The sequence below is a fragment of the Paracoccus saliphilus genome (assembly GCF_028553805.1).
Taxonomy (GTDB): Bacteria; Pseudomonadota; Alphaproteobacteria; order Rhodobacterales; family Rhodobacteraceae; genus Paracoccus; species Paracoccus saliphilus.
Genome location: NZ_CP067140.1, coordinates 115,344 through 172,467, shown reverse-complemented (window position 1 = coordinate 172,467; position 57,124 = coordinate 115,344). Strand labels below are relative to the sequence as shown.

The 57,124-nt window shown below is 60.6% G+C and carries 53 protein-coding genes (2 of these 53 only partly in view); 28 read left to right on the top strand and 25 right to left on the bottom strand.

Features of this window, described 5'->3' with window-relative positions:
- Positions 1 to 391, top strand: partial view of a thiamine ABC transporter ATP-binding protein gene (locus JHX88_RS00790; protein ID WP_076522348.1) — the 3' portion only. It extends 302 nt beyond the left edge of the window; 391 of the gene's 693 nt are visible here — the last part of the coding sequence; its start codon lies off the left edge, out of view; it ends in the stop codon at positions 389 to 391.
- Between the two features lie 22 nt (positions 392 to 413).
- Here JHX88_RS00790 and JHX88_RS00785 read toward each other — a convergent pair whose 3' ends face one another.
- The 9 genes from JHX88_RS00785 to glpD form a co-directional block, all read right to left on the bottom strand.
- The gene (locus JHX88_RS00785) at positions 414 to 995 is read right to left on the bottom strand and encodes a transglycosylase SLT domain-containing protein (RefSeq protein WP_076522347.1); all 582 of its coding nucleotides are present in this window, start codon (positions 993 to 995) and stop codon (positions 414 to 416) included.
- 70 nt (positions 996 to 1,065) lie between these two features.
- On the bottom strand, positions 1,066 to 2,541 hold the full coding sequence (glpK, locus tag JHX88_RS00780; protein ID WP_076522346.1) for a glycerol kinase GlpK: 1,476 nt from the start codon (positions 2,539 to 2,541) through the stop codon (positions 1,066 to 1,068).
- A gap of 130 nt (positions 2,542 to 2,671) precedes the next feature.
- Positions 2,672 to 4,384 (bottom strand): ABC transporter substrate-binding protein, encoded by a 1,713-nt coding sequence (locus JHX88_RS00775; protein ID WP_076522345.1) that lies wholly within the window; start codon positions 4,382 to 4,384, stop codon positions 2,672 to 2,674.
- A gap of 46 nt (positions 4,385 to 4,430) precedes the next feature.
- Entirely contained in the window at positions 4,431 to 4,832 is a 402-nt protein-coding gene (locus JHX88_RS00770; protein ID WP_084202714.1) for a DUF2160 domain-containing protein, read from the bottom strand.
- A gap of 108 nt (positions 4,833 to 4,940) precedes the next feature.
- Positions 4,941 to 5,762, bottom strand: a complete 822-nt coding sequence (locus tag JHX88_RS00765) for a carbohydrate ABC transporter permease (protein ID WP_076522344.1) — start codon at positions 5,760 to 5,762, stop codon at positions 4,941 to 4,943.
- A complete protein-coding gene (locus JHX88_RS00760; protein WP_076522343.1) occupies positions 5,762 to 6,628 on the bottom strand; it encodes a carbohydrate ABC transporter permease in 867 nt (288 codons plus the stop codon). The genes JHX88_RS00765 and JHX88_RS00760 overlap by 1 nt, the downstream gene beginning before the upstream one ends.
- A complete protein-coding gene (locus JHX88_RS00755; RefSeq protein ID WP_076522342.1) occupies positions 6,628 to 7,719 on the bottom strand; it encodes an ABC transporter ATP-binding protein in 1,092 nt (363 codons plus the stop codon). Before JHX88_RS00755 ends, JHX88_RS00760 begins: the two co-directional genes overlap by 1 nt.
- Before the next feature lie 20 nt (positions 7,720 to 7,739).
- Positions 7,740 to 8,807, bottom strand: coding sequence for an ABC transporter ATP-binding protein (locus tag JHX88_RS00750; RefSeq protein ID WP_076522341.1), 1,068 nt, complete (start codon positions 8,805 to 8,807; stop codon positions 7,740 to 7,742).
- Complete coding sequence (gene glpD / locus JHX88_RS00745) at positions 8,804 to 10,354, bottom strand: glycerol-3-phosphate dehydrogenase (protein WP_076522340.1); 1,551 nt, start codon at positions 10,352 to 10,354, stop codon at positions 8,804 to 8,806. Before glpD ends, JHX88_RS00750 begins: the two co-directional genes overlap by 4 nt.
- 138 nt (positions 10,355 to 10,492) lie before the next feature.
- Between glpD and JHX88_RS00740 the strand changes: the two genes are divergently transcribed.
- Positions 10,493 to 11,254, top strand: coding sequence for a DeoR/GlpR family DNA-binding transcription regulator (locus JHX88_RS00740; RefSeq protein ID WP_076522339.1), 762 nt, complete (start codon positions 10,493 to 10,495; stop codon positions 11,252 to 11,254).
- A 30-nt stretch (positions 11,255 to 11,284) separates the two neighbouring features.
- Here JHX88_RS00740 and JHX88_RS00735 read toward each other — a convergent pair whose 3' ends face one another.
- Genes JHX88_RS00735 through JHX88_RS00725 form a run of 3 tightly spaced genes read right to left on the bottom strand, consistent with a single transcriptional unit; the run spans position 11,285 to position 14,722 of the window.
- A complete protein-coding gene (locus JHX88_RS00735; RefSeq protein WP_076522338.1) occupies positions 11,285 to 12,241 on the bottom strand; it encodes a 2-hydroxyacid dehydrogenase in 957 nt (318 codons plus the stop codon).
- Positions 12,241 to 13,143 carry a 5-dehydro-4-deoxyglucarate dehydratase gene (locus JHX88_RS00730; RefSeq protein WP_336389948.1) on the bottom strand — a complete coding sequence of 301 codons (903 nt, stop codon included), beginning with the start codon at positions 13,141 to 13,143 and terminating at the stop codon, positions 12,241 to 12,243. Before JHX88_RS00730 ends, JHX88_RS00735 begins: the two co-directional genes overlap by 1 nt.
- Positions 13,144 to 13,192: 49 nt before the next feature.
- Positions 13,193 to 14,722, bottom strand: coding sequence for an aldehyde dehydrogenase (NADP(+)) (locus JHX88_RS00725; RefSeq protein ID WP_076522336.1), 1,530 nt, complete (start codon positions 14,720 to 14,722; stop codon positions 13,193 to 13,195).
- Between the two features lie 223 nt (positions 14,723 to 14,945).
- Between JHX88_RS00725 and JHX88_RS00720 the strand changes: the two genes are divergently transcribed.
- Complete coding sequence (locus tag JHX88_RS00720) at positions 14,946 to 15,674, top strand: GntR family transcriptional regulator (protein ID WP_076522335.1); 729 nt, start codon at positions 14,946 to 14,948, stop codon at positions 15,672 to 15,674.
- A 24-nt stretch (positions 15,675 to 15,698) separates the two neighbouring features.
- On the opposite strand, the gene JHX88_RS00715 is transcribed toward JHX88_RS00720, so the two are convergent.
- Positions 15,699 to 15,962 (bottom strand): NIPSNAP family protein, encoded by a 264-nt coding sequence (locus JHX88_RS00715; RefSeq protein WP_272848150.1) that lies wholly within the window; start codon positions 15,960 to 15,962, stop codon positions 15,699 to 15,701.
- 305 nt (positions 15,963 to 16,267) lie between these two features.
- Here JHX88_RS00715 and JHX88_RS00710 point away from each other — a divergent pair, with 305 nt between their 5' ends.
- The 3 genes from JHX88_RS00710 to JHX88_RS00700 all read left to right on the top strand — a co-directional run bounded on the left by JHX88_RS00710 (position 16,268) and on the right by JHX88_RS00700 (position 19,323).
- Entirely contained in the window at positions 16,268 to 17,245 is a 978-nt protein-coding gene (locus tag JHX88_RS00710; protein ID WP_076522334.1) for a Bug family tripartite tricarboxylate transporter substrate binding protein, read from the top strand.
- 84 nt (positions 17,246 to 17,329) lie between these two features.
- Complete coding sequence (locus tag JHX88_RS00705; RefSeq protein ID WP_076522333.1) at positions 17,330 to 17,803, top strand: tripartite tricarboxylate transporter TctB family protein; 474 nt, start codon at positions 17,330 to 17,332, stop codon at positions 17,801 to 17,803.
- On the top strand, positions 17,803 to 19,323 hold the full coding sequence (locus JHX88_RS00700) for a tripartite tricarboxylate transporter permease (protein ID WP_076522332.1): 1,521 nt from the start codon (positions 17,803 to 17,805) through the stop codon (positions 19,321 to 19,323). Before JHX88_RS00705 ends, JHX88_RS00700 begins: the two co-directional genes overlap by 1 nt.
- Before the next feature lie 46 nt (positions 19,324 to 19,369).
- On the opposite strand, the gene JHX88_RS00695 is transcribed toward JHX88_RS00700, so the two are convergent.
- From JHX88_RS00695 to JHX88_RS00675, 5 genes are all read right to left on the bottom strand, one after another.
- Complete coding sequence (locus JHX88_RS00695) at positions 19,370 to 20,380, bottom strand: LacI family DNA-binding transcriptional regulator (RefSeq protein ID WP_272848149.1); 1,011 nt, start codon at positions 20,378 to 20,380, stop codon at positions 19,370 to 19,372.
- A 201-nt stretch (positions 20,381 to 20,581) separates the two neighbouring features.
- Positions 20,582 to 22,018 (bottom strand): FAD-binding oxidoreductase, encoded by a 1,437-nt coding sequence (locus JHX88_RS00690; protein ID WP_084202707.1) that lies wholly within the window; start codon positions 22,016 to 22,018, stop codon positions 20,582 to 20,584.
- A 6-nt stretch (positions 22,019 to 22,024) separates the two neighbouring features.
- The gene (locus tag JHX88_RS00685; RefSeq protein WP_076522330.1) at positions 22,025 to 23,722 is read right to left on the bottom strand and encodes a thiamine pyrophosphate-binding protein; all 1,698 of its coding nucleotides are present in this window, start codon (positions 23,720 to 23,722) and stop codon (positions 22,025 to 22,027) included.
- Between the two features lie 36 nt (positions 23,723 to 23,758).
- Positions 23,759 to 25,615 carry a TRAP transporter permease gene (locus tag JHX88_RS00680; RefSeq protein ID WP_076522329.1) on the bottom strand — a complete coding sequence of 619 codons (1,857 nt, stop codon included), beginning with the start codon at positions 25,613 to 25,615 and terminating at the stop codon, positions 23,759 to 23,761.
- A gap of 130 nt (positions 25,616 to 25,745) precedes the next feature.
- The gene (locus JHX88_RS00675; RefSeq protein ID WP_272848148.1) at positions 25,746 to 26,708 is read right to left on the bottom strand and encodes a TAXI family TRAP transporter solute-binding subunit; all 963 of its coding nucleotides are present in this window, start codon (positions 26,706 to 26,708) and stop codon (positions 25,746 to 25,748) included.
- Between the two features lie 311 nt (positions 26,709 to 27,019).
- Here JHX88_RS00675 and JHX88_RS00670 point away from each other — a divergent pair, with 311 nt between their 5' ends.
- The 8 genes from JHX88_RS00670 (at position 27,020) to JHX88_RS00635 (ending at position 35,002) form a co-directional block, all read left to right on the top strand.
- Complete coding sequence (locus JHX88_RS00670) at positions 27,020 to 27,772, top strand: FadR/GntR family transcriptional regulator (protein WP_076522328.1); 753 nt, start codon at positions 27,020 to 27,022, stop codon at positions 27,770 to 27,772.
- Positions 27,769 to 28,572 carry an ATP-dependent sacrificial sulfur transferase LarE gene (larE, locus tag JHX88_RS00665; RefSeq protein WP_076522327.1) on the top strand — a complete coding sequence of 268 codons (804 nt, stop codon included), beginning with the start codon at positions 27,769 to 27,771 and terminating at the stop codon, positions 28,570 to 28,572. The genes JHX88_RS00670 and larE overlap by 4 nt, the downstream gene beginning before the upstream one ends.
- Positions 28,565 to 29,254 carry a nickel pincer cofactor biosynthesis protein LarB gene (larB, locus tag JHX88_RS00660; protein WP_076522326.1) on the top strand — a complete coding sequence of 230 codons (690 nt, stop codon included), beginning with the start codon at positions 28,565 to 28,567 and terminating at the stop codon, positions 29,252 to 29,254. The genes larE and larB overlap by 8 nt, the downstream gene beginning before the upstream one ends.
- A gap of 6 nt (positions 29,255 to 29,260) precedes the next feature.
- Entirely contained in the window at positions 29,261 to 30,052 is a 792-nt protein-coding gene (locus JHX88_RS00655; RefSeq protein ID WP_272848147.1) for a FadR/GntR family transcriptional regulator, read from the top strand.
- 81 nt (positions 30,053 to 30,133) lie between these two features.
- Positions 30,134 to 31,684, top strand: coding sequence for a UxaA family hydrolase (locus tag JHX88_RS00650; RefSeq protein WP_076522325.1), 1,551 nt, complete (start codon positions 30,134 to 30,136; stop codon positions 31,682 to 31,684).
- Positions 31,685 to 31,696: 12 nt separating this feature from the next.
- Positions 31,697 to 33,031 carry a nickel pincer cofactor-dependent isomerase, group 22 gene (locus tag JHX88_RS00645; RefSeq protein ID WP_076522324.1) on the top strand — a complete coding sequence of 445 codons (1,335 nt, stop codon included), beginning with the start codon at positions 31,697 to 31,699 and terminating at the stop codon, positions 33,029 to 33,031.
- Between the two features lie 2 nt (positions 33,032 to 33,033).
- Entirely contained in the window at positions 33,034 to 34,275 is a 1,242-nt protein-coding gene (larC, locus tag JHX88_RS00640) for a nickel pincer cofactor biosynthesis protein LarC (RefSeq protein ID WP_076522860.1), read from the top strand.
- A 40-nt stretch (positions 34,276 to 34,315) separates the two neighbouring features.
- Positions 34,316 to 35,002: a HupE/UreJ family protein gene (locus JHX88_RS00635; RefSeq protein ID WP_272848146.1), complete on the top strand. Its 687-nt coding sequence runs from the start codon at positions 34,316 to 34,318 to the stop codon at positions 35,000 to 35,002.
- Positions 35,003 to 35,018: 16 nt separating this feature from the next.
- Here JHX88_RS00635 and JHX88_RS00630 read toward each other — a convergent pair whose 3' ends face one another.
- From JHX88_RS00630 to JHX88_RS00615, 4 genes are all read right to left on the bottom strand, one after another.
- Entirely contained in the window at positions 35,019 to 36,611 is a 1,593-nt protein-coding gene (locus JHX88_RS00630; protein ID WP_336389918.1) for a gamma-glutamyltransferase family protein, read from the bottom strand.
- Between the two features lie 176 nt (positions 36,612 to 36,787).
- Positions 36,788 to 37,558, bottom strand: a complete 771-nt coding sequence (locus JHX88_RS00625; RefSeq protein ID WP_076522323.1) for an ATP-binding cassette domain-containing protein — start codon at positions 37,556 to 37,558, stop codon at positions 36,788 to 36,790.
- Positions 37,558 to 38,625 (bottom strand): ABC transporter permease, encoded by a 1,068-nt coding sequence (locus JHX88_RS00620; protein ID WP_076522322.1) that lies wholly within the window; start codon positions 38,623 to 38,625, stop codon positions 37,558 to 37,560. Before JHX88_RS00620 ends, JHX88_RS00625 begins: the two co-directional genes overlap by 1 nt.
- Before the next feature lie 113 nt (positions 38,626 to 38,738).
- Positions 38,739 to 39,767 carry a sugar ABC transporter substrate-binding protein gene (locus JHX88_RS00615; protein WP_076522321.1) on the bottom strand — a complete coding sequence of 343 codons (1,029 nt, stop codon included), beginning with the start codon at positions 39,765 to 39,767 and terminating at the stop codon, positions 38,739 to 38,741.
- A 120-nt stretch (positions 39,768 to 39,887) separates the two neighbouring features.
- Between JHX88_RS00615 and JHX88_RS00610 the strand changes: the two genes are divergently transcribed.
- Positions 39,888 to 41,006 carry an ROK family transcriptional regulator gene (locus tag JHX88_RS00610; RefSeq protein ID WP_176011375.1) on the top strand — a complete coding sequence of 373 codons (1,119 nt, stop codon included), beginning with the start codon at positions 39,888 to 39,890 and terminating at the stop codon, positions 41,004 to 41,006.
- A 78-nt stretch (positions 41,007 to 41,084) separates the two neighbouring features.
- On the opposite strand, the gene JHX88_RS00605 is transcribed toward JHX88_RS00610, so the two are convergent.
- Positions 41,085 to 41,366, bottom strand: a complete 282-nt coding sequence (locus tag JHX88_RS00605) for a hypothetical protein (RefSeq protein WP_141225713.1) — start codon at positions 41,364 to 41,366, stop codon at positions 41,085 to 41,087.
- 325 nt (positions 41,367 to 41,691) lie between these two features.
- Positions 41,692 to 42,639 (bottom strand): LysR substrate-binding domain-containing protein, encoded by a 948-nt coding sequence (locus tag JHX88_RS00600; protein ID WP_076522854.1) that lies wholly within the window; start codon positions 42,637 to 42,639, stop codon positions 41,692 to 41,694.
- 148 nt (positions 42,640 to 42,787) lie between these two features.
- Here JHX88_RS00600 and JHX88_RS00595 point away from each other — a divergent pair, with 148 nt between their 5' ends.
- The 12 genes from JHX88_RS00595 to JHX88_RS00540 all read left to right on the top strand — a co-directional run bounded on the left by JHX88_RS00595 (position 42,788) and on the right by JHX88_RS00540 (position 55,247).
- Complete coding sequence (locus tag JHX88_RS00595; RefSeq protein ID WP_076522318.1) at positions 42,788 to 43,651, top strand: D-amino-acid transaminase; 864 nt, start codon at positions 42,788 to 42,790, stop codon at positions 43,649 to 43,651.
- Positions 43,652 to 43,698: 47 nt separating this feature from the next.
- Entirely contained in the window at positions 43,699 to 44,724 is a 1,026-nt protein-coding gene (locus tag JHX88_RS00590) for a DmpA family aminopeptidase (RefSeq protein WP_076522852.1), read from the top strand.
- A gap of 73 nt (positions 44,725 to 44,797) precedes the next feature.
- On the top strand, positions 44,798 to 46,669 hold the full coding sequence (locus tag JHX88_RS00585; protein ID WP_272848145.1) for a dipeptide ABC transporter ATP-binding protein: 1,872 nt from the start codon (positions 44,798 to 44,800) through the stop codon (positions 46,667 to 46,669).
- Positions 46,670 to 46,686: 17 nt separating this feature from the next.
- The gene (locus JHX88_RS00580; protein WP_272848144.1) at positions 46,687 to 48,219 is read left to right on the top strand and encodes a glutathione ABC transporter substrate-binding protein; all 1,533 of its coding nucleotides are present in this window, start codon (positions 46,687 to 46,689) and stop codon (positions 48,217 to 48,219) included.
- Positions 48,220 to 48,284: 65 nt separating this feature from the next.
- The gene (gene gsiC / locus JHX88_RS00575) at positions 48,285 to 49,205 is read left to right on the top strand and encodes a glutathione ABC transporter permease GsiC (RefSeq protein ID WP_076522317.1); all 921 of its coding nucleotides are present in this window, start codon (positions 48,285 to 48,287) and stop codon (positions 49,203 to 49,205) included.
- Complete coding sequence (locus JHX88_RS00570) at positions 49,202 to 50,086, top strand: ABC transporter permease subunit (RefSeq protein WP_076522316.1); 885 nt, start codon at positions 49,202 to 49,204, stop codon at positions 50,084 to 50,086. Before gsiC ends, JHX88_RS00570 begins: the two co-directional genes overlap by 4 nt.
- Positions 50,087 to 50,098: 12 nt before the next feature.
- Complete coding sequence (locus JHX88_RS00565; protein ID WP_076522315.1) at positions 50,099 to 50,917, top strand: M55 family metallopeptidase; 819 nt, start codon at positions 50,099 to 50,101, stop codon at positions 50,915 to 50,917.
- A 14-nt stretch (positions 50,918 to 50,931) separates the two neighbouring features.
- Positions 50,932 to 51,870, top strand: a complete 939-nt coding sequence (locus JHX88_RS00560) for an isoaspartyl peptidase/L-asparaginase family protein (RefSeq protein ID WP_076522314.1) — start codon at positions 50,932 to 50,934, stop codon at positions 51,868 to 51,870.
- Between the two features lie 137 nt (positions 51,871 to 52,007).
- Positions 52,008 to 52,871, top strand: a complete 864-nt coding sequence (locus JHX88_RS00555; protein WP_084202705.1) for a formate dehydrogenase accessory sulfurtransferase FdhD — start codon at positions 52,008 to 52,010, stop codon at positions 52,869 to 52,871.
- Complete coding sequence (mobA, locus tag JHX88_RS00550) at positions 52,868 to 53,515, top strand: molybdenum cofactor guanylyltransferase MobA (RefSeq protein WP_076522312.1); 648 nt, start codon at positions 52,868 to 52,870, stop codon at positions 53,513 to 53,515. Before JHX88_RS00555 ends, mobA begins: the two co-directional genes overlap by 4 nt.
- Positions 53,512 to 54,003, top strand: a complete 492-nt coding sequence (gene mobB, locus JHX88_RS00545) for a molybdopterin-guanine dinucleotide biosynthesis protein B (protein WP_076522311.1) — start codon at positions 53,512 to 53,514, stop codon at positions 54,001 to 54,003. Before mobA ends, mobB begins: the two co-directional genes overlap by 4 nt.
- Entirely contained in the window at positions 54,000 to 55,247 is a 1,248-nt protein-coding gene (locus JHX88_RS00540; RefSeq protein WP_076522310.1) for a molybdopterin-binding protein, read from the top strand. Before mobB ends, JHX88_RS00540 begins: the two co-directional genes overlap by 4 nt.
- A 3-nt stretch (positions 55,248 to 55,250) precedes the next feature.
- Here JHX88_RS00540 and JHX88_RS00535 read toward each other — a convergent pair whose 3' ends face one another.
- Positions 55,251 to 55,478 (bottom strand): sulfurtransferase TusA family protein, encoded by a 228-nt coding sequence (locus JHX88_RS00535; protein ID WP_076522846.1) that lies wholly within the window; start codon positions 55,476 to 55,478, stop codon positions 55,251 to 55,253.
- A 147-nt stretch (positions 55,479 to 55,625) separates the two neighbouring features.
- On the opposite strand from JHX88_RS00535, the gene JHX88_RS00530 reads away from it, so the two are divergent.
- Positions 55,626 to 57,124, top strand: the 5' portion of a protein-coding gene (locus JHX88_RS00530; protein ID WP_076522309.1) for an NAD(P)H-dependent oxidoreductase subunit E. Its footprint extends 223 nt past the window's final position; only the first 1,499 of its 1,722 coding nucleotides appear in the window; the start codon lies at positions 55,626 to 55,628; the stop codon falls past the right edge of the window.

Genomic DNA, 57,124 nt, shown 5'->3' with positions numbered 1-57,124 from the left:
ATTGAACGCCGATCAGAAGGCGCGCATCAGCCGGGCACTGTCAGAGGTCGGATTGGCGGGTACGGAGAAACGCCGCCCTGCCGACCTGTCGGGGGGCCAGCAAGGCCGTGTGGCACTGGCCCGCGTTCTGCTGCGGGCTCGCCCCCTGTTACTGCTCGATGAACCGTTCGCGGCCCTTGGGCCTGCGCTCAAGGCCGATATGCTGGAACTGGTCGCACGTATTGCCAATGAAACAGCGGCAACCGTACTCATGGTCACGCATGATCCCCAGGATGCGCGCAGCTTTGCCCCGCAGACGATCCTGATCGAGGATGGCACCGCATGCGCGCCGACACCGACAAAACCGTTGCTTGACAATCCACCGCCTGGACTGCGCGCATATCTGGGTTAACCCGGTTTCATCGCTGTCGTAATCACGCCCGTCCACAAGAGGACAACTGCGCACGATAGGTCTGTGCCCGACTGCCCACCTTGTTCGCCACCCCCATCAACCAGGATTTCGACCGGTATGAACCGCGAGCATAACCGCCACGTCCCTCATGATATGCCAGATATTGCGAGGTCGCATCCCATTTCGAGATACCCAACCTCTTGTAGGAGCCATCCATGTACCAGCCCATGAAATCGGTGGCGTCATCGATATCGTTGCGCCGCGCCCGCCTGTTTCCGGTTTTCTGCTGATACTCCTCCCAGGTCCCGTCCAAGGCCTGCGAATAACCGTAAGCACTGCTTTGGCGACCAACGGGGATCACGCCCAGCAGATATTTGTGAGGTGTCCGTGCATCACCGATGAACTTGGATTCCTGATGTATCGTCGCCATCTGCACATGGACGGGCACCCCCCATCGCCGTTCGGTCTTTTTCATCGCGCGGAGGTAGGCCGGACGTTCTGCCACGATTGCGCATGCATTATCGAGGTTGCGTGGCGCCTTGTAGTTGCCGCCCCCGCATGAGGCGACAAGCGCGACGATCGCGAGTTTCAGAAACCTGTTCATCACTGCCCTCTTGTCGTTTTCCCGCAATAATACGTGAAAACACGCCGAGGTGAAATCACAAAGCCGGAAGTCAGACGGACATGACAGCCGCGACAGCACGCTGCCAAGCGGAATATCGCTGCTGGCGAAGGGATTCGTCCATTTTCGGCTCGAACCGTCGATCCAGGCGCCAAGCCTTGGCATATTCGTCCGGGCCGGGGCACAGACCGGCGCGGAAACCCGCCAGCCAGGCTGCTCCTTGCGCGGTGGTTTCAGTATTCTCGGGTCGATCCACCGGCGCGCCAAGAATATCTGCCAGGAACTGCATTGCCGGCTCGCTGGCGGTCATTCCGCCATCAACCCGCAGGACAGCATCGCCAGCCTCTGTCCAGTCGGCGCGCATCGCCTGCCACAGATCGCGAGTCTGAAAACCCACGCTTTCCAGCGCGGCCCGTGCGAATTCTGCCGGGCCGGTATTCCGCGTCAGTCCAAAGATCGCTCCGCGCGCCTGCGGGTTCCAATGCGGCGCGCCCAGCCCGGTGAAGGCGGGCACCATGATGATCTGCTGACTGTCATCGGCGCGTTCCGACAGAGCCTGCGTCTCGCTCGCTTCGCGGATCAGCATCAACCCGTCGCGCAGCCATTGCACCACCGCCCCGGCAATGAAGATGCTACCCTCCAGCGCATAGACCGGCTTACCGTCCAGTTGATAGGCGATGGTGGTCAACAGCCGGTTCTCGGAAGTCACCGCCTGATCGCCGGTGTTCAACAGCGCAAAGCAGCCTGTGCCATAGGTCGATTTCATCATGCCCGGAGCAAAACAGGCCTGCCCGACGGTTGCCGCCTGCTGATCGCCCGCCACGCCAAGGATCGGAATTTCGCGCCCGAACAGATCGGCGCGGGTGGTCCCGAATTCCGCCGCAGAATCGCGAACCTCCGGCAACATCGCGCGCGGCACGCCGAACAGCCGGCACATCTCGTCCGACCATTCGCCCTTGCGAATGTCATAAAGCAGGGTGCGCGAGGCATTCGTCGCGTCCGTGACATGCGATTGCCCACCGGTCAGCTTCCAGATCAGGAAACTGTCCACGGTGCCGAACGCCAGTTCTCCTGCTTCGGCTCGCGCCCGGGCTCCCTCTACCTCATCCAGTATCCAGGCGATCTTGGTCGCGCTGAAATAGGGGTCCAACAGCAACCCGGTCACTGTCCTGACCACCTCTTCGCAGCCTTCATCCTTCAACCGTTGACAGAGATCCGCAGTCCGCCGGTCCTGCCAGACGATGGCGCGATGGATAGGCTGCCCGGTCTTGCGGTCCCAGATCAGGACCGTTTCACGCTGATTGGTAATCCCGATCGCGTCGATGCGTGGATTGCCCGCCTTTTCGATCGCCCCGCGGGCCGTTGCCGCGCTCGTTGTCCAGATATCGTCGGGATCATGCTCGACCCAGCCTGAACGGGGGAAGTGCTGCTCGAACTCCTGCTGCGCACTCGCCTGCACCTGCAGATCATCGCTGAACACCAAGGCCCGCGACGAGGTTGTTCCCTGATCCATTGCCAGAATGGTCATCTCTCATTCCCTTGCCTTCTTCTTTGTGCAAATACCTCCGCCGGAGGCATCCGGGGCCGAGGTCGGCCCAAAGGTATTTGGACAAAGAAGAAGAGGGCAGCCAAGCGACCGCCCCCTTGCGCCTGATAACTTACTCCTGCCAGCTTTGTACCAGCTCGTCATAGCCGATGGTCTCGGGTTGCGGCTTTTCGTTTTCCAGTTTCAATTGCGGAGCGATAGTCCCGTTTTCCTTGGCGTAGTTGTTCCACCACTCCAGGTCGTGCTCCTCGGCCATTTTCGGACCGATATCACCCTGGACACCCGCACGCTCCAGCCGCTCCAGCACTTTTTCCTGTTCGGCACAAAGGCTGTCCATCGCCTCTTGCGCGGTCTTGGCGCCCGAAGCGGCATCGCCGATGGCCTGCCACCAAAGCTGCGCAAGCTTGGGATAGTCCGGCACATTGGTGCCAGTGGGCGACCAGTTCAGGCGGGCGGGCGAGCGATAGAACTCGACCAGGCCGCCCAGCTCCGGGGCACGCTCGGTAAAGCTCTCATGCTGGATCGAGGACTCGCGGATGAAGGTCAGCCCGACATGGCTTTTCTTGACGTCCACGGTTTTGGAGGTCACGAATTGCGCGTAAAGCCAAGCCGCCTTGGCGCGATCATCCGGAGTGGATTTCAAAAGCGTCCAGGATCCCGCGTCCTGATAACCAAGCTTCATCCCGTCCTGCCAATAGGCGCCATGCGGCGAGGGTGCCATGCGCCATTTCGGAGTACCGTCCTCGTTCACGACCGACAATCCCTCCTTGACCATGTCTGCGGTGAAGGCGGTGTACCAGAACATCTGCTGAGCGATCTCGCCCTGTGCGGGAACCGGGCCGGACTCGCTGAAAGTCATGCCCTGAGCCGCGGGGGGAGCGTATTTCTCCATCCAGTCCAGGTATTTCTGGATCGAGTAGACCGCAGCCGGGCCGTTCGTATCCCCGCCACGCGCCACGCAGGAGCCCACGGGACGGCTGTTCTCGTCCACCCGGATGCCCCATTCATCGACTGGAACGCCGTTCGGGATACCCTTGTCACCATTCCCGGCCATCGACAGCCATGCATCGGTAAAGCGCCAGCCGAGCGAGGGGTCTTTCTTGCCATAATCCATATGACCATAGACCTGTTTGCCATCGATTTCGCGGCCAGTGAAGAATTCGGCAATATCCTCATAGGCCGACCAGTTTACCGGCACACCCAGATCGTAGCCGTATTGTTCCTTGAACTCGGCCTGGATCTCGGGGTCGTTGAACCAGTCATAGCGGAACCAGTACAGGTTGGCGAATTGCTGATCGGGAAGCTGATAAAGATTCCCATCCGGCGCGGTGGTAAAGGACTTGCCGATGAAATCATCGATATCCAGACCCGGATTGGTGACGTCCTTGCCGTCATTTGCCATCCAGTCGGTCAGGTTGCGCGCCTGCTGATAGCGCCAATGTGTTCCGATCAGGTCGCTATCATTGACATAGGCGTCATAGATATTCTCGCCCGATTGCATCTGGGTCTGCAGCTTTTCGACAACGTCCCCCTCGCCGATCAGGTCATGGGTGATCTTGATGCCGGTAATCTCGCTGAAAGCCGGGGCCAGCACCTTGGCCTCGTATTCATGCGTGGTGATGGTCTCGGACACCACGTTGATCTCCATGCCCTTGAAAGATTCGGCGGCATCGATGAACCACTGCATCTCGGCCTCCTGCTCTTCGCGAGTCAGGACCGAGTTGTCGATTTCGGCATCGAGAAAGGCTTGCGCTTCCTCCATACCCGCCTGCGCGGCCGTCGCCATCAGCGCAAGCGCCATGGCGGTGGTCAAATGTAGTCTCATGGTTTCCCTCCCATATTATTGCCGGATCATGATTGCCCGGCAGTTGTTACACCCAACGGAACACCGTTGCGGCGTATATCAAGGCGACGGCTACCCCGCCCCAAAGCGGCATCCCCATCACGCCCAGCCAGATCAGGCAGATGAAAGCCGACCCCAGCATGCTGATAAACAGCCGGTCGCCGCGCGTAGTCATCAGTCCGAGCACACCTTTCCGTGGCGTCTCGGGAAAGCGGATCGCAAGCCATGTAAAGCCGATCAGAAGTCCCGCGATGACAGCAAAGAACAGTGCGGTCGGCAGGGTCCATGCCATCCAGCCGCCGGGATCGAGGCTACCGGTCCAATCCTTTGCATTGTCGCGCATCGGCACCTGCGTGATCAGCCAGACGATGACGGCGAGCCAGACCAGACCGGCGATACCGAAACCGAGATTGAGCGAACGGCGCATCATACCACCCCTTCGATTGCGTCCCGCGAAAGCCGGGGGCTGCTTGCCCCCGGACCCCCAGGGATATTTCCGTGAAGAAGAAGATGCGCGGTCATATCGCCAACCATGGTCTTACACCCTCCCCAAGGCAAAGCCCTTGGCGATGTAGTTCCGCACGAACCAGATCACCAATGCGCCCGGAATGATCGTTAGAATCCCCGCCGCAGCCAGCACGCCCCAATCCATTCCAGATGCCGATACCGTTCGCGTCATCGTCGCAGCAATGGGCTTGGCATCGACCGAGGTGAGGGTGCGCGACAGGAGCAGTTCCACCCATGAGAACATGAAGCAGAAGAATGCCGCAACTCCGATGCCGCTCGCGATCAGCGGCATGAATATCCGCACGAAGAAGCGCGGGAAGGAATAGCCATCGATATAGGCGGTCTCGTCGATCTCGCGCGGGACGCCCGACATGAAGCCTTCGAGGATCCACACGGCCAGCGGCACGTTGAACAGGCAATGTGCCAAGGCCACGGCGATATGCGTGTCGAACAGCCCGATCGAGGAATAAAGCTGAAAGAACGGCAGGGCGAATACCGCCGCCGGCGCCATGCGATTGGTCAGCAACCAGAAGAACAGGTGCTTGTCACCGATAAAGCGGTAACGGCTGAATGCATAGGCGGCAGGCAATGCCACCGTGATCGAGATCACCGTGTTCATCACCACATAGGTCAGGCTATTCACATAGCCCATATACCAGCTCGGATCGGTCAGGATGGTCCGGTAATTGGCCAGCGTCGGATTCTTCGGCCAAAGGCTGAAAGTGCCGAGGATCTCGGAATTCGTCTTCAGGCTCATGTTCAGCAGCCAATAGATCGGCAGCATCAGAAAGAGCAGGTAAAGCACCATCACCAAAGCAGCGCCCCGGCCTTTGGATTCAGCTACGGCTGCCATCAACCCCCCTCCTTTTCCCGGGTCATGACCGTGTAGAACACGAATGAAATTAACAGGATCACGAGGAAGTAGATCAGACTGAACGCTGCCGCCGGACCAAGGTCGAACTGCCCCACCGCCATCTTGACAAGATCGATGGACAGGAAGGTGGTGGCATTGCCCGGACCGCCCCCGGTAACAACGAAAGGCTCGGTATAGATCATGAAACTGTCCATGAAACGCAGCAGCACGGCGATCAGCAGTACGCCCTGCATCTTGGGCAACTCGATATATCGGAACACCTTCCAGCGGCTGGCCTGATCGATCTTGGCAGCCTGATAATAGGCGTCGGGGATGGATTGCAGTCCGGCATAGCATAACAGTGCAACCAGGCTGGTCCAGTGCCAGACATCCATGACGATGACCGTGATCCACGCATCGATGGCGTCGTTCACATAGTTATAGTCGATGCCCAGCTTGGTCAGTACATAGCCCAGCAGGCCGATATCGACCCGCCCGAAGACTTGCCAGATCGTACCGACCACGTTCCACGGAATCAGCAATGGCAACGCCATGACGACCAGGCAGAAGGAAGCCCAGATACCTTTCTTCGGCATATTCAGTGCTACGAAGATGCCAAGCGGAATCTCGATGGCCAGAATGATCGCCGAGAACAGGATCTGCCGCCCCAGGGCAGCGCGGATGCGGTCAGAATGGATAACCTCCTCGAACCAATCCAATCCCGCCCAGAAAAACTGGTTTTGCCCGAATGTGTCCTGCACCGAGTAGTTGACAACCGTCATCAGCGGCAGGATTGCCGAGAATGCGACCAGCAACAGCACCGGCAATACCAGAAACCATGCGCGATTATTGACAGGTTTCTCCATCACGCAGCCCTTTCCTGGTTCGAGGGGGCGATCCGCCAATCGTCGAGATAAACATGTGCATGGACGGGATCGGGGATCACCCGGTTCGCATCCGCAGGAATGGGTTGACCCTCGGGAGCGATCACGTTCACATCCGCCGGCCCCACGCGCCCGCGGATGATGCGGTGATGGCCGACATCCTCTATTCGTCGAATTGCATAGGGCAGTCCCTCCTGCCCAGTGCCAAGCCGCAGGAATTCCGGGCGGATGCCAAGCTGAGTTTTGCCTTGCGGCGCCCCGTAACCATGCTGCAGCGGCACTTGCACCCCTTCGATATGGGCGGCAGCGCCCTCGATCCGGGCATCCATCAGGTTCATGCCGGGCGAGCCGATGAAATATCCGACGAATGTGTGTTCCGGCGCGTCGAACAATGCCTGGGGCGTACCCGCCTGCACCACGCGCCCGTCATACATGACGACGACCTGATCGGCGAAGGTCAGCGCCTCGGTCTGGTCATGTGTCACATAGATCATCGTGTGCCCGAAACGGCGATGAAGATCCTTGAGCTGGGTGCGCAGTTCCCATTTCATATGCGGATCGATCACCGTCAGAGGCTCGTCGAACAGGATCGCGTTGACATCCTGCCGGACCATGCCCCTGCCAAGGCTGATCTTCTGCTTGGCATCCGCCGTGAGCCCGCGGGCGCGGCGGTCAAGCATATCATGCATCCCGATCATCTCTGCAATCTCGGCCACGCGTGCGGTTATCTGATCCTCGGGCAGGCCCCGATTCCTCAGCGGAAAGGCCAGATTTTCTCGAACGCTCATCGTGTCGTAAACGACCGGGAACTGGAATACCTGCGCGATATTCCGCTCCATCGTCGGCAGGCCGGTCATATCCCGGTCCCCGAAGAGTATCCGCCCCCGCGATGGCACCAGCAGCCCGGAAATGATATTAAGAAGCGTCGATTTCCCGCAACCCGATGACCCCAGCAACGCATATGCGCCGCCATCCTCCCATGTCAGCGTCATCGGCTTGAGCGCCCAGTCCTCGTCTTTCGACGGGTTGGGGAGATAGCTATGAGACAGGTTCTCCAGAGTTATTCGTGCCATGTCTTTCCTCCCTCCGGCGCCTATGCGGCGGCGGCATAAGGCGCGGTGCGGGCCAGATCACCCCCCGGCGTAAACAGATAGATATGCGCCGGGTCCAGCCAGACCGTCAGTTCCTGCCCCAATTCCCGGCGCTGCACGCCATCGACCAGCCCGACCCAGCTATTCCGACCGTGGCGCAGATGCAGAAAGGTCTGCGCACCGGTGATCTCGACCGATTCCAGAACGGCGGTCAACGGCATTGCGCCCGGTGTCTCATCCAAGGAAAGATGCGCCGCCCGGAACCCGGCCATGTATTCGCCATCGGCCAGATCCACCTGCCATTCCGACTGACCGATCAAGGCGCGCCCGTTCGACAGCCGAACCGTCGAGAAATTCATTGGTGGATCGCTGAACACCCGCGCCGTCACCGCGTCCCGGGGGGCTCGGTAAACCCGGGGCGTCGGGCCGAATTGCGTCACCCGCCCCTCCCATAATGCCGCGGTGTTGCCGCCCAGAAGCAGCGCCTCTTCCGGTTCGGTGGTTGCATAGACGAAAATTGCCCCGGATTCCTCGAAGATGCGCGGGATCTCGACCCGCAACTCCTCGCGCAGCTTGTAATCCAGATTGGCCAGCGGCTCGTCCAGCAGCACCAGCCCCGCCCCCTTGACCAACGCCCTCGCCAAGGCACAACGCTGCTGCTGCCCGCCCGATAGTTCCAGCGGGCGACGCTTCAGCATCGGGGTCAAACGCATCATATCGGCAGTCGCACGCACGCGCCGGTCAATCTCGTCCCGGGCCACGCCCATCAGCCGCAGGGGCGAAGCGATATTGTCGTAAACGCTCATCGACGGGTAGTTGATGAACTGCTGGTAAACCATCGCGACCTTGCGATCTTGCACCCGCTGCCCGGTGACATCTTCACCGTTCCATAAAACCTGCCCATCAGTGGGGCGTTCCAACCCGGCCATCAGCCGCATCAGCGTCGTCTTGCCCGCCAGGGTCGGCCCCAGAAGCACATTCATGCTGCCGGGCTGTAATACCAGGTCGGTTGGATGGATATGCATCCCACCGCCCATGGATTTAGTGACACCGCGAAGTTCCAGCGTCATGCGGCGGCCCTCACTTCCTGCATCCACTCCTCCACCGCGGCGATTTGCTTTACATCCATCCGCAATCCCAACTTGCTGCGACGCCAGACGACATCCTCGGCATGCCGGGCGAATTCGTGTTCCATCAGCCAACGCAATTCGGCTTCGGTCAGCGTAGCACCAAAATCGCGTCCAAGCGCAGCCGCATCCTTCGCATCGCCCAGTATCATCCGCGCATCGCTGCCATAGGCGCGCACCAGACGCGCCGCCCAACGTTCAGTCAAGAAAGGATAATCCGCCTGCAAATCGGCAATCAACCGGGACACGGCATCAACCGGGAAGTCCCCGCCCGGCAAGGGTGCACCTGCAGTCCATGCCGCCCCGGTCTGCGCGAAATGCGATGCCAGCTTTTCCATCGCATGCTCGGCCAACCGCCGGTAAGTGGTGATCTTGCCGCCAAAGACGTTCAGACAAGGCGCTCCCGCTTCGTCCATCGACAACACGTAATCCCGTGTCGCCGCCGTCGCCGATTTTGCACCATCGTCATAAAGCGGGCGCACACCGGAATAGGTCCATACAACCTGATCCGGGGTCACCGGCGCCTTGAAATATTCCGATGCGAAATCGCACAAATACTGCTGCTCTTCCGGAGTGCATTCCGCATCCAGAGGAGCCCCCTGATGGTCACGGTCCGTGGTTCCGATCAGGGTGAAATCGTCCTGGTATGGAATGGCAAAGATGATCCGGCCGTCAACTCCCTGGAAGAAATAGGCCTTGTCGTGGTCATACAGCCGCGGCACCACTATATGGCTGCCCCGGACCAACCGCACGGATTCGGTCGAGGGCAGATGAGCCACATCCCGGATCACCTGCCCGACCCACGGCCCTCCGGCATTCACCAATGCGTGCGCGTGGAACACCTGCCCGTCTTCCAGCATGACACGCCAAAGATCACCTTCGCGTACCGCCTCGACAACTTTCGCGCCAACCAGGATTTCGGCTCCGCGCTGTGCCGCGTCACGCGCGTTCAGCGCCACCAGCCGGGCATCGTCCACCCAGCAATCACTGTATTCATATGCCTTGGACAACCGAGCCTGCAGCGGCGCACCCTCTGGCGACTCCGTCAAGTCCAGGCTGCGTGTGCCGGGCAGAATCCTGCGTCCGCCCAGATTATCATAAAGGAATAGGCCCGCCCGGATCAGGAAGTTCGGACGATGCCCCCTGTCCCACGGCATCAACCAGCCCAGCAACTTCGAGACCGGTGTCTGCGACTCGAATGTCATCTGCGGATCCAGAGGCAGGACAAAACGCATCGGCCAACTGATATGCGGCATGGCACGCAACAGGACCTCGCGCTCTTTCAATGCCTCACGGACCAGCCGGATTTCCAAGTATTCCAGATAGCGCAACCCGCCGTGAAACAGCTTCGTCGATTTCGAACTGGTCGCCTGCGCGAGATCGCCCATCTCGGCCAACCGGACCGACAGCCCGCGACCGGAGGCATCCCTGGCGATGCCGCAGCCGTTGATTCCGCCACCGATAATGAACAGGTCGGTTATATCCGGCATCGCGATCTCCTAAACTCGCGATATCCGATCACGCGCTCGTGCGTTTTGTCAACGATATTTTTCGCAAATTTGCGTTTTCATTCGGATTGACAAAAAGCGCGCATGAAGGTTCCGTGGGGTCAGCAAGGGAGGGCCAAAATGGCGCTGAACATCCGCCAGATGGAAATTCTGGATCTGGCCCGCGTGACAGGCCGCGTCGGCGTCGAGGAACTTGCCGAACGCTTCGAGGTCACATTGCAGACCATCCGCCGCGATCTGGGCGAACTGGCAGATCAGGGAGTGCTGGATCGCGTTCATGGCGGCGCGGTGATGCGCAGCGGCGTCAGCAATATCGGCTACGAGGAACGCCGCCGCATGAACGAGGACGCCAAGGCCACGATCGCCCGCGCCTGTGCGGCCGAGATTCCCGACAACTGCTCTATCATCATCAATCTGGGTACCACGACCGAAGCCGTCGCGCGCGAGCTTTTGCATCACCGCAACCTGACGGTGATCACCAACAACATGAATGTCGCCAATATCCTAGTCGCCAATGAAAGCTGCGACATCATGGTCGCCGGTGGCGCGCTCCGCCGTTCGGATGGCGGCCTAGTAGGCGATCTGACGACCGAGTTCATGACGCAGTTCAAGCCGGATTACGCGATCATCGGCTCTTCCGCGCTGGATGCCGATGGCGATCTGCTGGATTTCGACATGGCCGAGGTCCGCGTCAGCCGCGCCATCACGGAACTGGCCCGCAAGAGCTTTCTGGTCACCGATGTGAGCAAGCTGGAACGCTCCGCCCCCGTCCGCATCATCTCCATGGCCGAACTGGACACGGTTTTCGTGGATCGCCCCCTGCCCGGCCCGTTGACGCAGAAATGCCGCGAATGGGAAACTAGGGTCATCGTGGCAGAGTGATCGGCCTGCGGCTTGCGCCGTGATCCCGTGTCAGTCCAGCACAATGCAGGCCGGGTCGATTCGCCGTCCCTCTGCATGCGCACGGATATTTCCTGCCCAATGCGATACCATGCGATCGAAATTGTCCAATGTCCTGGCCGCTACATGCGGCAGGGTCACGGTGCTGTCCATTCCAAGCAGGGGGTTGTCCGGGTTCGCCGGCTCGGTGTCGAATACATCCAGCCCCGCTGCGCCCAACCTGCCTTCGCGTAGCGCCGCGATCAGCGCCGCCTCGTCCACCACCCCGCCCCGCGAGGTGTTGATCAGGATTGCCTCCGGCTTCATCTTTGCGATGGCGGTCGCATCGATCAGGTGCCGGGACGTTTCGGTCAGTGGCAGATGCAGGCTGACGATATCCGCTTCGGCCAACAATTGGGGCAAATCGGCAAAGCGCAGATCGATCTCGGAGGATGGGCCCGAGGCGCGCGTATAGATCACCTCGCACCCGAACCCCCGCAATCGCTTGACGACCTCTTGAGCGATGGCGCCCATGCCGACAAGCCCCACCGTGCAGCTCCCCAGATCCCGCGACTGTTTCCACAGATCGGGCATGTCCCATTGGCCGCTACGAAAATCGGCATGAACCTGCGGCAGGCGACGTAGCGTCGCAAGCATCAGCGCAATTGTTCCCTCGGCCACGGTCGGGGCATTGATACCTGGACTGCGAGCGACCGCGATGCCCCGGTCGCGGGCTTTCTCCAACGGGATGCCATCGATGCCGGTACCCCACTGATGGATCAACTCCAGCGCATTCGCCCGTTCGAGAACCTCCGGCGGAAACCGCAACCCGCGCGTAACCACATATTTCGCATCCCCGATAATCTCGGCGAAATTCTTGGGAGCACCACTCTTGGGAAATCGCAGATCGAAGCCCTCGCAGATCGCCATGATCCGAGCCTGAGCCTCGCCTGTGATCGGTTCGAGAACAGCAACCGGTCCAATAGCCATTACTTCCGCCCTCCGATCAGTTCCTGCAGCATTTCGCGCTCTTCCCCGGTCAGGCTGGTCAGGGGCGCGCGGACATGGCCGGACTGGAACCCGCGCAACGTCACGCCGGCCTTGATCGCCGAGACCGCATAGCCGGGCTGCCGGTCACGTATCTGGGCGAAAGGATAATAGAAATCGCGCAGCATCTGCTCGCAGGCCGCATCGTCGCCGTTGGACAAGGCCTTGTGAAATGCCAAGGCGGTCTCTGGAACGAAGTTGAACACGGCAGAGGAATAGGTCGGCATGCCTGCGCCCTTATATGCCTGGGCGAACAGCTCATGCGTCGGCATGCCGCCGATATAGGACAACCGGTCCCCCAGCATCGCAGTCACCCGGCGCACCGTATCGATGTCTCCAGTGCCGTCCTTGAAGCCGATCAGGTTCGGGCATTCCCCGGCCAGTTGCTCAAGCGTCGCCGCCGAAACCCGCGATTGGCCGCGATTGTAGAAGATGACTCCCATATTGGTGGATTTGCAGACCGCCCGGACGCGATCGGCCACACCTTCCTGCGGACCTTCGGTCAGGTAATGGGGCAGCAAAAGGATACCGTCACCACCGGCCGCCTCGATCTCCTGCGCAAGGTCACAGGCCATGCGCACGCCATATCCGCAACCGGCCAGCACCGGCCGATCGCCTGCGACTTCGCGCGCGGCCTTGACCACCTCGACGATTTCCGACGGGCTGAGAGAGAACATCTCGCCCGTACCACCCGCAACGATCAACCCGGCCACCTCGTATTGCCCCAACCATTCCAGATGCGCCTTGAACACCGAAGGCGCAAAGCGGTCTTCAGCATCGAAAGGAGTGACGGGGAACGAAAGAAGCCCGTTGCGGATGATTTCCTGAAGGTCTTTGGGGCTGATCATGGGTATTGCTCCTTTGAATTGGATACCTGCACAGGTCCGGCAGAGATCAGACGAGATCTTCAGGCAGGAGGGCGTGGGGAAGGTTCTGATAACAGACAGGGCGCAGGAAACGCCGGATAGACAAGGTGCCAACACTGGTAGCCCCGAAATTTGTCGAGGCTGGATAAGGCCCACCGTGAACCATGGAATCGGCGACCTCGACACCGGTTGGGAAACCGTTGACCAGCAGGCGTCCAGCCTTGCGCTCCAGGATCGGCAACAGGCGGCGCCCCGCATCCGTATCGCCGTCATCCATGTGAATAGTCGCGGTCAACTGTCCTTCGAATCCCTTGGCTAGGCGCAGCATCTCATCGATATCATTGACCCGGACGACGAGGCCAAGCGGGCCAAAGACCTCTTGGCCAAGCGAGTCGTCTTGCAGATACACCTCCGCATCTGTTTCATACAGATTTGGGCTGGCCGAACGACCGCCGCTTTCCGTGGTCAGGACGGGGTGAACCGCATTCCGGGCGTCGAAGCGCGCCTTGCCGTCACGATAGGCAGCGGCAATCCCGCCGGTCAGCATGGTCTGGGGCGATATATCGGAAAGCGCAGCTTTCGCGGCTTCGACAAGGGCGTCACCCTCGGGTCCGCGCTGCAGGACGACGATACCGGGATTGGTGCAAAACTGCCCCGCCCCCATGGCCAGCGATCCGGCCCATCCCGCACCGATCTCTGCTCCGCGCGATTTCACGGCATTGGGCAAGATGAACATGGGATTGACCGAGCCGAGCTCGCCAAAGAACGGGATCGGTTCGGGACGGGCGGCACAGAGATCGAACAGGGCACGTCCACCGCCAAGCGAGCCAGTAAACCCCACCGCCTTGATTAGCGGATGCTGCACCAAGGCCTGACCGACATCACGCTTGCCGCCCTGAATCAGGCTGAACACGCCCTTGGGCATACCGGCCTTCTCGATGGCGGCATGGATCGCCTCTGCCACGATCTCGCCGGTACCGGGATGAGCCGAGTGCCCCTTGACCACCACAGGACAACCCGCCGCCAAAGCGGCCGCCGTGTCGCCCCCCGCCGTCGAGAAGGCAAGCGGGAAGTTCGACGCGCCGAAGACTGCAACCGGGCCAATGGGCCGCTGGATCATCCGCAGATCGGGACGCGGCAACGGCTGACGATCGGGCATCGCCTGGTCATGGCGCCGGTCCAGGTAATCGCCCTTGCGGATATGGCTGGCGAAGAGCCGAAGCTGACCGGTCGTGCGCCCCCGCTCCCCCTGCAGCCGCGCCTCTGGCAAGCCTGTTTCCGCGCTGCCGATCCAGGTGATCTGATCCGCGCGCGCCTCTATCTCGTCTGCGATGGCGTCAAGAAAATCGGCTCGCTCCGACCGGTTGACATAGCCATAGGTCCAGAACGCCTCTTCAGCAGCCTCGCAGGCACGATCCACTAGCTGGGGCGTACCCACCGAATATTCGAACGCATCACCCGAGGCTGGCTCGGAGTGGAAACTTCCCTCCGAACCGAGCCATTCGCCCGCGATCAGATGTTTGCCATGTGGCCTAAATTTGCCAATATCCGCATTCATGATTGCTGACCTTTCATTCCGAACCTGCACAGCCTCAGCCCGGCCATTCCGTTTCTCGATCACAGCAGTGCCAGAAGAAGCGACCGCCCTGATGCCGACGCCGGGCAGATCACCCGTGCGAATGATGAAGATTTCATATGCACTAATATTTTAGTTTATCGCCCGGGTCAACTGGCATAAGGTTGAAACAATGTCGCGAAGAAAAAGGAATGGGAAAGCAAGCATGAATACGTCGGTGAAGGCCGCCCTGGATCTGGTTCGTCTCAGCTTGCCGCGCGATTGGTCGTTGGCCTCCGCCCGGATCTACGGCGATCTCCGCCAGCGCATCCTGTCACTGGACCTGCCGCCCGGTACCGGGTTGCTGCGCACGGAGCTTGCAGCAAAATACGAGGTCAGCCAGACACCGCTGCGCGATGCCCTGCAACGACTGGAACAGGACGATCTTGTCCGGATCATTCCGCAATCCCGGACAACGGTGACCCTGATCGACATTCCCAAGATCCATGAAGCGTCAATGCTACGGGTGGCGCTTGAGACCGAGGTGGTTCGCCAATTGGCACGGCAGGGCGCCGCGGATGTGACGGAGCAAGGACGCTCGGTCATCGAGTTGCAGCGCGGGGTGGCCGAGGATCAGAGCCAGCTCAGGCTGTTTCAGGAACTTGACGAGCATTTCCACGGCATCCTCTTCACGGGCCTGGGGCATGACAACCTGCGAAGCCTGATCCGCTCTCGCTCCGGGCATCTCGACCGGGTCAGACGCCTGCAGATTCACTCGAAAGAGAAGTTGCAAAGCATCATCAGCGGTCATGAGGCGATTCTTCGCGGGATCGAGACACGGGACGAGTTGGCGGCGATGGGCGCCATGCGCGATCACCTGTACAAGCCGTCGGACTGGGTGGAAGAGTTCCGCGCATCCCATCCCGAATATTTCGCCCCCGCGGCGCCTTCATAGGGCCTCACCGCACAAAAGCCTCCGTCAGCCTTCAAAGAACGGTGCCGGGACAAGGATCTTGTTTTCCTGCTTGATGAGATATCCAGCCTCAGCACTCTTGGCGAGATAGGCCTGCCAATCCGGATCCGCCTGCAAGGCGGCACGTTTCGCGGCGCGATCCGCCGCGCTTTCGAAGACCCATATATGAACGTAGGAATTCACATCGCCGGTTTCGACAGCACCATACAGCAAGGGCTTGCCCAGATGACGGCTCTGGACGCTCCAGCCATGCTCTTCATACAGCTTCATGTGCTTCTTGATCGTGCCCGGCCGGCAAATATAGGTCCTATGGTCGTATATCACTGAATTCCCTCCGAATCTGATGCCATGCCTGAAATCGACCCGGCAATCCGCCGGTTCAACTCTATAGACATGCGTCATATAGTAATGTATTAGTTGGCCATTGCGCAACAGGGAGAATGTCTTTTCACGCCCCTGAAGCCCGCGTTTCAGCCGGACATATCCCGGCATAAACGCCTGATCGCAGGGAAAACTCCCTTCGCGAGTCCAGTTCAAAAGACGGCGGGCAGCCGTCACAGGAGGAGACCCACGACATGCATAGAAAAGCCTTGCTCGGCGCGGCGGCCATTCTGATCGGCTCCCTCACCCCCATCGCGGCAACCGCCGATTTTCCCGAGCGCGACATCCGCGTTGTCGTGCCTTGGGGTGCAGGAGGAGGCACCGATGGCATTGTCCGCAAGATCACCAGCCTGGCGGAGCAGCAATTCGACGATGCATCTCTTTATGTCGAGAATATCGAGGGCGGCGTAAGCGCAACCGGGATCGGCGAGGTGATGGCCGCGATCCCCGACGGCTACACGATCGGCACGCTTACATATGACAGTATCGTCACCATTCCCTGGCAGGACATGCTGCCCAGCTACAAGATGGACAAGCTGAAATTGTTCGCGCGCATCACCAGCGAGCCGGATGCGCTGATCGTCGATGCCGATAGCGACTACGAATCGCTACAGGATGTCATCGACGCCGCCAAGGCGGACCCCGGCCAGGTTCGGGTCGCGGTCCAGAACCTGGGGGGCCGCGTTCACCTGACGCTTCTGCAACTGCAGGACCTGACCGGGGCCGAGTTCAAGATCGTCTCCTATCCCGGCGGCGCAGCACCGCAGAAAGAGGCGATCCTGTCAGACGAGGTTGATATCGCGCTCACCAGTCTGGGCGATTTCGCCAATCTGATCGCGGATGACACGGTTCGCGGCGTCGTCGAATTCTCGAACACCCGCAATCCGACCTATGATGTGCCCACTGCCGAGGAAGAGGGCGTTGATCTGCAAAATGGCAGCTTTATCGTGCTGGCCGCCCCTGCCGGAACGCCTGATGAAGCGATCGCAGCACTTGAAGCCGCCTACAAGACCGCATTCGATAGCGACGAGTTCCAGAACTGGGTTGCAGAGGTCGGCGTGACGCCCGACTGGCTTGGCCAGGATGAAGTGACGCAATGGGCGGATGAAGCCGCGCAAGAACTCTTCACAAAAATGGACGCGCTGGCCGAGGCCGGGGTCATGTCCAAATAGAATCGGGAACGAGTTGAACGGGCATTGGAAATCCTGATGCCCGTTCAGAACCCAACTGACATCCGGCAGTTCAGGAGCAGGGCAATGAACGGATCGCAGCGATTCTTCCGGTTGGGGATGTTGTTTCCCCTCTTCCTTCTCGTATTGACTGCCATCTACACGGCAGCGGCCTTCGACATCCGAACCCAGTTCACCGGTGATGGCGAAATCGGACCACGGACCATTCCTCTGCTGGTCGCAATTTGCATGTATATGACATTGCTGGTCGTGATCTTTCAGGAATTGCGCCGGCCCACAGAAGAAGATGCCGGAACCGGCCTCTCGCGGCCGCTATTAGTTGTCGGCGCGACCGCCGCTTATATCCTCCTCTTCCGGCCGATCGGCTATTCACTGTCGACACTACTATTTGTCCTGGCGTTGTTCCGGATATTCGAGTTCAAACCCCGGCAGCCTGTGCAGTTCATCCTTTACGCCATCGCCGTCACGGCGGTCTTCTATGGCCTTTTTGCCGGGATTTTCGGCGTGCGCCTGCCAGCCCTCATCGGAGGCGTGATCTGATGGAGATGTTTCTGACATTATCCGGCGGCTTCGCCGCATTGGCCGATTGGAAGGTTCTGGCCTTCATGATCTCAGGCTTCCTGATCGGCACGTTTTTCGGCGCCATGCCCGGATTGACCTCGGTCCTCGCCATCGCGCTTTTGCTGCCGATCACCTATACGATCGATGTGATCCCGGCATTGGTCATGTGCGCGTCGATCTTCATGGCGGGAATGTATTCCGGCTCGATCACCGCAACCACCATCAATATCCCCGGCGCACCGTCCTCGATGATGACGGCGATCGAGGGCAACAGGCTGATGAAAAAGGGGCTCGGCGCGAACGCCCTTGGCCATGCGGCGCTTGGTTCGATGATCGGGGGGAGCGTGGGCGCGCTCCTGCTGATGGCCTTCATGCCGCTGGCGGCAGAGCTGTCGCTCTTGATCCGCACTCCGGGGAAATTCTCGCTCGTGCTGTTCGCGCTGGTGGTGATCATCATCGTCGACAAGCAGAATATCCCGAAAGGCATGGCCGCCACCTGCCTTGGTATCATGCTGGCCACTGTCGGTATCGATGTTCTGCAACCCATCCCACGCTTCAGCTTTGGTACCGAAACGCTGATCGAGGGCATCGATATCATGCCATTGGTGATCGGCGCTTTCGCCGTCAGCGAAGTCCTGATCCAGGCACAGAATTGGAGCAGCTCGCTCGGCCAGAACCTGTCGCAGGCGAAAGGCCTGAAAATTCGCCGCCGTGACTTTCTGCCACCGCTGTCCGAAATCCGCGAAATTGGCCTGTTCACCTATCTGCGCAGCGCCCTCATCGGCTACGGCATCGGCATCCTGCCCGGAGCCGGAGGGTCGATGGCGGGTTTCGTATCCTATGCGGTCGCCCGCAGCGGATCGAAGAAGCCCGAAGAATATGGCAAAGGCTCGCGCGAGGGGATCGCGGCGGCAGAATCGGCCAACAACTCGATGTGTGGTGGTGCCTTCGTACCCATGCTGATGTTCGGCATCCCTGGCGATCCAACCACAGCCATTGTCTTGGGCGTCCTGGTCATCAACGGTCTGCAACCGGGCCCTCGGCTTCTGGAAAACCAGGCGGATTTGCTGGCGCCGATGCTGGCATCGCTGTTCATCAGCGCTCTCGTGCTGATCCCGCTGACACTCTATCTGTTCGGCCCCTATTTCGTACGGATCGTCTCGATCCCCAAGGGATTATTATACAGCTCCATCGCAGTTGTGGCGCTGGTCGGCAGCTATGTCGCCACCTACTCGATCTTCCAGATGTTCCTGGCTCTGATTTTCGGGGTGCTGGCCTTCGTGATGCGCAAGCAGGGCTATTCGACGGTCTCTCTGCTGCTCGGGTTCATCCTGGGGCCCGATCTGGAGCAGTATCTGCGCCGTGCCCTGTCATTGAACGACGGCAATCCAATGATCTTCCTGACCAGCCCGGATAGCCTGTTCTTCCTTGGGCTGACCCTGTTCGCGGTCTACATGATCCTGTTCCGGAAGCCGAAGGCAGGACCTGATCCCATATAGAGGACACAATCGGGATCACCGAGAAGCCGTCTATCCGATCAGTCAATCAAGCCGAATCTCGTCGCACCAGCCTGAAGCCCAGATCGAAGACAGGTCTGCCGATCCGTCCCCCCTCGATCCGGCAGAGCAGTGCCTCGGCGGCCTGCCTGCCCAAGGCCTCCCGATCGACGTTCAACGTTGTCAGTGCAGGTTGGACATGTGCGGCGAATTCCTGATCGCCGAAACCCAAAACACCGATCTCCTGCGGAATGCGGAGCCCGCGCGCCTGCGCCTCGATCACGACACCATGCGCCAGAAGATCCGAGCTGCAAAAGATCAGGCCACGCTCGAAACCAGCCTCTTCGATCAACCGGTTCAATGCCAATCGCCCCTGCCCGAGGCTGGCCGGAGCATTCAGGTCGATCTCGGCGGGATTGCCGCCGATCCGCTCACGGAACCGTTCCGCAAAGGCGTCCTTGCGGCGCAGCGCCCGTTCGTCCCCGGCATGAACAAGGGCAGCTTGGCGATAACCCGCATCAACCGCGAAATCCGCAGCCGCCCGGCCCGCCGCGCCATGCGAAAAGCCCACGCAAAGATCGATGGGGGACTCGGTGACATCCCACAGCTCGACGACGGGAATTCCCGCCCCCAGCAAGATTTTTCGCGCCTTGGAGCTATGATGAATGCCGGTCAGCATCATCGCGTCGGGTCGACGCGAAAGATGCAGCATGATGGCGCTTTCCTCATCCTCCAAAGCATGGCCAGTTTCCGACAGGAGGATCTGATAACCTTTCGCGCGCATCCGCTCTCCGAATGCCTGCACCATCGCGGAATAGACGATGCTGGTAATCGAGGGCACGAGCGCACCGATCAGCTTGCTCTTGCGGGACACCAGAGCGCCGGCCAGCGCGTTCGGGACGAAACCCGTCTGCTCGATTGCCTGGTGAATGCGCCGCAAGGTGTCGGCGGAAACCTTCGAGGGTTCGCTCAACGCGCGGGATACCGTGACCTGGGAAACACCGGCCAGCCGCCCGATCGCGGCCATCGTCACTCGCCCGCCCTTGTCGTTCCCTGACACCAGCGCCGCCCCACTTCATCAACTCATGCCGCTTTCATCCAAGCATGAAAGCGCATTCACCCCGATCATGAGTTGGGCAGCATATCGGCATGACGAATATTAGCAATAAAATTTAAGAGGCATATCATTTGTCCCACTTGCACCGGACGAAGTCATGAATGCGCATGCAGAACTAGAAGGGGATCCCGCCGATCTGCGGGATCAAAGCACCTTGCCCGGATTCATCAGCCCCTCGGGATCGAGTACCGTCTTGATCTGCTCCATCACTCTCAACGCCACCGGATCCTTGTAGCGGCGCAGTTCCTGCCGTTTGACCAATCCAATTCCATGCTCGGCGGAGATGGAACCACCCAGTTCGGCAACTATATCATGCACGATACGGTTGAAAGCCGGATATTCCTCCAGGAAATCGGCATCCGACATGTCCAGCGGGCGGGACAAATTGAAATGGATATTGCCATCCCCGAAATGACCGAAAGGGCAGATCCGGACAGCTGGGACATGGGCACGGCAGGCCGACGATGCAGTCATCAGAAACTCGGCAACCCTCGATACCGGCACCGCCACATCATGCTTGATCGACGCCCCTGCGAATTTCTGCGCTTCCGACAGGTTCTCGCGCAGGGCCCATAATGCGTCGCGCTGACTTTCGGAGGCCCCGATGACGGCATCAAGAATTTCCTCAACCTCGAAAGCCGCCGCCAAAGCCGCCTCCAGACGGGTATCCAGATCGGCTTCGGGATCGGACGATGTCAATTCGACAAGCACATAGGCCGGATGCTCCTGCGCCATCGGATCGGCGCAACCGGGTGTGTGATCCAGCACCATCTGCAACGCGATCCGTTCAATATATTCGAAGGTGGACAGGCTGTCCGCGTTTCGCGACCGAAGCCGGTCATACAATGCCAGCGCGGCTTGCGGCCCTTCGCAGGCCACCAGCGCGGTCGCCCGCAGAACGGGCTTCGAGTACAGCTTGAGCACTGCGGCGGTGATGATCCCCAAGGTTCCTTCGGCACCGATAAAGAGGTTGCGCAAATCGTAACCGGTGTTGTTCTTACGCAACCCGTTCAGGTCATTCAGGATTTCACCATCGGGCAAAACGACTTCCAGACCCAGCACCAGCTCGCGCATATTCCCATAACGCAGCACCGCCGTTCCTCCCGCATTCGTCGAAAGGTTGCCGCCGATCTGGCAAGATCCCTCAGAGGCCAGGGACAGCGGAAACAGCCGATCGATATCATTCGCGGCCTGCTGGATATTGGACAGGATACACCCGGCCTCGACCGTCATGGTCGAGTTCAGCGGATCGACCGCGCGGATCCGGTTCAGCCGGTCCGTCACCAGGACCACCGCATCCTGCGGCACACCGCCGCCGACCAGGCCCGTATTGCCGCCCTGCGGCACGATCGGCACCGCGGCGGCGCGGCAAACCCGCACCACCTTTGCGACCTCTTCGGTCGTGCCGGGCCGCACCAGCGCCAGTGCCGATCCCCGATAAAGGCCGCGATCCTCGATCAGACGCGGTTCCATCGCCTTTGGATCGACAACGACATGAGCCGCACCGACTGCGGCCTCCAATGCCTGGTAAAACTCGTCGGATATCCCGCGTTGGACCAGATCAGATTGGGGAAAGCTCATCTTCTCTCAACTCGTCTGCTTTGCCTTGGCCGCACGGCGCAGTGCCGAGATCGTGGTGCGCGTCGAGATTTGTTCGGGGTCTGTCACCAGCTCCAGAACAGCGGGGCGACCGCTTTCGCGCGCGCGGGTCAGGGCATCGGCAAAATCCTCGGTTCTGGTCACGCGTTCGGCATGGCAACCCAACCCTTCGGCCATGCGGCAGAAATCCTGGTTCTGCAATGTCGTACCCGACACCCGCTCGGGATGCTCGCGCTCCTGATGCATGCGGATCGTGCCATAGATGCCGTTGTTGAACAGCAGCACCACCGGCTTGCCGCCATATTGCGCAGCGGTGGCCAGTTCGTTGCCGCTCATCAGGAAGCCGCCATCACCCACGAAGGACAACACCAGCCGTTCGGGATTCGAGATCGATGCCGCGACGGCGGCAGGCACCGAATAGCCCATGGCGCCGCAGGTCGAGCCCAGCACGCGCCCCGGCCGTGCGAAGCGCAGGAAACGCTGTGCCCAGCCATTGTGATTACCCGCATCCATCGTCACCACGACATCATCGGGCAACTCGTCGCGAACCTGCGCCAGCGCCACGCCCATATCCAGCGACCACTCGCCGCCGTTGGGCGCCTCGGTATCGGCGAGGTAGTCGCCATGCAGGGCGGCGCACCAATCGGCCCAGGTATCGGCCTTGCCCAGATCGCTGCCGTACAGCGAGGCGGCGATCACGGCGGGCGTGCAGGCCAGCCCCAAATCCGGGGAATAGACGCGCCCAATCTCATCCGCATCAGGATGGATATGCACCAGCCGGATGCCGGGATTGGGAGCATCAAGCGATGTATAGGTGCGCGTCGTCATCTCGCCCAGCCTCGCACCGATGACGACCAGCAGATCGGCCTCTTCCAGGTGCTTGTACAGTGTCGGGCCGGTCGATGTCCCGAAATCGCCCGCATAGACCGGTGAGAGGTTGTCAACGATGTCCTGACGGCGGAACGAACAGGTGACCGGGATATTGTTCGCCTCGGCAAAGCGGGTGATTGCGCCGGCAGCGGCATCGTCCCAACCCGAGCCGCCCACCAGCAGCAAGGGACGCTCCGCTGTCATCAGCTCGGCCTTCACGGCTTCGAGGTTCTCGGGCGTGATACCCGCGCCGGTGGCGGCATATGGACGCGCATCGGCAACGGCCACGCATTCGGTCAGCATGTCCTCGGGCAGCGCGACAACCACCGGACCGGGGCGGCCCGAGGTCGCGACACGAAAGGCCCGCGCCATGTATTCCGGAATCCGCCGCGGATCGTCGATCTGCGTGGCCCATTTCGCGATCGGGCCGAACATGGCCCGGTAATCGACCTCTTGAAACGCTTCGCGATCAGTGGTGCCCCGCGCGATCTGCCCGACGAGCAGGATCATCGGCGTGCTGTCCTGCTGCGCGATATGCACCCCGATAGCCGCATGGCAGGCACCGGGACCGCGAGTTACCATGCAGATGCCCGGCGTTCCGGTCAGCTTGCCATGAGCCTCGGCCATATTGGCCGCCCCGGCCTCATGTCGTGCGTTGATCAGGGTGAAACGATCTTCCACATCATGCAACGCATCCAGCACTTCCAGATAGCTTTCCCCCGGCACGCAATAGGCGGTGTCGGCACCATGGATCAAAAGCTGATCGACAAGGATCTGACCGCCGCTGCGGGTTGGAAGATTGGTTGATTGCAGCATGCTTGTCTCCGTTTCTCGCATGGATCATTTGCCCGGCTACGTGGCGGATCGTGGTTGACGCAGGCTTTGACGGAACCAGACCAGTCCGGCACAGGCGAGCCCGCACAATGTCACACGCCAATCGGGATAGATAAAGCACAATGCCCCGACGAATAGCACCCCCACTTGCCACCTCTCCAGCTTGCCGAAGAAGTAGCGCTGCAAAGACGCTGCCAGCAGCACCACCCCGAGCGTGGCCTGGGCAATCACGATCACGATGCGGAACCATTCGCCCTGCATCAGGATTGTCGGCTCGTAGACGAACATGAAGGGCACGATGAAGCCGGTCGCCCCCAGCTTGATCGCCGCGATACTCGCCTCGATGATCTTCGCCTGGCTCAACGAGTTGGCCGCATAGACCGCCATGGCAACCGGCGGTGTGATGGCAGAGAGGATGGCGAAATAGAACACGAACAGATGTGCCGCCTCGGCCTGCACACCCAGCTTGACCAGCGCGGGCACCAGCAGCGCGACCTGAACGATATAGGCGGGCGTGGTAGGCATTCCCATGCCCAGGATGATCCCCGCCACCATCGACAGCAGCAGCGCGAAAAGCAACTTGTCCTGTGCCGCCGAGATCACGAAATTCGAGAAAGACAGCCCCAGCCCCGTGATGTCGATCACACCCACGACGATACCCGCACAGGCGCAGGCCGCCGCGATGGACAACACGTTGCGGGCACCGTTCTCAAGCGCAACCAGAACGTTGTCCAGGGTCACATAATGTCGGGTGGTCTTGCGCATTGCCGCCACGGGCACGACGGACAGCACCCCGCAGAGCGCCGCATAGGGCGCTGAATAGCCATTCAACAGCACACCGATGATAATGGCCAGCGGCAGGAACAGATGACCACGCTCGCGCAGCACCTGCCCCATCGGCACCTGATCCTCTTTCGGAACCGAGCCGATGCCATTGCGCTTGGCCTCGAAATGCACTGCCGCAAATAGCGCGACATAGAACAGGACCGCAGGTGCGATGGCGTATTTTGCCACCTGAAGATAACTGACCCCCAGATACTCGGCCATGACGAAGGCAGCTGCCCCCATGACCGGCGGCATGATCTGCCCCCCCGTCGAGGCGACAGCTTCGACCGCGCCCGAGAAGGCGGGCTTGAAACCCATGCGCTTCATCAGCGGGATCGAGAAGGTGCCGGTGGTCATCACATTGGCCACCGCAGAGCCCGAAACCGAACCGAACATGCCCGAGGTGACGCAGGCCACCTTGGCCGGCCCCCCGGCCTGCTTACCGGTCAGCGCCACGGCGAAATCCATGAAAAGTTGACCTACACCCATCCGTTCGACCAGCGAACCGAACAGGATGAACAGGACCATATAGGTCGCCGAGACCGAGGTCGGGATACCGAAGATCCCTTCGGGTGTCATGAAAAGCTGCTCGAGTATCACGCTCGGCAAGGTCGATGTGAACAAAAGCCCATAGGCCATGAAACAGATGGCGGTGATGGGCAGCATCGGCCCGAGCATTCTTCTCGTGGCTTCAAGGAGCAGAACCACCAAGGTGATCCCGACAACGGTATCGCGTGGTGTCAGCGGATCGACATACAGGAAGCGCTGGAAGATATAGTCGAGATTCAGTGACGGATATAGCGCGGCCAGACAGGCGACAACGCCGAACCCGATATCGTACCATCTGGGTCGCTCTACGAGCCGCCCCCGGAAATCAACCGTAAGAAAGATCAGCAACAGCGCCAGCGCAACGTGAACGCCCCGCATGATATAAGGATTCGGCGGCCCGACAAACGCTACGTATAAATGCCAAAGCGCCATCCCGATCAGGATGAGGCGTGCGATGCGCCCCAATAGCGGTATGCTCCGGTCCAAAATCGTCAAGTTCATGGGCTCCCCCTATGGCGCTACCGAACTCGGCACCTCTCGGCGCGATCTCGATTTCCTTCCGTCAAGACGGATCGGATGCAGAATGGGGCGGAGTTCCCATAACTCCGCCCCGATCAGGTTTCCTGCAGGATTATTCCAAACCTTCCACGCCGCGCTCGGTGTAGAAATCCTTGGCTGCGGGATGGAACGGCACCCCGATATCGGTCGCCATTTCCTCGACCGTCAGATCCGCCATCGACTTGGTAACCGAGGCAAAGCTGTCGACATTGTCAGCGATGGCCCCCAACACCGCCTTGACCAGCTCGCCATCGGAGTCGCAAGGCGCGACCATATGGGTATCATAGCTGATGGCATGCACCGTCTCATCGAAGCCCGGATAAGAGCCCGCCGGAACCTCACGCCTTTGGAACGCGGCGTTCTGATCCTTGAAATGCTGGAAGGTTTCTTCATCGACATCAATCAGCCTGATATCTCGCGCGGAGGCAAGATCCATCACCGAACCGGTGGGCAGCGAAGAGCCCAACGTGAAGATATCCGCATGCCCGTCCTTCATCTGGGAAGCGCTGTCGGAATAGGACGTGTGCGCAACCGAATCGAGATCGTCAAAGGTCAGATCGGCGGTCGACAGCAATTCGCGGGTCAGAAACTCCCCGGTATTGCCAAGCTGCTGCGTGGTCAGGCGCTTGCCCTCGATATCGGCAACGGCCTCGATCCCCGAATCGGCGAGCGCCACGACCTGAAAATATTGCGGATAAAGTATGCCGATATTGCAGACATTGGTCGTGGCTTCCCGGAACGGCTCTTTCCCCGAAAGGCTGTCCACCGTCGAGATCGAATTGGCAAAGGCGATCTGGAAGCGACCGGCTTCCACGCCAACGACATTGGACACCCCGGCGCCCGGCGTCACGGTCATGCTGACGTCCGGAAGCTCGCGCTCGACGATCGCCTTGATGGCACCACCAACCGGATACCACGATCCGCCCTGCTGCCCGGTTGCCATGGTAATGGTCTGCGCATGCGCACCGATAGTGGCACCCGCCAGAACAGTCACCGCCGTTGCGGTACGGCACATAGCCTTGAATATCTGAGACATGAAAACCTCCCCGTTATAGGGCCGAGCACGCCCCGCCGCCCCATAACGGCCGATAAGCGTCGATCCACCCGTATTTCCTCCTGGTGCGGCACGACCGTGCCGTCGCGGCAACCCTGTCCAATTGCCACCTACTTGTCAAATAAAAATACATCAATAAATATGCGTTTTTGTGCTTCTACATAAAATTATATACAAATTCAATATATTAAAGATTCTCAATCGAAACGACAGACTTCATTGCTGTAATGTCATCTTATTGACAGCTTGCCATATAGGTGTAGGCTTGCCAACGAGGAAAGGAGGGAAGGGTCATGAGCGATTTATTTGAAAATGCCGCGCCCCTGGCCCGTGGCCAGACCCTCAGCGATCAGGCGACGGAAGCGCTGCGACGCTATGTCGTTAACGGTGACTGGCCAGTAGGCAGCATGCTACCCTCCGAAGCCGCATTGTCGCAAAAGCTGGACGTCAGCCGTTCGGTGATCCGCGAAGCGGTATCGCGCCTCAAGGCCGAAGGTCTATTGGCCAGCCATCAGGGCCGGGGCGCATTCGTCTCCAGCAACCGGTCCCGCATGGGCTTTTCCATCGACGAGCAGGACGTGGACAATCGCCGCAAGCTTGCCCAAATCCTCGAACTGCGCCTCGGGGTCGAAATCGAGGCCGCCGCGATTGCCGCTATCCGTCGCGACAATGCGGATCTGGAACAGATCCATGCCGCGGTTTCGGCCTTTGCCGCCGTGCAGAAATTCGGCCCCGAACAGGTGCGCGCCGGGGTCGATGCCGATCTGCAGTTTCACCGCGCAATCTGCGTAGCGACGCAGAATGATTATTATCTTGGCCTGTTCAACTATCTCAGCGCCAGCTTGCGGGAAACGATCGAAGCCGGACGCAATCGCTCTGTCGAGCGTGGCGGCGACAGCCGGGAAGCGGCCGAGGAACATCGCGCCGTCGCCGAGGCGATCGAGGCACAGGACAGCCTTGCCGCCCGAAAGCTGATGCGCAAGCATCTGGAACTGTCCAGTGCCAGACTGTTGGGACATCTGTGGAACAGCGAGGACCGGGAATGAGTTTGCCATCTGACCTCACTGAGTTACTGCGCCAACCCGACGCACTCGCCATCGCGGTCAGTGGCGGCGTGGACAGCCTCTGCCTCTCCGCGGCAGCAGTGGCAGCGCGGAACGGCAGGAACCTGACACTTTGCCATGCTGTCTCACCCGCGGTTCCGGATGCGGCGACAAAGCGGGTGAAAGCCTTCGCAACCAAGCGAGGGCTGACATTGGAAATTGTCGATGCCGGTGAGTTTTCCGACAAGCGCTATCGCGCCAATCCGGTCAATCGCTGCTATTTCTGCAAATCCAATCTATATGGAACACTGACACGCCTGTGGGGCGACAGGACCGTTGCCGCCGGAACCAATCTCGACGATCTGGGCGATTATCGACCCGGCCTCCAGGCCGCGGAGGAGCACGGTATCCTGCACCCATTCGTTCAGGCCCGGATGACCAAGGCGGATGTCCGCACCCTGGCCCGATCTCTGGGCTTGGGCGATATCGCAGAGTTGCCAGCGTCTCCCTGTCTTGCCAGCCGGATCGAGACTGGCTTGCGGGTCGAACCGGCCGAGCTTGCCATGATAGACGCGGTGGAAACGGCGCTTCGCACGGAGCTGGGTGAAGTCACCCTACGCTGCCGCCGCCTGCATACGGGGCTGGCCATCGAGATGGATCGGGTACTGATGGACAGTCTCAACTCGAATAGGCTCGCCGAATTGACCGCGCGGGCACGAGAGGCCAGCCGTCAACATGGCGGCGAAGAATTGACCGTCACCCTTCGCCCCTATCAGCGAGGAAGCGCGTTTCTGCATGCCTGACAAGCGATTGGACAGCCACCCCAACGTCACTTTCGACCGCGCTCGGGAGGCGCGGATCGGATTGGAGGAGGCCGTGCTGGCCGAGCCCAAGACGCCCGAACAGATTGCCGCCATCATCGACGATGCGATGCTGGAAGACCGTCGCCTCCTCTTGACGCGGATGTCCGTGTCACAGTTCCGGGCCCTGCCGGACCGGCAGCGTTCCGCACTTGATTATTGCGCCTTGTCGCGGAGCGCGATCCTGGGCGATCTGCCCCCGCAAGCGGCGACACCTCACGTGGCATTGGTCAGTGCCGGCACTTCGGATGCCGCTGCTGTAGCAGAGGCGCGGCGGGTGCTGGCCTATTCGGGCCTTGCCGCAACCGAGGTACCGGATGTCGGAGTTGCGGGGTTGTGGCGTCTGCTCGAGCGCGCACCGCTTTTACGTGACATGCAGGTGGTGATCGTTTTCGCCGGAATGGATGCCGCTTTACCCTCTGTCGTGGCCGGGCTGGTGCCGGGACTGGTGATCGCTGTACCCACCTCGGTTGGCTATGGCGTGGCGACCGGGGGGCGGGTGGCGCTGGACGCGGCGCTGGCAAGCTGTGCGCCCGGCGTTGTGGTCACCAATATTGACAATGGCTATGGCGCGGCCTGTGCCGCCCTGCGCTTCGCCCATGCGGCAGCGCCCCAGGATGGTTAGCTTTACATGACGAATTCGCCACGGCTAGATATCTTGGGAAAGGTGCCGCAGCAGGGAACTGCCCGGCTTGAAGGTCTGGATATGGACAATGGCAAGCTGACAATCCGCAAGCGCAAGACGCTGTCAGATCAGCTCTACGGTCAGATCCTCGAACAGATCGTCTCGGGAGCACTCAAGCAAGGCGAAAAGCTCCCATCGGAAAACCAGATCTGCTCGGCTTTCGGAGTGTCCCGCCCCGTGGTCCGGGAAGCCTTGCGCAAGCTACAGGATGACGGGTTGGTCGAGGCGCGGCGCGGCGTTGGCTCCTTCGTTCGCAAGCGCCCGCCGCAACGGCTGATCGAGTTTACCACTGCCGACAGCGTATCGGGCCTCATGCGGGCCATGGAAGCGCGAATGGTAGTGGAGAAAGCGACTGCAAAGCTGGCCGCGCAGCGCGCCGGATCGCGAGAGATTGCCAAGATCGAAGCCGCGCTGAAAACGCTTGAAAACCTGATGCGGCGCCGTGAAGTGGCGCTGGACGCGGATTTCGATTTTCACCTTGCGATCGCCGAGGCCAGTGGAAACGACGCCTTCGTCATCATGCTGAATGCGATCCGCGACGTGATGGAACGCACCATAGACGTCGCCCAAAGCCTCACACGCGAAGGCAGCCAGGCACGGATCGATCGGGTCACGCAGGAACACCGGCAGATATACGAAGCCATCCTTGCCCGCGATATCGACGCGGCAGGGCTGACGATGGCTTACCACCTGCTTCAGGCTCGTCAACGCGTAACCGACTATGCCCGCGAGGTCTGAGCGGGAGTATTCGCGCATCACACCGAGGAGCGCCATCTGAGTGCCTGAACGCGGCAAATTGTCCTTCGGAAAGGAGAAACCATGACAGTCACGACGCTCGAACAGGACAGAACCAGCGCCCCGGTGCTGCGCCTCAGCACGGGAGACAATATCGTTGTCGCCATTCGCGAAATCCCCGGGGGTACGGAACTTTCCGAGGAAGGCGTGACCACCCGCGAGAAGGTGCCGCAGGGTCACAAGGTCGCCACCCGTCCAATCCAGGCCGGCGCGCCGATCCTGAAATTCGAGACCGTGATCGGCTATGCCGCCCATGACATCATGCCGGGCGATTGGCTGCACAGCCACAATATCCGCTTCGACGCGGTCGAGAAGGATTACGCCTTCGCCCGCGATTATCGACCAACTGACATACTGCCAGAAGGGGAGCGGGCCCAGTTTCAAGGTATCCGCCGCGCGAATGGCAAGGTCGGGACGCGCAACTACATCGGCCTCTTTGTCACCGTGAACTGCTCGGCCACCGTCGCGCGCAAGATCGCGAATTACTTTGACGAGGAGCGGATCGAGGAATGGCCGAATGTCGATGGCGTCATTCCCTTCATCCACGAATCCGGCTGCGGGATGGAACTGACAGGCGAGCCGATGGACCTGCTGCGCCGCACGCTCGCCGGCTATATCCGCCATCCCAACATGGCTGGCGCCGTAGTCTGCTCGCTCGGATGCGAGCGCAACAACCTGATGCAGTTCTTCGAGGAACAAAGTCTGGCCGAGGGCAAGATGCTTCGCGGCATCACCATGCAGCATGTCGGAGGCACCGCGCGGGCCATCGCCGACGGAAAGGCCGCCGTACGCGAGATGCTGGAAGAGGCAAACAAGGTCCGGCGCGAGCCCTGCTCGGCCGAACATATTACCATCGGTATGCAATGCGGCGGATCGGACGGGCTGTCGGGGCTGACGGCGAATCCCGCCCTTGGGCACGCAGCGGATATCCTGATCCGCAACGGCGGTACCGCGATCCTGTCGGAAACGCCCGAGATCTTCGGGGTCGAGCATCTGCTGACCCGGCGCGCCCGTAGCGAAACGATTGGCCGCAAGCTGGTCGAGCGGATGGATTGGTGGCTGGATCATACCAAGGGCAAGGACACCCAGATCAACGGCGTGGTCAGCCCGGGAAATCAGGCCGGGGGGCTTGCCAATGTGCTGGAGAAATCCCTGGGCGGCGCCAAGAAAGGCGGCACGACCGGGCTGATGGAGGTTTACCGCTATGCCGAACCGGTGACCGAAAAGGGTCTCGTCTTCATGGATACGCCGGGCTTCGATCCGGTCTCGGCCACCGGGCAAATCGCCGGGGGTGCCAACCTGATCTGCTTCACCACCGGGCGGGGCTCCTGTTTTGGTTCCTACCCCTCGCCGACGATCAAGCTCGCCTCGAATACGCCCATGTTCACCCGGATGGAGGAGGATATGGACATAAATTGTGGCCAGATCGTCGATGGCGAGATGAGCCTCGAAGAGATGGGCGAGGCGATCTTTCGCAAGATCCTTGCCATCGCTTCGGGAGAGAAAAGCAAATCCGAAGCGCTTGGCGTCGGGGAAGAGGAATTCGCACCGTGGCCCATCGGGGTCACCGGATAGGAAGGAAAGATCATGTCGGACAGGACAAGACCTAACTACGTGAAACTGGTCGAGGATACGCCGCTGCCGCGCATCGCACTGTGCCGGCAAAGCTTTCCTTCCGACCATATCGAGGATCCGGCGGCAGCTGTGCATGACGAGATGGCAGGAGCGGATTGTGCCGCAAAGATCCGGCCGGGGATGTCCCTCGCGATAACGGCGGGCAGCCGGGGTATTGCCGCATTCCCCGAACTGGTGACAGCAATCGTGAAAGAGGTAAGGGCGCGCGGCGCAGAACCCTTTGTCGTACCCTCGATGGGTAGCCATGGCGGCGCGACCGCCGAGGGGCAGACGGCGGCGCTGGAAAAGCTGGGAGTGACCGAGGCCGTGATCGGCTGCCCCATCCGCTCCTCGATGGAGACGGTCGAGATCGGTCGGCTGGATAACGGCATGTCGGTGCGCATCGACAGGCTGGCTCATGAGGCCGACGGGATCGTGCTGTTCAATCGCATCAAGCCGCATACGTCATTTCGCGCGGCGAATGAAAGCGGGCTCGCCAAAATGCTGGCCATCGGCCTTGGCAAGCAATCTGGCGCCGAGGCATGCCATTCACGCGGGATCGACGAGGTGCCGGTCTATGTCGATCTGATGGCGCGGATGAAACTGGAACGCTGCAAGATCCTGTTTGGCATCGGCACGATCGAGAACGCCTATGACCGGCTGGCCCGTGTCGTTGTTCTGGACAGCGAAGGGATGCTGGAGGCGGAGCAGCCTTTCCTGCAAGAGGCGATGGCCAACATGCCCAGGTTGCCGCTTGGGCCAGTCGACGCGCCAACCGCTGCAGGAGATCTGGATGTGCTGGTCGTGGACCAAATCGGCAAGGAATTTTCCGGCACCGGTATGGATCCGAACATCACGCACCGCTTCTCGTCGCCCAAGATGCAGGCCCATGCGACACTCCGGATCGCGCGGCTGGCGGCGTTGGAATTGTCGCCGCGCAGTAACGGAAACGGTAACGGCGCAGCGCGGGCCGATGTGGTGACGGCACGTCTCGAAGCGGCGTTCGACCGTGAGGCGGTCTATGCGAATGCGCTGACCTCGACCGTGCTGACACAGGCCCATATGCCGATGGTCATGCCGGATGATCGCAGCGCCATCCAGGCGGCGGTCAAGACCTGCGGGGCCGAGGATATCTCGAATGCGCGCCTGCTGCGGGTCCCCAACACGCTGCATCTGGAATATATATACGCGTCCGAAGCCATGCTGCCCGAATTGCAGGCCCGACCCGGTATCGAGATCGTGGGAGCTTTGGAAGAGATGCGCTTCGAGGATGGCCGTCTGATCAATTCCTGGCCCGAGGCGCAATGACCATGGATTTACCGGAAGGCACGCGCCTGCATATTCACATCGATCCCGTCGGAGGCGCGGCGGGCGACATGTTCATCGCCGCGATGCTGGACAGTTTTCCGGCGCTGGAAGACCGAATCATGCGCGACATCGCCGCCATCCTGCCCGAACATGTCGGCCATGCCGCTTTGACCCGCGGGCTTAGCGGCGGCATGTCGGTGCAGCGCTTTGCGTTGGTAACGCCGGAGGACGGCCACCATCACGACCATACCCATTCGCACGACCATGACCATCACGGGCATGGAAACCATCGCCATGGCGAAGAAACAACCTACCGCGCCATGCGTGCCATGATCGAGGCGGCACCGCTCTCTGAAGGCACGGCCGAGCACGCCTGCGCCATTCTGCACCTGATTGCCGAGGCCGAGGCGGCAGCACATGACATTCCGATCGAGCGCGTCCATTTCCACGAACTTGCCGATTGGGACGCGCTGATGGACGTGACTGCTGCCGGCAGTATCGCCGCTGCGCTAAAGGGGGCAAGCTGGTCGCTGGCGTCTCTGCCCTTGGGCGATGGCATGATACAGACAGCCCATGGCATGCTGCCCGTCCCGGCCCCTGCAACGGCCCGGATTCTGCAGGGCTACACCTGGCATGACGATGGCGTGGCTGGCGAGCGCGTCACGCCGACAGGCGCGGCGATCATCGCTCATCTGACCCAAGGCAGACCGGGCCTCCGTCGATCTGGCCGCCTTGTGTCCATCGGCATGGGCGCAGGCATCCGAGACTTGCCCGACCGGCCGAACATTCTGCGAGTGACTGCTTTCGACATGGCCAATGCGCCCAGCCAGACCGACCAGGTGCTGCAACTGGCCTGCGATATCGACGACATGACGGGCGAGGAAATCGGGGCGGCGGTCGAGAGATTACGCGCCCTGTCCGGCGTGATCGACCTTGTCCTGCTATCTGCGCAGGGGAAAAAGGCCCGTCCGGTGACCCGCATGGAACTGTTGCTGAAGCCAGAGGCCGAGGCACGGATCGTCGAAGCCCTGTTCAACCAAACCAGCACCTTGGGCCTGCGCCGGACCGAGGTCACGCGGCTCATCCTGCCGCGCAGTGCCGATATCGCACCGGACGGCAAGACCAGGCGCAAAAGCACCATCCGGCCTTCAGGCGTCACCTTCAAGGCAGAAAGCGACGACCTCGACGGGGCCCCGACGCTGGCTGCGCGCCGTGCGCGGGCGCGTCTGGCCGAGAATGACTGAGCCGACTGGATGCTCGCCCCAAACGAATTAGGAGATTTGAATGAACGCCCGGATAAGCCGCACCTGCATGAACCACTTGCCAGACACCAAAGCCGTCAGCGGCGACCTGCTCCCCAAAGATCATGAGTGGCATGAAAACCGGTTGAAGCGGTACTCGCGCGCAGCCTTGACTGCAGGGGGGCTGGGGCTGGTCATAGTCTCTCCCGCGCTGGCCCATACGGGCCATGCCACCGGAAGCAGTTTCATGTCTGGGTTCCAGCACCCGCTTCTCGGTGCGGATCACGTGGCCGCAATGGTGGCGGTCGGGCTTTGGAGCGCCCTGTTCAGCAGACCCGCAAGCTGGGCCCTGCCGGTTGCCTTTCTGCTGGCGATGATCCTAGGAGGAGTTCTCGGAACAATGGGAATGCCGCTGCCGGGCGTTGAAACCGGCATCGCCGCTTCGGCGCTGATCATCGGGTTTGCTATCGTGCTGCGTAGCCCCTCTGTGGTCATGGCCACCTCCGTCGTGGCATTCTTCGCCATATTCCATGGACACGCACATGGAGCCGAGATGCCCGGCACCGCCAATCCCCTGATTTACGCGGCGGGATTCGTTCTTGGCACAGGACTTCTGCATCTGAGCGGTGTCGGCATTGGCAGTCTCATCCGTTCCAATCTGCTGGCCACGCGGACAGCGGGCACAGCAGTCGCCCTGACGGGCGCGGGTTTCCTGGCAGGAGTTCTGTAAGACTTATACGCAGGTCCTAATAACCCGCCGCCATCCCATCCTTGCGGCTATCAGAGGCACCGATCAGTGCACCGGTTTCGCCGTCGATCCTGATAGCCTGAGCACCACCGATCGGCCCGGGCGCCGTCGCAAGTCGATGGCCGCGCTTTTCCAAATCTCGGCAAACCACGTCCAGCAAGCCGGGCTCGACCTGCAATTCGCCGTCGAAGGCGAAAGTCCTCGGTTCTTCCATTGCGGTCTGGATATCCAGGCCCCGATCCAGCACGGCCGACAGGAAATTCGCGTGGCCCGCCGCCTGGTAATGCCCGCCCATCACCCCGAACGGCATCGTCACGCGGCCGTTCTCCCGCAGCATGCCGGGAATGATCGTGTGCATCGGGCGCTTACCCGGCCCGATGGCGTTAGGATGAGACGGATCGAGCCGGAAGGACGATCCGCGACTATGGAACAGCACCCCGGTTTCGGGATCGAGCCGCGTTGACCCGAAGGCGTGAAAGATCGAGTTGATGAAGGAAATCGCGTTGCCTTCCGCATCGACCACGCAAAGATAGATCGTATCCTTGTGCTCGGCCTCGGTCCAAAGGACCGGCTCTGCCGCACGCGCAGGGTCAATGCGCGCCCTCAGTGCCTCGATGACCTGATCCGATAGAAGTTGCTGTGCCACCCCTTCGCAATGGGCCGGATCGGCGATCAACGCATCGCGATGATGGTAGGCAAGCTTGGTTGCTTCGGCGAGCAGATGAACGCGATCCGCCTGCGAAACCTCGGGCCCCATATCGAAGCCTTCGAGAATACGCAGGATAAGCAGAGCTGCCAGCCCCTGCCCGTTCGGACCGCATTCCAGAACTTCGTGGCCATGGTACGAAGCCGAGATGGGCTCTTCCCAACGGGCAATCGACATCGAGTCATGGAAATCCTGCTCACGATGCAAACCGCCAAGGCCTTGCAGGTAGCGGGTCATCTTCGCTGCGGTCTCGCCCGTATAGAATGCCGCCGCTCCCGTTACTGCGATTTCGCGCAGGCGCGCGGCAAGCAGTGGCTGACGCATGATCGTGCCGGCACGCGGAGCACGGCCATCTGGCAGGAACAATCGCGCAGCGTGGTCGCCCGGCTGCAGGGTGTCACCGGACATGGCCCAGTCACGCGCCACCCGGGCAGTGATCGGGAACCCTTCCTCTGCATAGCGGATCGCGGGCGCGAACAGCCGATCAAGCGGCAAAGTCCCGTATTCGTCATGCAGCAGGCACCAAGCCGAGATTGCTCCGGGGATCGTCACGGAATGCGGGCTGGCTTGAGCCAACTCGGTGACTCCTTTTGCACGCAGCGCTTCCGGAGAGGCGGCGGCAGGAGCAGCCCCCGACCCGTTCAACGCCCTCACCTTGCCGCCCGCTGGCGCATATAGCGCGAAACAATCGCCACCAATGCCGGTCATATGCGTATCGGTAACGCATTGAACCGCGCAGGCGCAGATCGCCGCATCGGCAGCGTTGCCGCCTTCAGCAAGCACAGCAAGGCCGGCAGAGGTCGACAAGGGATGAGAGGTGGCAATCATTGCACGGCTGGCATAGCTGGGCGGCCGCCGTCCCGAAAGAAAGTCGAAATGCGTCACAGGATGTCCTCGATCAGAAATGATCCAGTTGCGTGGATCGCATCTGCCGGAGCGTGATGCAACTCTGCAGTGTAGTCAACTATCTGATCCGCGAGGACTTTTGAAACTGCCTCACCCGCAAATTCTACGCTGTGCCGCAAACTCGACGCCGGATTGTCATCCGGCGTCAGCACGTTTTACGCGGCAACCCCGTCAGGAACCTGGGCGCCGGTCATATAGGCCACAGCATCCGACATCGAATGTTCCTTGGGATCGATGATGGCAAGCCTGCGGCCCAACCGATGGATATGAATCCGATCCGCGACCTCGAACACATGCGGCATATTATGGCTGATCAGGATGATCGGCACCCCCCGCGAGCGCACGTCCTGGATGAGTTCCAGAACCTTGCGACTCTCCTTGACGCCAAGCGCGGCGGTCGGTTCGTCAAGGATGATCACCTTGGACCCGAAGGCCGCGGCACGGGCCACGGCCACGCCCTGACGCTGACCACCCGACAGGGACTCCACCGCCTGATTGATGTTCTGGATCGTCATCAGCCCCAGTTCTGACAGCTTTTCCCGGGCGAATTTCTCCATCGCCGGTCGGTCGAGCTGATGTAGCCATTTTCCCATGAAGCCAGGCTTGCGCAACTCACGCCCCATGAACATATTATCGGCGATCGAGAGCGCAGGGGACATGGCCAGGGTCTGATAAACCGTCTCGATCCCTGCATCACGGGCTTCGATGGGAGATGAGAATCTGACCTTCTTGCCCTCCAGCCAGACTTCGCCTTCATCCGGGATGACTGCACCACATAATGCCTTGACGATACTTGATTTCCCTGCGCCATTATCGCCGATCACCGCAAGGATTTCGCCCGGCATCAGGTCGAAATCGCTGTGATTGATCGCGGTCACCTTGCCATAACGCTTGACCAGCCCACGAGCCTTGAGAATGGGTTCCATTATGCAGACACCTTTCTGATCCATTGATCCACGGTCACCGCACCGATAATCAGCGCACCGATCAGCAGATAGGTCCATTGCGCATCCGCTCCGGCCATGCGCAGGCCCAGTTCGAACACACCCACGATCAGCGCACCAAAGAAGGCGCCAAGGATCGAGCCGCGACCGCCGAATAGCGAGATTCCCCCGATCACGACGGCGGTGATCGCCTGGATATTGCCGAAGGTTCCGGTGGTGGCCGAAGGCGAAACCGAACCGAAACGTCCGATCATGACCCAGCCCGCCAGCGCACAGATGAAGCCGACCAGCATGTAGACCGACATCAGCGTCTTGTTGACATTGACGCCTGCGAGCTTGGCGGCTTCGGGATCGTCGCCGACGGCATAGACATGTCGACCCCATGCGGTGGATCGCAGGCAATAGGCCAATACCCCGACCAGGATCAGCATCAGCACCACACCCAGGTTCAACTTGGCGCCACCCAACTCGAAGGTGCGACCGAGGAAGTGCAGGAAAGGCGCATCGGTCGATATATCCTGCGAACGGATCGTCTCGTTGGCGGAATACAGGTAATTGGCGGCAAGGACGATCTGCCACATGCCCAATGTCACGATGAAGGGCGGCAGCTTGACACGGCTGACCAGCCAGCCACTGATCGCGCCGATCCCCGTGCCAATGGCCAACCCGCAGATCACCGCGACCGGAGCCGGGATACCGTAGCGGAAGGTGAATTGCCCCATGACGACCGAGATGAATACCGCGATGGCGCCGACCGACAGATCGATACCGGCGGTCAGGATCACCAGCGTTTGAGCAGCCGCCAATACCCCGACGATCTGCACCTGCTGCAGGATCAGTGTCAGCGCATAGGCCGAGAAGAAATTGCTGCCCACGACGATGCCGAAGATGACGATCGAGGAAAGCAGCACGATCAACGGCACCAGCGACGGTGTGACGTGCAGCGCATGATGGAAATGGCCTAACAGGCCCTTCCCATGCTCTTCGAAGCTGGCGACCTCTGCCGACGCCGATTTGACGGCAGCCTCGTAATTCTCGTTATCTGACATGCGTTCCTCCCTTGTGCCCGCGGCCAGCGCCACGGCGGAACGGTTAAGTAGAAGGGGCAAGCGGAGGCCTGCCCCCAGTACCCACGGCGTTAGGATAGATCACGGTCGTGGCATCAGCCCCAGCACAGTTCCTTGCCCTCGGCGACAGAGATCGACTCTATCCCCTCGGCGGGCGCATCGGTAACCAGTTCAACTCCCGTATCGAAGAAGTTCTTCCCCTCTGTCGCCGTCGGCTTGGTACCGTCATCGACGAAAGCGGCAATTGCCTCGATCCCCTTGGAGGCCATCAACAGCGGGTATTGCTGCGAGGTCGCGCCGATCACCCCGGCCTCGACATTCTCCACCCCGGGACAGCCTCCGTCCACAGACACGATGGTCACGTCACTTTCGCGCCCGACGGCCTTGAGAGCTTCATAGGCCCCTGCCGCAGCGGGTTCGTTGACAGTATAGACCATGTCGATGAAAGGCTCCTGCACAAGCAGGTTCTCCATCGCCTTGCGGCCACCCTCTTCGTTGCCCTGTGTCACGTCATTGCCGACGATACGGGGATCTTCCTCGTCACCCCATTTGTTCGGATCACCGACATCGATACCGAACCCCGTCAGGAATCCCTGGTTGCGCAGCACGCCGACGCTTGGCTGGGCAATATCGATATTGAGCAGGGCAATCTTGGCATCGGCCGCCGCATCTCCCATCGTTGCCTTTGCCCATTGCCCGATCAATTCGCCGGCGAGGAAATTGTCGGTCGCGAAGGTCATGTCCGCCGCGTCGATCGGATCGAGCGGCGTATCGAGAGCAATGACCAGAATGCCGGCGTCGCGCGCCTGCTGGACAGAGTCGACAATGGCCGAACTGTTGGACGGCGTGATCAGGATACCCTTGGCTCCGCTGGCGATACAGGTCTCTATCGCGGCAACCTGCGTTTCATTGTCGCCATCGAGCTTGCCGGCAAAGGTGTTGAGTTCGATACCGAGCTCGTCGGCCTTCGCACTCGCGCCCTCCCGCATCTTGACGAAGAACGGATTGGTATCCGTCTTGGTAATAAGACAGGCCTTCGCCGGCTCTTGTGCCTGCGCCAAACCAGCGCTTGCCGCAAGCACGGATGCCGCCAGGGAAAGGCGAATAATAGTTGATTTACGCATGACGTGATCTCCTCCATCACAAGCGGGCTGGCTGCCCGATCTATCGGAAATAAGCATTGCAAGGCACCACTTGTCAATAACTCAATCATGTTTATTAATAAGGAAAAGGGAGACTTCAACATGCCGAATGATCGCGAACATCCCGACGGGCTCAGCCGGAACGAACGTTCGATCCTCGCACTCATACGACGACACGGCCCCATGCCTCGCGCAGCATTGGCGCAAGCGACGGGCGTCTCGGCACAAGCCATGACAAACCTTACTAGAAAACTGATAAAAAATGGATTATTGACAGAGCAGGAGGTCGTAAGGGGGAAGGTTGGCCAACCTTCCACGCCGCTTTCCCTCGCACCTGATGGCGCCCTGTTCCTTGGCCTGAAACTGGGCAGAAAACTCGTCGAGCTTGCCTTGGTGGACTTTACCGGACAGATAAAACTCCACCGGCAGGAGGTATTGCCGAATCTGACCCCAGATCGGGTCCTTAATTTTGCGCATCACGGGATTGCCACATTCCATTCCTCATTGTCACCGAACATGCGAGAACGAATCACGGGGCTGGGAATCGCTACACCTTTCCGGCTCTGGGATTGGGGCGAAGAGATGGTCGATTGGCGCGGATTCGATCTTCGCGGTGAGCTGGGGCGTGAACTGCCCTTCCCGATCTTCCTGGAGAACGACGCAACTACGGCTTGCGGGGCCGAACTGATCTTCGGACGAAATAGTCTTCCCGCGGATTTTCTGCATATCTACATCGCGCATTTTCCTGGCGGCGGGATTGTCCTGGACGGAAACTTGCGGTTTGGACCGCGGCGAAACGCGGCGGCTCTTGGCTCAACTCTTTTACCCGGCGGCGAACAACTTCTGGATCGAGCTTCTGTCGCCGTGCTGGAACGTCGCCTCGGCAGACCTCTTCCGCCAGATGACTCGGGATGGGACCCTGACGAAACTGTCGAATACGCATGGGCAGAAGAGGCTGGAGAAGCATTGGCATTCACCGCCCTGGCCGCGGTCTCGATTGTAGATTTTCCCCTGGTGGTCATCGATGGCGCCGTCCCCCCCGCGACACGAACCCGCCTTGTCGAAGCGACTCGCAAAGCATTGGCCGCATTGCCCGCCGAGGGAATCGACCGCCCACATGTTATGGAAGGCAGTATGGGGCGAACAGCCCGTGTTCTTGGCGCGGCGGCACTCCCGTTGTCACATTTCTTCCAACCGGACGGGGCGCTGTGCAAAAGCTGATACTTGTTGCACCGTGATCGCTATCCGCAGTGTTGGTACTTCCGATCATGGCGAGCCTTCATCCATCATCGACATTCATCACATGGTCGGGATTGTCTGGCATTCCGAAAGCTGCGGATCCAGGAAATTACGCACCGTCGGTGGCAACTGACGAGAGTCGACTGGCAAGATGCCGCAGTTTCGCAACAAGATACGGTAGTCGACATCACGCCCCAGATATCGCCAGATCATGCGCGAGCTGTAGGGAAGATTTTCCTTGCGCCATGAAACTCCAATCGTGATGCCTTTCAAATAGACATGTTGATACTCACCAAACGGTGTCAGAATGGTTTCGGCGATCATTGATTGCGGGCCGATCATCCTGCCCGCCCCGGAAAATCCGGATCCACTGCCCGATTACATACAGCATCTGCCGGGTGAGACACGGCGAACGGTCGAGCGCGATATGAGCAAGGGGTGACGAGCTATCGGATTCATGAGGATACCGGGCTGGAGGAACATCCTGGCAACCATCTCGCGACACGAGAAATCCGTGACGAGCTGTGCTCCATCAGGCAGGATGATCCGCTTTCCATGACCGGCACGGCGTCATGGGCCTGCTATCTTCAACGGCCCGGCTGGTCCGTGCGTACTGAAATAGAGACACGGCTGTCCTGCCCGGCGAGATCGCCGGGCATTCGGACATTCACGACAGGCCCGCGCAGCGTTGCTCGTTGATGAGTCTCCAGAAATCGTCAACGATTGCCCGGGTGGTTTCACGGTGACGATAAATGCGGATCTCGATAGGCAGGGTCCATTCGCGTTGATTACTGGCCCGGATCAGCCGTCCGACCTCGAGATCACGACGGATCAACGCCTCTGGCAGCCAACAGACCCCCCAACCGGCCAAGGCGCATTGCCTTAAACCGTCGCTGATGGTGCTTTGGTGAACGACTTGCCGCTCCATACCGGGCGAACGACCGAAGATCCTTTGCAGGGCAACGCCGAAAAAGGAACTGCTTCCATAATCCAGATAGGGAAGCGGGACCCCGAGGCGGATCGCCTGTTCGATGAGCCCCTCGTCATGATTGTGCGGAGCTGCCGCCAGATTGAGTTCCGGTGCCGCCACCGGAACCAAGGTTTCCGTGCCCAATCTCCGCCATTCGAATGCAGTCGGGTCCAGCAGCATCGGCACGAAGGGATGGGCATAGGTCAGGAACAGATCGACCTCGCCACTTACCAGTGTATCAAGGTTTGCCTCTATGCCCCCCCGATCAGGGATGATCGCACTCAGCAAATCAGGCAACTTCCTGCGTGCCTGTTCAAGCAGCTCCGGCAAGAACGTCACTGTCAGCGTATGTAACGCCGCAAAGGTGATCCGCTTTTCCCGCGCCTCCTGTTCGGGATGCAGGGTGTCACGCAGATTGTGTAAAGCCCGGATGGTTTCCTGTGCGACGGGCAAGAATGTCCGCCCTTCCTCGGTCAGCTCGGCCGGAAGGCTGGCACGGCTGACCAATGGCGCTCCGACCCATGCCTCAAGCTGCTTGATTCGACGGCTGAACGCGGATTGGGTGACATTCCGCGCTTCGGCCGCGCGCGAAAAGCTGGCAGTGTTCGCGAGCATGACGAAGTCTTCCAGCCATTTCAGTTCCACATTGCGTCTCCAGATGTGCATTTTTTCCGGTGTTAACCGTTGATTAATAAAAACTATGCAGAAATGGAATGTTCTTTGCCGGAACTGGCATTGGCCAATACGGACTCAAGACTTGATTATCGCGCGACTTTGAAGACGAGGGATAGGAATGACGCGGCAAATCTATGTGAACGGGGGCTATCTGGCCGAAAGCGAAGCCGTGATTCCCGTCATGGATCGCGGCTTTCTGTTCGGGGACGCGATCTACGAAGTGACCGCGATGATCGGCGGACAACTCATAGATAACGACCTGCATCTGGCACGGCTGGAACGCTCGTTGGCCGCAATCGACATCCCGATGCCGTTACCCCTGGACGGAATCCGCCAGGTGCAGGCGGAATTGATCCGCCGCAACGGCATGAGCGATGGCACCATCTATCTGCAGGTCTCGCGTGGGACGGCCGAACGGGATTTCCTGCCCGCTGCAGAGATTGTTCCGAATTTCGTGGCCTTCACCCAACCCAGGAACCTGCGGGACACACCCGCCCAACGCAACGGGATCTCGGTCGCTCTGATGCCTGACCCGCGTTGGGACCGCCGGGACATCAAGACAAGCATGCTTCTGGGGCAGGTGTTGGCAAAGCAGGCTGCCCATGCACAGGGTTTCGACGATGTCTGGCTGCATGAGGATGGGCAGATTACGGAGGGCGCATCATCCACCGCCTTCATCCTGACCACCGAAGGTACGATCGTGACACGCCCCAATTCCCATTCCACGCTTCCCGGCTGCACGCGACAAGCGGTGTTAAAGCTGATCGAGGCGCGCGGGCTGCGTTTCGAAGAACGGGCGTTTACCATTGCCGAGGCGCAAGAGGCAGAAGAAGCCTTCCTGACAAGCGCCTCCAGCCTGGTTCAGCCAGTGGTGCGGATCGGCGAGCGCATGATCGGTGACGGACGTCCCGGTCCCGCGACCCGGCATCTTCAGGAGCTTTATCTGCAGACCGCAGGAATTCGGGTTGAACCGGTCGAATGAATCACGGAACGGACCGGCAATCGGATCACCTGACAGGGGGAGGCAAGATGGCGCGATATCGGGATTTCGCTGAGGGTCCGGGGCTTTTGCCTCCGGGCACGCGCAATTCGATCACCGATGTTCCGGGAGTCGCGGTTGGGCATCGGACGATCCGGCGCGGTTCAGTGAATACCGGAGTGACCGCGATCTTGCCGCAACCAGGCAATCTGTTCCGGCAGAAACTTACAGCAGCGGCCGAGGTCGTAAACGGTTTCGGCAAAAGCGCAGGGCTCGTGCAGTTGGCCGAGCTGGGCCTGCTGGAAACGCCGGTCCTGCTGACCAACACCTTCGGAGTCGGACGCTGCGTCGATGCGCTGATCGGGCGGATGGTGGCCGAGAACCCCGATATCGGACGCCAGACATCGACGGTGAATGCGGTGGTCGGCGAATGTAACGATGGAAGCTTGTCGGATATTCAGGCCATGGCTGTGACCGAGGCCGATGCCATCGCCGCCATGGACGCCGCAGGAGCGGATTTCGCCGAGGGATCGATCGGCGCTGGCACCGGGATGACCTGTTTCGGCTTCAAGGGCGGGATCGGCAGTTCCTCGCGCCAGCTGAACATATCCGGCACAACACGGCATCTTGGCGCACTGGTGCTGGCGAATTTCGGGCGGGCCGGAGATCTGGTCCTTCCCGATGGTCAACGTCCCGACCCACGCCAGCCTTCGCGCCCCGAGAGTGGGTCGATCATCGTGGTTCTGGCGACCGATATGCCGGTCGATCAGCGCCAGTTGCAGCGGATTTGCCGACGAGCCGGGGCGGGGATTGCTCGGCTCGGGGCTTTTTGGGGCCATGGCAGCGGGGACATCGTTCTGGGCTTCACCACGGCAAACCGTATTCCCCATGACATCGAGCAGGACGTTCTTTCGATGCAGCGTCTGCATGACAGCCATATCGATGACATGTTCCGGGCCGCCTGCGAAGCCACCGAAGAGGCGGTGTTGAATGCTCTTTGCGCGGCAACCGCTGTCGAAGGGCAGGAAGGAGCCACTCGCCCGCTTCTGTCGGATTGGTTCAATGCCAATGCATGACGGTCCAGACGCCCCGCTCAAGAATGAAAATACCGGGCCGCGACAGGCCCTATTCGAAGGAAGCCAGATGCCAGTGAGCTCTCGGGAATCTGCCCGCACACCGATCATCAGCGTCGAGAATGTCTGCGTCAATTTCGATGGGGACGAAGGTAGCTTTCGCGCGGTCAACGACCTGTCCTTCAGCATCGCTCCGGGTGAAACGCTTGCCGTCGTGGGGGAATCCGGCTCCGGCAAATCCGTCACTTCACTGGCGATCATGCGACTGGTCGAATATGGCGGCGGACGCATAGCTGAAGGTGCCGTTCGTTTCACCGACCGTGATGGCCAGACGAACGATCTGACCAGGTATTCGCTGAAAGAGATGGAGGACATCCGCGGCAGGGATATCGCCATGATCTTCCAGGAGCCGATGACCTCGTTGAACCCGGTCTTCACCGTGGGCGAACAGATCGCCGAGGCCGTGCGTCTGCACGAGAAATGCTCGATGAAAGCGGCGCGGGCCGAGGCATTGCGGATGCTGGAAAAGGTCCGCATTCCCGATGCGAAAAGCATCATGGATCGCCACCCGCACCAATTGTCCGGCGGGATGCGCCAGCGGGTGATGATCGCCATGGCGCTGTCCTGCAAGCCGCGCCTGCTGATCGCGGACGAGCCGACAACGGCGCTGGACGTGACCATACAGGCGCAGATCCTGCGGCTGATCCGCTTGCTGCAGGAAGAAATGGACATGTCGGTCCTGTTCATCACGCATGACATGGGCGTTGTGGCCGAAGTCGCAGATCGAGTGCTGGTGATGCGCCACGGCGAAAAGGTCGAGGAAGGTTCCGTCGAGAAGATATTCGACGCTCCGCAACATCCCTATACCAAGGCACTGCTTGCCGCTGTGCCGCGCCTCGGTGCGCTGAAGGAGCAGGACCTGCCGCGCCGCTTCCCGCTGCTCAAGGCGGATGGCGATTACCGGCAGGCTTCTGGCTTCGAGGAATACCCGCCACAAGACACGATCACCTCGGACAGCCCGGTGCTGGAGGTGCGCGATCTGGTGACACGCTTCGATATCCGCAAGGGCCTCTTTTCCCGCGTTTCCGGTCGCGTTCACGCCGTCGAACATGTGAATTTCGATCTGCGACCGGGCGAGACACTGGCTCTGGTGGGCGAATCCGGTTGCGGTAAATCGACGACCGGGCGCAGCATCATGATGCTGGAAGAGGCCAATAGCGGCGAAGTGCTTTATCAGGGCCGGGATATCCTCGCGCTCCCCGATGCCGAAAAGAAGGCCATCCGGCGCAAGATACAATATGTGTTCCAGGACCCGTTTGCTTCGCTGGACCCGCGCCTGACCGTCGGCTTCTCTATTGCGGAACCGTTAATCACCCACGGGCTTGCGGCCAAATCCGAGTTGCAGGACCGGGTTGCGCAGCTATTGCGCGACGTGGGACTGCAGCCCGAACACGCCCGCCGCTATCCGCACCAGTTCTCGGGCGGGCAGCGGCAGCGGATTTGCATCGCGCGCGCGCTGGCCGGTGATCCGGACATCCTGATCACCGACGAGGCGGTGGCGGCTCTGGATGTCTCGATCCAGGCGCAGGTGGTGAACCTGCTGATGGAATTACAGGAAAAACGCGGCCTGTCCTATATCTTCATCAGCCACGACATGGCCGTGATCGAGCGGGTCTCGCATCGCGTCGCCGTGATGTATCTGGGCCAGATCGTGGAGCTGGGCGACCGTCAGCAAGTATTCGAGAATCCCCAACATCCTTACACCCGGCGACTTCTATCCGCCGTGCCAATCGCCTCACCCGCACGGCGCGACCGGAACCGGCCGCTGATCGAAGGCGAGATCCCCAGCCCGGTCCGGGCGCCCGGCGATATGCCGGTCGTCGAACCGCTGGTGCAGGTCGAACCCGGACATTTCGTCGCTCGTCATCCGATCGGCGACTTCAACTGACCATCAGGAAGGAGAACATGATGAAACTTAAATCGCTCATGGCCATAACCGCGCTGACTGCGGCAACAATTCTGCCAATCGCGGGCTGGGCCAAGCCCCTGACCGTTGCCATCAAGGACAACCTGACCGGACTGGACCCGACCAATGTCAACGATACGCTTTCGCAGACTTCGCTGCGCTTGGTTTATCAAGGCCTTTTCGGTTTCGACGAGGACATGAAACTGATCCCGCTGCTGGCCGAAAGCTATGACAGCAACGAGGATGCCACCGAGTTCACTATCAAGCTGCGTCAGGGGATCAAGTTCCATGACGGCACCGATTTCAACGCCGATGCGGTCAAGGTGAATATCGAACGCCTTGCCAATCCCGACAACGGGCTGTCGCGGCGCAGCCTTGTCTCGATGGTGAAAGAGGTGCAGATCGTCGATGACCTCACCGTCAAGCTGGTCCTCGACGAACCCTTCGGTGCGATGATCGCCTCGCTCGCCCATCCTGGTGCGATGATGATCTCGCCCGCGGCATTGGAAAAATACGGCAAGGATATCGACCGCAATCCGATCGGTACCGGCCCCTTCGTCTTCAAGAACTGGGCTGCCGATACGCTGGAAGTCGTCAGGAACGAGGATTACTGGAAGGACGGTCTGCCAAAGGTCGAGGGGATTACCATCCGCTCGGTTCCCGAATCCGGAGCGCGCTTCGCCATGCTGCAAACCGGTGAGGCGCAATTCGTCCCCGGCTTCCCGCCCGAATTGCTGGAGGCGGCCAAGAAGAACCCGGCCCTGACAGTCGAGGCTACGGATTCCATCGTCGAGTACTATGTCGCGCTGAACAACACCAAGGAACCCTTTGACGATGTCCGGGTCCGGCAGGCGCTGAACTACGCGGTGGACAAGGAAGCCTATTGCAAGATTGCCTTTAGCGGGTTGTGCAAACCGGCGGATTCGATCATCCCCGAAATGCTGGCCTTCCATGTGCCGGCTGGGGATTACGCCTATGACCCCGACAAGGCGAAAGAATTGCTGAAAGAGGCAGGGCTTGAAGACGGCTTCCAGGCTGAGTTGTGGGCCGTTTCGAATACCGAAAACCTGCGCGCTGCACAGTTCATCCAGCAACAGCTTGCCCCGATCGGCGTAGAAGTAGAAGTCGTTCCGCTGGAGGCCGGCGTCGCTACGCAGCGTATCTGGTCGGTGGACACGCCCGAGGATGCCGAGGTGCAGATGTATTATGGCGGCTGGTCGTCCTCGACCGGGGATGCGGATTGGGGCATTCGCCCGCTGCTTTATGGCGAAAGCTTCCCGCCTGCGATGTTCAACGTCGCCTATTACAATGACCCCGAGGTCGACAGCGCCATCGAAGGTGCGCTCGGCACTTCGGATCCAGAGAAGCGCGGCGAGTTCTATGCCGATGCCCAGAAACTGGCATGGGAGGGTGCTCCCTGGATCTTCCTGGGAACTGCGCAGAACATCTCGGCCCAAAGCAATACGGTGACGGGCGTTCACATGCTCCCAGATCGCGGCTTCCTGTTGGAAGAGGCGGAATTCACTGAATAATTCTCTGTAAAACACGGAACCGGTTCTCTGGACCGGTTCCGATCAACTGACTGAAAAGAGTTTTCATGCTTGGCTATCTCGTAAAGCGGCTGGTAGGAACGATCCCGGTGATCCTGATGGTTACCGTCTGCGTCTTCGCCTTTGTGCATATGCTTCCGGGCGATCCCGCACGACTGGTCGCCGGACCCGAGGCCTCGCCCGAGGATGTCCTTGCTGTGCGCAAGTCACTGGGGCTGGACAGGCCGTTATCCGAACAGTTCATCCGCTATGTGACTCGTGTCGTTCAGGGGGATTTCGGTATTTCGCTGAAAACCCGGCGTACCGTCATCGAGGAAATAGGCCAGCGCCTGATGCCCACCGTCTGGCTGACGGTATTTGCCATGGCATGGTCGACGGTGATCGGCTTGCTGATCGGCGTGATGTCGGCGGTCAAGCGCGGCAAATGGCCGGACTACCTGGGCATGATCGTCGCGGTGTCGGGCATATCCTTCCCTCCGTTCTGGCTGGGCCTGCTTCTGATCAGCCTCTTTTCGGTACGATTGGGATGGTTCCCCACTGGCGGCTACGGGACCTGGCAGCATTTCGTCATGCCCTCCTTTACCCTCGGCGTCGCCGTCGCGGCGGTCATGGCGCGCTTCACCCGCTCTGCCTTCATCGAGATCGCCCGCGAGGATTACGTCCGAACCGCTCGCGCCAAGGGCGTCCCCGAACGACGGGTTATCTGGCGTCATTCACTGCGGAACGCACTGATCCCGATCATCACCATGGTCGGGCTGCAGTTCGGCTTTCTGCTGGGCGGATCGATCGTGGTCGAAAGCGTATTCTCGTGGCCGGGACTCGGACGGCTACTGGTCGATTCAGTATCCTATCGCGATTATCCCGTGATCCAAGCCCTGATCCTTCTTTTCTCGCTGCAATTCATCCTCATCAACCTGCTGGTCGATGTGCTGTATGTCTTTGCCAATCCGGAGATCCGCTACAAATGACCGAGCTGACAGCCGCGGAGGCACCCGCTGAAAAAATGCGCAAGCCGTTGGCAGAGTTCTGGCGACGCTTCAAGAAACAGAAAGTGGCACTGACAGCGCTGGTCTTTATCCTCGCGCTTGTCCTGGTGGCGGCATTGGCGCCCGTCATCGCGCCCTATAGTCCCAGTGAGCCGGACTATAACGCCGTGCTGCAAGGGCCAAGCGCCGCGCATTGGGCAGGCACAGACGCCTATGGCCGCGACATATTCAGCCGTATCATCTGGGGTGCGCGCATCTCGCTGGCAGTGGGTTTCCTGTCAGTCACCCTGGGCGCGCTTGGGGGTGTCGCCTTGGGGATCATCGCCGGATACTACGGCCGGTGGGTCGATTCCGTGATCATGCGGCTGGCCGATCTTCTGCTGGCCTTTCCCGGCATCCTTCTGGCGATCGCAGTCATCGCCATCCTGGGGCCGGGGATCGTCAACGTGATCTATGCCGTGGCGATCTTTTCGATTCCTGTATTCGCCCGGTTGGCCCGTGGCACGACTTTGCAATTGAAACAAACGGTCTATGTCGATGCTTCCCGCGCGATCGGGGTCAGCCACCGGACCATCATGCTACGCCATATCATGCCGGGCACCTTGCCAAACGTCATCGTCTATTTCTCGATGCGGATCGGCACGTCCATCCTGACGGCTGCCGCGCTCTCCTTCATCGGGTTGGGGGCACAGCCTCCCAGTCCGGAATGGGGGGCGATGCTGGCCGACGGGCGGACCTATATGGGAGTCGCGGATCACCTGACGCTCTTCCCCGGCCTTGCCATCTTCGTGACGGTCCTGGGCTTCAACCTGTTCGGCGACGGGCTTCGCGACGCGCTGGATCCGAAACTGCGCAACATGTGAGGCGGAATAGCGATGCGTATCTATATCTCGGCAGATATCGAGGGCGTAGCGGGTGTGGTCTCCCCCGCGCAAGGACAGGCCGGTCATCCCGAATATGAGAAAGCCCGGGAGTTAATGACCCAAGAGGTCAATGCGGTGATCGAAGGGCTGGTCGAGGCGGGCGCGACGGAAATCCTCGTCAACGACTCCCATGGACCGATGACCAACATTCTGCCGCAACATCTGCATCCTGCCGCAGACCTGATCCTTGGAAAGCCAAAGCCGATGAACATGGCCTGCGGCCTGACGGGCGATTTCGACCTGATGTTCATGACCGGGCATCATTCCATGGCGGGAAAGGGCGGTGTGCTCGCCCATACCACCAATGGTTTTGCCTTTCGCGAAATACGTATCAACGGAACGCCTTGTGGCGAGCCCGCGATCTATGGCGCCTATGCCGGAGAGCTGGGGGTGCCTGTCGGGCTGATCTCGGGCGACGATTGCACCCGGGACGAGAACGCACTGTTCTTCCGGCAAGCCGAATTCGTGACCGTCAAACATTCTTATGGCCATCGCGCAGCGCGCCAGGTATCGGTTGCCCGCGCGCATGCCATGCTGAAAGAAGGTGCGATCCGTGCCGTGAACGAGGCCGGAAACATGAAACCGACGCGCTGGCAGGGGCCGTATCACGCCGAGTTCGTGATGGGGAATGCCGCGCTGGCCGACCAGATGTCGGTGCTGCCGCCCTCGCAGCGGATCGATGCAATGACGATCGGTTTCGATTGTGCCAGCATGGCCGAGGTGATCGGCTGGATGACCGCCCTGTCCGCCATGAGTTTCGCCCTGCGTTGAAAGGAAACCCTGTCATGACCGATATCACCCCTGTCATCGCGCTGCATGGCGGCGCCGGAACCATCCTGAAATCCCGCATGACGCCAGAGCGTGAGACCGCCTATCACGATGGGTTGCGCGCTTGCCTGGCGGCGGGGCTGGAGGTGCTGCAAAAGGGCGGCTCCGCGCTGAATGCGGTAACAGCCTCGGTGATGGCGCTCGAGGAAAACCCGCTGTTCAATGCCGGACGTGGCGCGGTTTTCACCTCGGACGCCACGCACGAGATGGATGCCGCGGTCATGGACGGCGCGACGCGGGAATGCGGCGCGATCTCGGGAATTTGTGGACCGCGCCACCCGGTTCTGGCCGCCCGCGCGGTGATGGAGCAGACCGATCACGTGCTTCTGTCCGGCGATGGCGCCCGCCGCTTTTGCGACGCTTCGGGATTAGAAATGATGGAACCGGACTGGTTCGGAACCGAACCGCGCCGCGCCGCACTGCAGGCCGAACTGGAACGCCGTCGCCTCGGCCAGCCCGACGATGGCGATCCGGCGCGCAAGCATGGCACGGTGGGTGCGGTGGCGCTGGATCGTTCCGGCCATATTGCAGCTGCAACATCGACTGGCGGCATGACCGCGAAGATGCCCGGTCGGGTCGGTGACAGCCCGGTCATCGGCGCCGGCACCTGGGCCGATGACGAGACCGCCGCGATCTCGGCCACGGGTCACGGAGAATATTTCATCCGTTGGGCGGTCGGGCACGAGATCGACGCCCGGATGCGTTGGGGCGGCCAGAACCTTGCGCAAGCAGCCGGGGATGTCGTCGCGGAACTGGGCAGGCTCGGCGGATCTGGGGGTTTGATCGCCGTGGATCGGCAAGGCAATATATGCTTGCCTTTCAACAGTCCGGGCATGTATCGGGCCTGGTCAGACCCGGATGGCACAATACACACGGGAATATATGGTGAGTCCTGAGCCTTCCGATAACTGAGTTGGTTTGCGGGGCCATCCCCGTCAGACTTTAGCCAGATTGATTCCACGGCCTTGCAACTCGGCTCGACAGCATGGATGATACCCATTGCTCAGGCCAGAGGAGGCAACGCATCGACATCATGCCCGATTTTCCGCTGCTGCCCGCCCCGCATGACCCTCGCCTGACCCGGCGCATCACCGGCACCGACCAGACAGGCGCGGAAACCACGCTTTCGGTGGTCGAGGAGCGGCCGCTGACGATCTATCTCAATCGGCAGGAGATCGTCACCGCGATGACGATCGGCGATTATCCCGAGTATCTCGCCCTCGGTTTCCTGCGCAATCAGGGCATGCTGCGCGCCGATGACCGGGTGACCGGGATCGATTACGACGACGAGATCGAAACCGTTGTCGTCCGGACCGAACGCGAGACGTCGTACGAGGAGAAGCTCCAAAAGAAAACCCGCACCAGCGGTTGCGCCGTGGGCACGGTTTTCGGAGATATGATGGAAGGACTAGAAGATCTGACCCTTCCGAAATCCGAAATCCGCACAAGCTGGCTCTATGCGCTGGCGAAAGAGATCAACACCACACCCTCTCTGTATCTGGAGGCCGGGGCGATCCACGGAACGGTGCTATGTCAGCGCGACAGACCGCTGGTCTACATGGAGGATGTCGGCCGCCACAATGCCGTGGACAAGATTGCCGGGTACATGTTCCGCCATGATATCGGTGCGGCTGACAAGATCCTTTACACGACCGGGCGGCTGACCTCGGAAATGGTCATCAAGACGGCGCTGATGGGCATTCCCGCCCTGGCCTCGCGCTCTGGTTTCACCGCATGGGGCGTCGAGATCGCACGTCGTGTCGGGCTTACCCTGATCGGACGGATGCGCGGGCAACGCTTCGTCTGTCTCAGCGGCGAAGAACGCCTGATCCGCGACGCCGATCCGAAAAGCATCCCCGAAGAAGACCGCAAACAGCACCGCAAGGCCGCAACATGAACCGCCCGCTTGGTGTCATCCTAGCCGGCGGGCTTGCGACCCGGATGGGCGGCGGTGACAAGGGGTTGCTGCGGGTCGGGGGACAATCGCTGCTGGCACATGTGATTGCGCGGCTGGAACCGCAGGTGGCCGGTCTGGCCTTGAACGCCAATGGCGATCCTACCCGCTTCGCCGATTTCGGCCTGCCGGTTCTGCCCGACAGCATCGGCGGCTTTCCGGGTCCGTTGGCCGGTGTGCTGGCTGGACTGGACTGGGCTGCCGGAAAAGGCGCGGATGCGATCGTGACAGTTGCCGCCGATACGCCCTTCTTCCCCACCGATCTGGTGACAAGGCTCTTTCTGGCCGCCGAGGGCAAAGACCATCCTCTTGCCATGGCCACGACCCCGCGCGCGGATGGCGAAGCGCTGAAATCCGGAGGAAAGCGCATCAACCGCCACCCGACATTCGGTCTTTGGCCCGTTGCCTTGCGCGACGATCTGCGGGCCGCTCTTCATGATGGATTGCGCAAGGTCGTGCTATGGACCGATCGTCACGATGCGGGTGAAGCATTGTTCCCCGCTGTCCCCTTCGACCCGTTCTTCAACGTCAACACAGCCGAGGATCTGGCGCGCGCCGAAGTCTTGGCGAACGGGGCCACCCCATGAAGCTCTACGGCGTCACCGGCTGGAAAAATACGGGCAAGACCGGCTTGATGGAGCGTCTGGTCACCGAAGTCTCGTCACGAGGCCTGACGGTATCTACCATCAAGCATGCCCATCACGATACCGATATCGACCAGCCCGGCCGCGACAGCCACCGCCATCGCGAGGCGGGGGCACGGGAGGTGTTGCTGTCCACGCCGCGCCGTTGGGCCTTGATGCACGAGTTGCGCGGCGCTGGGGAACCGCCACTGGCTGATTTGCTGCCTCGTCTCTCCCCGGTCGATCTGGTTCTGATCGAGGGCTACAAGAATGAACCGCACCCGAAGATCGAAGCTTATCGTCAGATCATCGACCGCCCGCTGCTTGCCTCGAAGATCGAAACCATCCATGCCGTTGCCACCGATGGGCCGGTTGACACCGCGCTGCCGGTTTTCGACCTTGATGACACAGCCGCCATTGCCGATTTCATCCTGAGCGAGGTTGCACGATGAAAACTGACAATTTCGCCATGCCACAAGGGGTGGATTGGATCCCGGTCGATACCGCACTGAACCGGTTGCGCAACATCTTGCAGCCGGTGACCCGCACCGAAACCCTGGCGACAGCGCAAGCGGCGGGTCGCGTTCTGGCCGAGGCGTGCATCGCCCGCCGCTCGAATCCACCGCAGCCCAATTCCGCCGTCGATGGCTATGGCTTTGCTCATACCGTCACCGGCGACGGGCCGCAGCGCCTGCCTCTGGTCGAGGGGCGGGCCGCTGCGGGGCAGCCATGGACGCAGCCGGTTCCCGAGGGCAAGGCGATCCGCATCCTGACCGGGGCGACCTTGCCCGAGGGCGTAGATACCGTCGTATTAGAGGAAGACACCACCACTGATGACTCGTCGGTCATGTTCGAGGGCCCTGTCAAACGAGGCAGCAACACCCGCAAGGCAGGCGAGGACGTCACCGAAGGCACCGCTGCCCTGCCTGCTGGCCGCAAATTGCGCGCTCCCGATCTGGCGCTGCTTTCTGCTGTCGGTATTGCGCACGTGACGGTGCATCGCCCGTTGCGGGTCGGGGTGCTCTCGACCGGGGACGAAATAATCGCCGCGCCCGACTTGCCCGCCCTCCCGCATCAGATATGGGACGCCAATCGCCCCATGCTGCTGTCACTGGCCGCAGGCTGGGGATATGAGCCGGTGGATCTCGGCCATGCGCCGGATAGCGACGAGGCCGTGAGAGAACGCCTGGACGATGGCGCTCGCCGCACCGATGTCATCCTGACTTCTGGCGGAGCCTCGGCGGGGGACGAGGATCACGTCTCTGCCCTGCTGAAATCGCATGGCACCCTGTCGAGCTGGCGTATCGCGCTCAAGCCCGGACGCCCGCTGGCCCTGGCAAAATGGGATGGCGTGCCGGTTTTCGGATTGCCGGGCAATCCGGTCGCCGCTCTCGTCTGTTCCTTGATATTCGCGCGCCCCGCCCTTTCGCTATTGGCCGGGGCAGGTTGGACGGTCCCGCAGGGCTTTGCCGTGCCCGCCGCCTTCTCCAAGCGCAAGAAACCCGGACGCCGCGAATATCTGCGCGCCCGCCTGAACGCCGAAGGCCGGGCCGAGGTCTTTGCGTCGGAAGGATCTGGCCGGATCAGTGGGCTAAGTTGGGCCGATGGATTGGTGGAACTGCCTGATGAGGCCGCCGAGATCGAACCGGGCGTCCCGGTCAGGTATCTGCCCTATTCCTCCTTTGGACTGGCCTGAGTCCTACCGCTTGCGAATCAGATAGGCCTGCGCCTCGCCTTCATCCTGCTGTTCAAGCAGCTCATGTCCGGATTCCGCGCAGAAATGCGGCACGTCGATCACCGCAGCCGGATCCGTCGCCACCACACGCAACACCTCGCCCGCCGCCATGCCCTGAAGGCGTTTGCGTGCCTTCAGGACCGGCAATGGACATAGAAGGCCCCGCGCATCAAGTTCCTGATCCCATGTCATATGGACGTGATAGGCTTGCTTATTCGCGCTGTCCATAACCGTCTTATTGATAGATATCTTCTATCGTATGACGGTATGTCGATATTGACCAGCCGTGGTATAATGGCCCACAAACTCCACAAAGCCCCACCACAATGGCAGGAAATTATGGCACTTGATCAGCAAAAAGGCATCTGGAGCTCAGGCCGTGGAAACGGCAAGGGACGTGGCACCCCCAAGGGCCGCCAACTGGATGACACCGCATGGGATCAGGTCAGGGCGCTTTTAGGAGACAAACCGCGCCGCCGCGACCTGCTGATAGAATTTCTGCATTTGATTCAGGACGAATACGGCCACTTGTCGGCCGCGCATCTGCGTGCCCTTGCCGAAGAAATGCGGTTGTCGATGGCCGAGGTCTGGGAAGTCGCCACGTTCTATGCCCATTTCGATCCGGTGACCGAGGACGAAACCCCGCCACCTGACCTGACCATCCGCGTCTGTGATTCGCTGTCCTGCGAGCTTGCCGGGTCAGAAGCTCTGCTGGACGCGCTCCAATCAGGCCACGACCCGTCACGAATCCGTGTTCTGCGCGCACCCTGCATGGGTCGTTGCGACACCGCCCCCGTGGCAGAGATCGGCCATCGCCATGTCGATTTCGCAACGCCGGAGATAATCGAAAAGACCATCGCCGGCGGCGACCTGCACCCGATCATCCCCGAATATCAGGACTTCATCGCCTATCAGGCGGGCGGCGGCTATACCAAGCTTGCGGAACTGCGCAAAAGCGGCGACTGGCAAGAGATCCAGCAGGAATTGCTGGACGGCGGTCTGCGCGGCATGGGCGGGGCAGGTTTTCCATCAGGAAAGAAATGGGGCTTCGTGCGTGCCAATCCGGGACCGCGTTACCTTGCCGTGAACGGCGACGAGGGCGAACCGGGCACGTTCAAGGATCGCTATTATCTTGAACGCGAGCCACATCTGATGCTGGAGGGCATGCTGATCGCGGCTTGGGCGGTCGAGGCAGAGAAGTGCTTCCTCTATATGCGCGATGAATACCCCGCCGTTCTGAAGATCCTGAAAAAGGAAATCGCTGCTCTCGAACAGGCAGGCATCGTGGAGCCGGGCTATATAGACCTGCGGCGCGGCGCAGGGGCCTATATCTGCGGCGAAGAGTCCGCGATGATCGAATCGATCGAAGGTAAGCGCGGTCTGCCCCGGCTACGGCCTCCTTATGTCGCGCAGGACGGTGTCTTCGGCCAGCCGACGCTGGTTCATAATGTAGAAACATTGCACCTGGTCGCTCGTATCTGCCGCGAGGGCCATCAGTTCAACTCCGGTGTCGAGCATAACGGCCGCACGGGGATGCGCAGTTATTCGCTGTCGGGCCGGGTCGCTAATCCGGGGGTCTATTTCCTGCCCGCTGGCACCACGATCCGCGAATTGATCGAGGCCGCCGGAGGCATGACCGAAGGTCACGAGTTCAAGGCCTATCAGCCGGGCGGTCCTTCATCGGGCCTGCTGCCCGCATCGCTGGACGATGTGCCGCTGGATTTCGACACGTTGCAGCCACATGGCACTTTCATCGGCTCGGCGGCAGTGGTGGTCCTGTCCGACAAGGACAGCGCCAAGGCGGTCGCGCTCAACATGCTGCGGTTCTTCGAATCGGA

Excerpts from the sequence above, each read along its gene's own strand:
- JHX88_RS00535 (WP_076522846.1), bottom strand. The coding sequence starts at position 55,478 with ATGACATGGGATCAGGAACTTGATGCGCGGGGCCTTCTATGTCCATTG.
- JHX88_RS00690 (WP_084202707.1), bottom strand. The coding sequence starts at position 22,018 with ATGAGCTTTCCCCAATCTGATCTGGTCCAACGCGGGATATCCGACGAG.
- JHX88_RS00670 (WP_076522328.1), top strand. The coding sequence starts at position 27,020 with ATGAGCGATTTATTTGAAAATGCCGCGCCCCTGGCCCGTGGCCAGACC.
- JHX88_RS00565 (WP_076522315.1), top strand. The coding sequence starts at position 50,099 with ATGCGTATCTATATCTCGGCAGATATCGAGGGCGTAGCGGGTGTGGTC.
- JHX88_RS00560 (WP_076522314.1), top strand. The coding sequence starts at position 50,932 with ATGACCGATATCACCCCTGTCATCGCGCTGCATGGCGGCGCCGGAACC.
- gsiC (WP_076522317.1), top strand. The coding sequence starts at position 48,285 with ATGCTTGGCTATCTCGTAAAGCGGCTGGTAGGAACGATCCCGGTGATC.
- JHX88_RS00770 (WP_084202714.1), bottom strand. The coding sequence starts at position 4,832 with ATGATGCGCCGTTCGCTCAATCTCGGTTTCGGTATCGCCGGTCTGGTC.
- JHX88_RS00620 (WP_076522322.1), bottom strand. The coding sequence starts at position 38,625 with ATGTCAGATAACGAGAATTACGAGGCTGCCGTCAAATCGGCGTCGGCA.
- glpK (WP_076522346.1), bottom strand. The coding sequence starts at position 2,541 with ATGACCATTCTGGCAATGGATCAGGGAACAACCTCGTCGCGGGCCTTG.
- mobA (WP_076522312.1), top strand. The coding sequence starts at position 52,868 with ATGAACCGCCCGCTTGGTGTCATCCTAGCCGGCGGGCTTGCGACCCGG.
- glpD (WP_076522340.1), bottom strand. The coding sequence starts at position 10,354 with ATGCCGGATATAACCGACCTGTTCATTATCGGTGGCGGAATCAACGGC.
- JHX88_RS00645 (WP_076522324.1), top strand. The coding sequence starts at position 31,697 with ATGTCGGACAGGACAAGACCTAACTACGTGAAACTGGTCGAGGATACG.
- JHX88_RS00715 (WP_272848150.1), bottom strand. The coding sequence starts at position 15,962 with ATGAAGCTGTATGAAGAGCATGGCTGGAGCGTCCAGAGCCGTCATCTG.
- JHX88_RS00675 (WP_272848148.1), bottom strand. The coding sequence starts at position 26,708 with ATGTCTCAGATATTCAAGGCTATGTGCCGTACCGCAACGGCGGTGACT.
- JHX88_RS00655 (WP_272848147.1), top strand. The coding sequence starts at position 29,261 with ATGACGAATTCGCCACGGCTAGATATCTTGGGAAAGGTGCCGCAGCAG.
- JHX88_RS00570 (WP_076522316.1), top strand. The coding sequence starts at position 49,202 with ATGACCGAGCTGACAGCCGCGGAGGCACCCGCTGAAAAAATGCGCAAG.
- JHX88_RS00760 (WP_076522343.1), bottom strand. The coding sequence starts at position 6,628 with ATGGAGAAACCTGTCAATAATCGCGCATGGTTTCTGGTATTGCCGGTG.
- mobB (WP_076522311.1), top strand. The coding sequence starts at position 53,512 with ATGAAGCTCTACGGCGTCACCGGCTGGAAAAATACGGGCAAGACCGGC.
- JHX88_RS00685 (WP_076522330.1), bottom strand. The coding sequence starts at position 23,722 with ATGCTGCAATCAACCAATCTTCCAACCCGCAGCGGCGGTCAGATCCTT.
- JHX88_RS00590 (WP_076522852.1), top strand. The coding sequence starts at position 43,699 with ATGGCGCGATATCGGGATTTCGCTGAGGGTCCGGGGCTTTTGCCTCCG.
- JHX88_RS00710 (WP_076522334.1), top strand. The coding sequence starts at position 16,268 with ATGCATAGAAAAGCCTTGCTCGGCGCGGCGGCCATTCTGATCGGCTCC.
- JHX88_RS00580 (WP_272848144.1), top strand. The coding sequence starts at position 46,687 with ATGATGAAACTTAAATCGCTCATGGCCATAACCGCGCTGACTGCGGCA.
- larE (WP_076522327.1), top strand. The coding sequence starts at position 27,769 with ATGAGTTTGCCATCTGACCTCACTGAGTTACTGCGCCAACCCGACGCA.
- JHX88_RS00750 (WP_076522341.1), bottom strand. The coding sequence starts at position 8,807 with ATGACGCTGGAACTTCGCGGTGTCACTAAATCCATGGGCGGTGGGATG.
- JHX88_RS00735 (WP_076522338.1), bottom strand. The coding sequence starts at position 12,241 with ATGGCTATTGGACCGGTTGCTGTTCTCGAACCGATCACAGGCGAGGCT.
- larB (WP_076522326.1), top strand. The coding sequence starts at position 28,565 with ATGCCTGACAAGCGATTGGACAGCCACCCCAACGTCACTTTCGACCGC.
- JHX88_RS00635 (WP_272848146.1), top strand. The coding sequence starts at position 34,316 with ATGAACGCCCGGATAAGCCGCACCTGCATGAACCACTTGCCAGACACC.
- JHX88_RS00605 (WP_141225713.1), bottom strand. The coding sequence starts at position 41,366 with ATGATCGGCCCGCAATCAATGATCGCCGAAACCATTCTGACACCGTTT.
- JHX88_RS00775 (WP_076522345.1), bottom strand. The coding sequence starts at position 4,384 with ATGAGACTACATTTGACCACCGCCATGGCGCTTGCGCTGATGGCGACG.
- JHX88_RS00785 (WP_076522347.1), bottom strand. The coding sequence starts at position 995 with ATGAACAGGTTTCTGAAACTCGCGATCGTCGCGCTTGTCGCCTCATGC.
- JHX88_RS00705 (WP_076522333.1), top strand. The coding sequence starts at position 17,330 with ATGAACGGATCGCAGCGATTCTTCCGGTTGGGGATGTTGTTTCCCCTC.
- JHX88_RS00680 (WP_076522329.1), bottom strand. The coding sequence starts at position 25,615 with ATGAACTTGACGATTTTGGACCGGAGCATACCGCTATTGGGGCGCATC.
- JHX88_RS00540 (WP_076522310.1), top strand. The coding sequence starts at position 54,000 with ATGAAAACTGACAATTTCGCCATGCCACAAGGGGTGGATTGGATCCCG.
- JHX88_RS00610 (WP_176011375.1), top strand. The coding sequence starts at position 39,888 with ATGCCGAATGATCGCGAACATCCCGACGGGCTCAGCCGGAACGAACGT.
- JHX88_RS00720 (WP_076522335.1), top strand. The coding sequence starts at position 14,946 with ATGAATACGTCGGTGAAGGCCGCCCTGGATCTGGTTCGTCTCAGCTTG.
- JHX88_RS00755 (WP_076522342.1), bottom strand. The coding sequence starts at position 7,719 with ATGGCACGAATAACTCTGGAGAACCTGTCTCATAGCTATCTCCCCAAC.
- JHX88_RS00595 (WP_076522318.1), top strand. The coding sequence starts at position 42,788 with ATGACGCGGCAAATCTATGTGAACGGGGGCTATCTGGCCGAAAGCGAA.
- JHX88_RS00700 (WP_076522332.1), top strand. The coding sequence starts at position 17,803 with ATGGAGATGTTTCTGACATTATCCGGCGGCTTCGCCGCATTGGCCGAT.
- JHX88_RS00725 (WP_076522336.1), bottom strand. The coding sequence starts at position 14,722 with ATGAATGCGGATATTGGCAAATTTAGGCCACATGGCAAACATCTGATC.
- larC (WP_076522860.1), top strand. The coding sequence starts at position 33,034 with ATGGATTTACCGGAAGGCACGCGCCTGCATATTCACATCGATCCCGTC.
- JHX88_RS00765 (WP_076522344.1), bottom strand. The coding sequence starts at position 5,762 with ATGGCAGCCGTAGCTGAATCCAAAGGCCGGGGCGCTGCTTTGGTGATG.
- JHX88_RS00650 (WP_076522325.1), top strand. The coding sequence starts at position 30,134 with ATGACAGTCACGACGCTCGAACAGGACAGAACCAGCGCCCCGGTGCTG.
- JHX88_RS00615 (WP_076522321.1), bottom strand. The coding sequence starts at position 39,767 with ATGCGTAAATCAACTATTATTCGCCTTTCCCTGGCGGCATCCGTGCTT.
- JHX88_RS00625 (WP_076522323.1), bottom strand. The coding sequence starts at position 37,558 with ATGGAACCCATTCTCAAGGCTCGTGGGCTGGTCAAGCGTTATGGCAAG.
- JHX88_RS00555 (WP_084202705.1), top strand. The coding sequence starts at position 52,008 with ATGCCCGATTTTCCGCTGCTGCCCGCCCCGCATGACCCTCGCCTGACC.
- JHX88_RS00740 (WP_076522339.1), top strand. The coding sequence starts at position 10,493 with ATGGCGCTGAACATCCGCCAGATGGAAATTCTGGATCTGGCCCGCGTG.